This is a genomic window from Sinorhizobium sp. 8-89 (assembly GCF_030124325.1).
Classification (GTDB): Bacteria; Pseudomonadota; Alphaproteobacteria; order Rhizobiales; family Rhizobiaceae; genus Sinorhizobium.
Genome location: NZ_JASKLR010000029.1, coordinates 1 through 57,106, shown reverse-complemented (window position 1 = coordinate 57,106; position 57,106 = coordinate 1). Strand labels below are relative to the sequence as shown.

50 protein-coding genes and 9 pseudogenes (1 of these 59 cut by a window edge) are annotated in these 57,106 nt (G+C 59.6%); 23 read left to right on the top strand and 36 right to left on the bottom strand.

Annotated elements, in window-relative coordinates:
- The 6 genes and pseudogenes from QN219_RS29530 to QN219_RS29505 form a co-directional block, all read left to right on the top strand.
- Window positions 1-764: the 3' portion of a sugar ABC transporter substrate-binding protein gene (locus QN219_RS29530; RefSeq protein WP_405052286.1), read on the top strand. It extends 211 nt beyond the left edge of the window; 764 of the gene's 975 nt are visible here — the last part of the coding sequence; the start codon falls outside the window, past its left edge; it ends in the stop codon at window positions 762-764.
- A 107-nt stretch (window positions 765-871) separates the two neighbouring features.
- On the top strand, window positions 872-1,078 hold the full coding sequence (locus QN219_RS29525) for a hypothetical protein (RefSeq protein ID WP_405052285.1): 207 nt from the start codon (window positions 872-874) through the stop codon (window positions 1,076-1,078).
- Window positions 1,054-1,291, top strand: a pseudogene (locus QN219_RS29520) (sugar ABC transporter ATP-binding protein); the annotation flags it as partial. The gene QN219_RS29525 and the pseudogene QN219_RS29520, both read left to right, overlap by 25 nt.
- A gap of 106 nt (window positions 1,292-1,397) precedes the next feature.
- Window positions 1,398-2,303, top strand: a complete 906-nt coding sequence (locus tag QN219_RS29515) for a sugar phosphate isomerase/epimerase (protein ID WP_284003936.1) — start codon at window positions 1,398-1,400, stop codon at window positions 2,301-2,303.
- Window positions 2,300-3,325, top strand: a complete 1,026-nt coding sequence (locus tag QN219_RS29510; protein ID WP_284003934.1) for a Gfo/Idh/MocA family oxidoreductase — start codon at window positions 2,300-2,302, stop codon at window positions 3,323-3,325. Before QN219_RS29515 ends, QN219_RS29510 begins: the two co-directional genes overlap by 4 nt.
- Before the next feature lie 33 nt (window positions 3,326-3,358).
- Window positions 3,359-3,475, top strand: a pseudogene (locus QN219_RS29505) (gfo/Idh/MocA family oxidoreductase); the annotation flags it as partial.
- A gap of 23 nt (window positions 3,476-3,498) precedes the next feature.
- Here QN219_RS29505 and istA read toward each other — a convergent pair.
- The 4 genes and pseudogenes from istA to QN219_RS34075 all read right to left on the bottom strand — a co-directional run.
- Window positions 3,499-4,239 (bottom strand): annotated as a pseudogene (gene istA, locus QN219_RS29500) (IS21 family transposase); the annotation flags it as partial.
- 326 nt (window positions 4,240-4,565) lie between these two features.
- The gene (locus QN219_RS29495; protein ID WP_284003933.1) at window positions 4,566-5,420 is read right to left on the bottom strand and encodes a nucleotidyl transferase AbiEii/AbiGii toxin family protein; all 855 of its coding nucleotides are present in this window, start codon (window positions 5,418-5,420) and stop codon (window positions 4,566-4,568) included.
- Window positions 5,410-5,931, bottom strand: coding sequence for a type IV toxin-antitoxin system AbiEi family antitoxin domain-containing protein (locus QN219_RS34080; RefSeq protein ID WP_309486640.1), 522 nt, complete (start codon window positions 5,929-5,931; stop codon window positions 5,410-5,412). Before QN219_RS34080 ends, QN219_RS29495 begins: the two co-directional genes overlap by 11 nt.
- A 24-nt stretch (window positions 5,932-5,955) precedes the next feature.
- Window positions 5,956-6,255 (bottom strand): annotated as a pseudogene (locus tag QN219_RS34075) (AbiEi antitoxin N-terminal domain-containing protein); the annotation flags it as partial.
- A 194-nt stretch (window positions 6,256-6,449) separates the two neighbouring features.
- Here QN219_RS34075 and QN219_RS29485 point away from each other — a divergent pair.
- Entirely contained in the window at window positions 6,450-7,823 is a 1,374-nt protein-coding gene (locus QN219_RS29485) for a hypothetical protein (protein ID WP_284003931.1), read from the top strand.
- Here QN219_RS29485 and QN219_RS29480 read toward each other — a convergent pair.
- The gene (locus QN219_RS29480) at window positions 7,820-8,509 is read right to left on the bottom strand and encodes a DUF7002 family protein (protein ID WP_284003930.1); all 690 of its coding nucleotides are present in this window, start codon (window positions 8,507-8,509) and stop codon (window positions 7,820-7,822) included. The two genes, QN219_RS29485 and QN219_RS29480, sit on opposite strands and share 4 nt — an antisense overlap.
- Entirely contained in the window at window positions 8,502-10,103 is a 1,602-nt protein-coding gene (locus tag QN219_RS29475) for an adenylosuccinate synthetase (protein ID WP_284003928.1), read from the bottom strand. The genes QN219_RS29480 and QN219_RS29475 overlap by 8 nt, the downstream gene beginning before the upstream one ends.
- A gap of 79 nt (window positions 10,104-10,182) precedes the next feature.
- Between QN219_RS29475 and QN219_RS29470 the strand changes: the two genes are divergently transcribed.
- The 4 genes and pseudogenes from QN219_RS29470 (at window position 10,183) to QN219_RS29455 (ending at window position 14,646) form a co-directional block, all read left to right on the top strand.
- A complete protein-coding gene (locus QN219_RS29470) occupies window positions 10,183-10,731 on the top strand; it encodes a hypothetical protein (protein ID WP_284003927.1) in 549 nt (182 codons plus the stop codon).
- Between the two features lie 391 nt (window positions 10,732-11,122).
- On the top strand, window positions 11,123-12,031 hold the full coding sequence (locus tag QN219_RS29465) for a tyrosine-type recombinase/integrase (RefSeq protein ID WP_284003926.1): 909 nt from the start codon (window positions 11,123-11,125) through the stop codon (window positions 12,029-12,031).
- 3 nt (window positions 12,032-12,034) lie between these two features.
- Window positions 12,035-13,227, top strand: a pseudogene (locus QN219_RS29460) (IS91 family transposase).
- Window positions 13,228-13,935: 708 nt separating this feature from the next.
- Window positions 13,936-14,646: a toll/interleukin-1 receptor domain-containing protein gene (locus QN219_RS29455; protein ID WP_284003924.1), complete on the top strand. Its 711-nt coding sequence runs from the start codon at window positions 13,936-13,938 to the stop codon at window positions 14,644-14,646.
- Window positions 14,647-15,063: 417 nt separating this feature from the next.
- Here QN219_RS29455 and QN219_RS29450 read toward each other — a convergent pair.
- From QN219_RS29450 to QN219_RS29415, 8 genes and pseudogenes are all read right to left on the bottom strand, one after another.
- Window positions 15,064-15,582: pseudogene (locus QN219_RS29450) on the bottom strand (anion permease); the annotation flags it as partial.
- Between the two features lie 379 nt (window positions 15,583-15,961).
- A complete protein-coding gene (locus QN219_RS29445) occupies window positions 15,962-16,432 on the bottom strand; it encodes a tannase/feruloyl esterase family alpha/beta hydrolase (RefSeq protein ID WP_284003945.1) in 471 nt (156 codons plus the stop codon).
- Window positions 16,433-16,513: 81 nt separating this feature from the next.
- A pseudogene (locus tag QN219_RS29440) lies at window positions 16,514-16,702 on the bottom strand (tannase/feruloyl esterase family alpha/beta hydrolase); the annotation flags it as partial.
- Between the two features lie 2 nt (window positions 16,703-16,704).
- Complete coding sequence (locus tag QN219_RS29435; protein WP_284003921.1) at window positions 16,705-16,887, bottom strand: hypothetical protein; 183 nt, start codon at window positions 16,885-16,887, stop codon at window positions 16,705-16,707.
- On the bottom strand, window positions 16,862-17,095 hold the full coding sequence (locus QN219_RS29430) for a tannase/feruloyl esterase family alpha/beta hydrolase (RefSeq protein ID WP_289624298.1): 234 nt from the start codon (window positions 17,093-17,095) through the stop codon (window positions 16,862-16,864). Before QN219_RS29430 ends, QN219_RS29435 begins: the two co-directional genes overlap by 26 nt.
- Before the next feature lie 390 nt (window positions 17,096-17,485).
- Window positions 17,486-19,015 (bottom strand): AMP-binding protein, encoded by a 1,530-nt coding sequence (locus QN219_RS29425; protein ID WP_284003917.1) that lies wholly within the window; start codon window positions 19,013-19,015, stop codon window positions 17,486-17,488.
- Window positions 19,016-19,045: 30 nt separating this feature from the next.
- Entirely contained in the window at window positions 19,046-19,876 is an 831-nt protein-coding gene (locus tag QN219_RS29420; protein WP_284003915.1) for a p-hydroxycinnamoyl CoA hydratase/lyase, read from the bottom strand.
- Window positions 19,877-19,946: 70 nt separating this feature from the next.
- Window positions 19,947-21,398, bottom strand: a complete 1,452-nt coding sequence (locus QN219_RS29415) for an aldehyde dehydrogenase (RefSeq protein WP_284003913.1) — start codon at window positions 21,396-21,398, stop codon at window positions 19,947-19,949.
- Window positions 21,399-21,527: 129 nt separating this feature from the next.
- Here QN219_RS29415 and QN219_RS29410 point away from each other — a divergent pair, with 129 nt between their 5' ends.
- The 5 genes from QN219_RS29410 to QN219_RS29390 all read left to right on the top strand — a co-directional run bounded on the left by QN219_RS29410 (window position 21,528) and on the right by QN219_RS29390 (window position 23,265).
- Window positions 21,528-22,010 carry a MarR family transcriptional regulator gene (locus tag QN219_RS29410; RefSeq protein ID WP_284003910.1) on the top strand — a complete coding sequence of 161 codons (483 nt, stop codon included), beginning with the start codon at window positions 21,528-21,530 and terminating at the stop codon, window positions 22,008-22,010.
- 47 nt (window positions 22,011-22,057) lie between these two features.
- Window positions 22,058-22,390: an MFS transporter gene (locus QN219_RS29405; protein ID WP_284003908.1), complete on the top strand. Its 333-nt coding sequence runs from the start codon at window positions 22,058-22,060 to the stop codon at window positions 22,388-22,390.
- Complete coding sequence (locus QN219_RS29400; RefSeq protein WP_284003906.1) at window positions 22,378-22,761, top strand: MFS transporter; 384 nt, start codon at window positions 22,378-22,380, stop codon at window positions 22,759-22,761. The genes QN219_RS29405 and QN219_RS29400 overlap by 13 nt, the downstream gene beginning before the upstream one ends.
- Window positions 22,762-22,980: 219 nt before the next feature.
- On the top strand, window positions 22,981-23,124 hold the full coding sequence (locus QN219_RS29395) for a hypothetical protein (RefSeq protein ID WP_284003904.1): 144 nt from the start codon (window positions 22,981-22,983) through the stop codon (window positions 23,122-23,124).
- A gap of 3 nt (window positions 23,125-23,127) precedes the next feature.
- A complete protein-coding gene (locus QN219_RS29390) occupies window positions 23,128-23,265 on the top strand; it encodes a hypothetical protein (RefSeq protein ID WP_284003903.1) in 138 nt (45 codons plus the stop codon).
- Window positions 23,266-23,347: 82 nt separating this feature from the next.
- On the opposite strand, the gene QN219_RS29385 is transcribed toward QN219_RS29390, so the two are convergent.
- Both QN219_RS29385 and QN219_RS29380 read right to left on the bottom strand, forming a co-directional pair.
- Entirely contained in the window at window positions 23,348-24,115 is a 768-nt protein-coding gene (locus tag QN219_RS29385) for a coniferyl-alcohol dehydrogenase (RefSeq protein WP_284003902.1), read from the bottom strand.
- An 82-nt stretch (window positions 24,116-24,197) separates the two neighbouring features.
- Complete coding sequence (locus QN219_RS29380; protein WP_284003901.1) at window positions 24,198-25,670, bottom strand: benzaldehyde dehydrogenase; 1,473 nt, start codon at window positions 25,668-25,670, stop codon at window positions 24,198-24,200.
- A gap of 323 nt (window positions 25,671-25,993) precedes the next feature.
- Here QN219_RS29380 and QN219_RS29375 point away from each other — a divergent pair, with 323 nt between their 5' ends.
- The gene (locus QN219_RS29375; protein ID WP_284003900.1) at window positions 25,994-27,790 is read left to right on the top strand and encodes a sigma-54-dependent Fis family transcriptional regulator; all 1,797 of its coding nucleotides are present in this window, start codon (window positions 25,994-25,996) and stop codon (window positions 27,788-27,790) included.
- 536 nt (window positions 27,791-28,326) lie between these two features.
- Here the strand turns inward: QN219_RS29375 and QN219_RS34325 are convergent.
- On the bottom strand, window positions 28,327-28,500 hold the full coding sequence (locus QN219_RS34325) for a BBE domain-containing protein (RefSeq protein WP_405052284.1): 174 nt from the start codon (window positions 28,498-28,500) through the stop codon (window positions 28,327-28,329).
- On the bottom strand, window positions 28,448-29,455 hold the full coding sequence (locus tag QN219_RS29370) for an alpha/beta hydrolase (RefSeq protein WP_284003899.1): 1,008 nt from the start codon (window positions 29,453-29,455) through the stop codon (window positions 28,448-28,450). Before QN219_RS29370 ends, QN219_RS34325 begins: the two co-directional genes overlap by 53 nt.
- Before the next feature lie 222 nt (window positions 29,456-29,677).
- Between QN219_RS29370 and QN219_RS29365 the strand changes: the two genes are divergently transcribed.
- The gene (locus tag QN219_RS29365) at window positions 29,678-30,385 is read left to right on the top strand and encodes a substrate-binding domain-containing protein (RefSeq protein WP_284003898.1); all 708 of its coding nucleotides are present in this window, start codon (window positions 29,678-29,680) and stop codon (window positions 30,383-30,385) included.
- A gap of 451 nt (window positions 30,386-30,836) precedes the next feature.
- On the opposite strand, the gene QN219_RS29360 is transcribed toward QN219_RS29365, so the two are convergent.
- Window positions 30,837-32,132, bottom strand: a complete 1,296-nt coding sequence (locus QN219_RS29360; protein ID WP_284003897.1) for a PAN domain-containing protein — start codon at window positions 32,130-32,132, stop codon at window positions 30,837-30,839.
- A gap of 215 nt (window positions 32,133-32,347) precedes the next feature.
- Here QN219_RS29360 and QN219_RS34320 point away from each other — a divergent pair, with 215 nt between their 5' ends.
- Window positions 32,348-33,058, top strand: a complete 711-nt coding sequence (locus tag QN219_RS34320; RefSeq protein ID WP_405052287.1) for an SH3 domain-containing protein — start codon at window positions 32,348-32,350, stop codon at window positions 33,056-33,058.
- Between the two features lie 83 nt (window positions 33,059-33,141).
- On the opposite strand, the gene QN219_RS29355 is transcribed toward QN219_RS34320, so the two are convergent.
- The 7 genes from QN219_RS29355 to QN219_RS29325 form a co-directional block, all read right to left on the bottom strand.
- Complete coding sequence (locus QN219_RS29355) at window positions 33,142-33,639, bottom strand: hypothetical protein (protein WP_284003896.1); 498 nt, start codon at window positions 33,637-33,639, stop codon at window positions 33,142-33,144.
- 1 nt (window position 33,640) lies between these two features.
- Complete coding sequence (locus QN219_RS29350; protein ID WP_284003895.1) at window positions 33,641-34,513, bottom strand: PGN_0703 family putative restriction endonuclease; 873 nt, start codon at window positions 34,511-34,513, stop codon at window positions 33,641-33,643.
- A 90-nt stretch (window positions 34,514-34,603) separates the two neighbouring features.
- Window positions 34,604-35,329: a DUF2726 domain-containing protein gene (locus QN219_RS29345; protein WP_284003894.1), complete on the bottom strand. Its 726-nt coding sequence runs from the start codon at window positions 35,327-35,329 to the stop codon at window positions 34,604-34,606.
- 353 nt (window positions 35,330-35,682) lie between these two features.
- Window positions 35,683-36,708 (bottom strand): hypothetical protein, encoded by a 1,026-nt coding sequence (locus tag QN219_RS29340; RefSeq protein WP_284003893.1) that lies wholly within the window; start codon window positions 36,706-36,708, stop codon window positions 35,683-35,685.
- A gap of 239 nt (window positions 36,709-36,947) precedes the next feature.
- Entirely contained in the window at window positions 36,948-38,801 is a 1,854-nt protein-coding gene (locus QN219_RS29335) for a phospholipase D-like domain-containing protein (RefSeq protein WP_284003892.1), read from the bottom strand.
- Window positions 38,802-38,992: 191 nt separating this feature from the next.
- The gene (locus tag QN219_RS29330) at window positions 38,993-40,042 is read right to left on the bottom strand and encodes a DUF2278 family protein (protein WP_284003890.1); all 1,050 of its coding nucleotides are present in this window, start codon (window positions 40,040-40,042) and stop codon (window positions 38,993-38,995) included.
- Window positions 40,043-40,117: 75 nt separating this feature from the next.
- Window positions 40,118-41,059, bottom strand: a complete 942-nt coding sequence (locus tag QN219_RS29325) for a hypothetical protein (RefSeq protein WP_284003889.1) — start codon at window positions 41,057-41,059, stop codon at window positions 40,118-40,120.
- A gap of 202 nt (window positions 41,060-41,261) precedes the next feature.
- Between QN219_RS29325 and QN219_RS29320 the strand changes: the two genes are divergently transcribed.
- Together QN219_RS29320 and QN219_RS29315 are read left to right on the top strand one after the other, a co-directional pair.
- The gene (locus QN219_RS29320; RefSeq protein ID WP_284003887.1) at window positions 41,262-43,304 is read left to right on the top strand and encodes a C1 family peptidase; all 2,043 of its coding nucleotides are present in this window, start codon (window positions 41,262-41,264) and stop codon (window positions 43,302-43,304) included.
- A gap of 746 nt (window positions 43,305-44,050) precedes the next feature.
- A complete protein-coding gene (locus tag QN219_RS29315; protein ID WP_284003885.1) occupies window positions 44,051-45,946 on the top strand; it encodes a phospholipase D-like domain-containing protein in 1,896 nt (631 codons plus the stop codon).
- Here QN219_RS29315 and QN219_RS29310 read toward each other — a convergent pair.
- From QN219_RS29310 to QN219_RS29290, 5 genes are read right to left on the bottom strand one after another with little or no spacing between them, the layout of a single operon-like run.
- Window positions 45,941-46,762, bottom strand: a complete 822-nt coding sequence (locus QN219_RS29310) for a hypothetical protein (protein ID WP_284003883.1) — start codon at window positions 46,760-46,762, stop codon at window positions 45,941-45,943. The genes QN219_RS29315 and QN219_RS29310 overlap by 6 nt on opposite strands.
- Entirely contained in the window at window positions 46,762-47,610 is an 849-nt protein-coding gene (cdd, locus tag QN219_RS29305; RefSeq protein WP_284003882.1) for a cytidine deaminase, read from the bottom strand. Before cdd ends, QN219_RS29310 begins: the two co-directional genes overlap by 1 nt.
- Window positions 47,604-49,010 carry a Dyp-type peroxidase gene (locus QN219_RS29300; RefSeq protein WP_284003881.1) on the bottom strand — a complete coding sequence of 469 codons (1,407 nt, stop codon included), beginning with the start codon at window positions 49,008-49,010 and terminating at the stop codon, window positions 47,604-47,606. Before QN219_RS29300 ends, cdd begins: the two co-directional genes overlap by 7 nt.
- Window positions 49,011-49,029: 19 nt before the next feature.
- Window positions 49,030-51,567, bottom strand: a complete 2,538-nt coding sequence (locus tag QN219_RS29295) for a pyruvate formate lyase family protein (protein ID WP_284003880.1) — start codon at window positions 51,565-51,567, stop codon at window positions 49,030-49,032.
- 30 nt (window positions 51,568-51,597) lie between these two features.
- Window positions 51,598-51,963, bottom strand: a complete 366-nt coding sequence (locus QN219_RS29290; protein ID WP_284003879.1) for a VOC family protein — start codon at window positions 51,961-51,963, stop codon at window positions 51,598-51,600.
- A gap of 341 nt (window positions 51,964-52,304) precedes the next feature.
- Here QN219_RS29290 and QN219_RS29285 point away from each other — a divergent pair.
- Window positions 52,305-52,706, top strand: a pseudogene (locus tag QN219_RS29285) (transposase); the annotation flags it as partial.
- A gap of 311 nt (window positions 52,707-53,017) precedes the next feature.
- Here the strand turns inward: QN219_RS29285 and QN219_RS29280 are convergent.
- From QN219_RS29280 to QN219_RS29260, 5 genes and pseudogenes are all read right to left on the bottom strand, one after another.
- A complete protein-coding gene (locus QN219_RS29280; protein WP_284003878.1) occupies window positions 53,018-53,860 on the bottom strand; it encodes a hypothetical protein in 843 nt (280 codons plus the stop codon).
- A complete protein-coding gene (locus QN219_RS29275; protein WP_284003877.1) occupies window positions 53,861-54,289 on the bottom strand; it encodes a hypothetical protein in 429 nt (142 codons plus the stop codon).
- A gap of 215 nt (window positions 54,290-54,504) precedes the next feature.
- Window positions 54,505-55,296: a TIGR04255 family protein gene (locus QN219_RS29270; RefSeq protein WP_284003874.1), complete on the bottom strand. Its 792-nt coding sequence runs from the start codon at window positions 55,294-55,296 to the stop codon at window positions 54,505-54,507.
- A 208-nt stretch (window positions 55,297-55,504) separates the two neighbouring features.
- Window positions 55,505-55,807: a hypothetical protein gene (locus QN219_RS29265; protein WP_284003873.1), complete on the bottom strand. Its 303-nt coding sequence runs from the start codon at window positions 55,805-55,807 to the stop codon at window positions 55,505-55,507.
- 40 nt (window positions 55,808-55,847) lie between these two features.
- Window positions 55,848-56,920 (bottom strand): annotated as a pseudogene (locus tag QN219_RS29260) (dihydroxy-acid dehydratase).
- Between QN219_RS29260 and QN219_RS34315 the strand changes: the two are divergent.
- Window positions 56,817-57,106 (top strand): 3-oxoacyl-[acyl-carrier-protein] synthase III C-terminal domain-containing protein (locus tag QN219_RS34315; RefSeq protein WP_405052283.1); only part of this gene is annotated, 290 nt, incomplete at its 3' end. The pseudogene QN219_RS29260 and the gene QN219_RS34315 overlap by 104 nt on opposite strands.

The window sequence follows — 57,106 nt, the reverse complement described above, 5'->3', positions numbered from 1 at the left end:
ACAACCTTGGTGTCGACGCGGCGGAACTGATCCGTCAGGCCATCGACCAGGGCGCGGATGCCATCGTTGGCCCTGACTGGGTGCCAGAAGCCATGGACCCCGCCTTCAAAGCGGTTGTCGACGCAAAAATTCCGCTGGTCATCTATAATGCCGGGGGCATTGAAGCTGCCGATCGCCTGGGCGCGATGAACTATGTCGGTTCCAACGATTATCTGTCCGGCAAGGCTGCGGGGACCTATTTCGCCAAGCATGACCTGAAGAACGCGGTCTGCCTCAACACCTTGCCCGGCGCGGCGAACATCGAAGCCTTCTGCAAGGGCATGATCGACGGGGTGACCGAGGGTGGTGGCGTCGGCTCGTCCTTGCCGCTGCCGGCAACCTCCTTCGGCTCGGCGACGGCCGTGGCGCAGGCCTTGAAGGCGCACCTGCTGCAAAACCCGGACATCAAAGCCGTGTTTGCTATCGGCAACGTCGACACCAACTCGGCGGTCAACGGGGTGACGCAGGCCGGCAAGCAGGGTCAGGTGCACGTCTGCGGCATGAACATGGACGAAACAATCCTGAACAACATCAAGAGCGGCACCCAGCTTTGCGCGATCGACCAGCAGGGTTACCTGCAGGGCTATCTGGCGGTCTCGATCCTGAATGGCAACGTCAACTTCGGCCTCACCGTGCCGACCCGGGAAATTCTGACCGGTCCCGGCGTGATCGACAAGGAGAACGTCGACGCCACCTTAGCGGGTGTGCAGGCGGGTGCCCGCTGAGCCTCGGCTGAACGTCGTGAAGCTGCCTGTCGCTTGAGGCAGGCTGCTTCCAGTTTTCCAATAGCGGTGGCCGTCAGCGGTCATACCGCTTCGTTGGTGGTAATAAAATGAACACGACAAGTGTCCATGTCTCCTCGGTCCCTTCAGGTGACCAGAATATCAAAGCGACCATCGGCCAGCTTTCCCGTCGCCCTGAAGCGGGCTCGCTCCTGGGCTTGATCGCGGTGTTCGTCTTCTTCGCCCTGGTGGGCGGCCAGGCTTTTCTGTCCCCTGCCGGCTATGCGAGCTGGCTCAACGTCGCCGCCTGGCAGTGATCTTCATCACCCACCAGGTCATGCACGCCATGACGGTGGGTGATCACTTCGCCGTGCTCATCCGTGGAGCCATCGCTGCCGATTTCCGCAGGGGGGAGAAGACCCGTGAGGAGAGATCTGATGGCGGGCGGGGAAACCATGGCTGATCTGGAGGCTCAAATCGAGACTTACATGGATTCGCACGAGGGTCAGCCACCGCCGCCAGCCCAGTAATCGCTGACGGCATCACAAACGAATTGCGCAACACGCACAGCTCCGGAGGCGCCGAAAAGGCCGCCGCCGGAAAAGGGAAAACTGCGTCCGGAATCTGGAGGTCACAATGAAAATCGCACTCGACCCGTTCATGCATCGGCATCTCTCGCTCGAGGCGTTGCCCAGGAAGGTAAAGGAACTCGGCTACGACTGGATCGAACTATCGCCGCGCGGCGATTTCCTCGAATGGTTCAAGGCGCCACGCGTCTTTCCCGAGCGGATCAAAAGCTTCAAGAAAGCGCTTTCCGATGCCGATGTCGGCATCGCCTCGCTGCTGCCGATGTATCGCTGGGCCTCCAATGACGAGGCCGAGCGCCAGGCCGCGGTGAAACATTGGAAGCGGGCCATCGAGATCTGCGTCGAACTGGGCGTCGACACGATGAACTCGGAGTTCGGCCGCGGTCCACACCCGGACAAGGGTTCCTGCTACTGCTGCCATACCGGCTCGATGATCGAGGCCTGCGAAGACGCCTGGTGGCGGTCGATGGAAGAGCTCGTGCCGGTCTTCGAGCGTGAGGGGATCATGCTCCACGTCGAGCCGCACCCGGAAGACTGGTGCGAGACACTGCAGCCGGCGCTCGACATCATCCGCACGGTCAATTCGAAGAACGTCAAGTTCCTCTACTGCGCGCCCCACACCTTCTATTTCGGCGACGACACCAAGGCGATGCTGCGCGAGGCCAGGGACGTCCTTGCCCATGTCCATGTCGGTGACACGTTCAACCACAAGGCCAGCTCTGGTCTGAGATATATCCTCAATCCGCCGGGCACCAACGCCCGGGTACACCAGCACCTTAACATCGGTCAGGGCGAGGTGCCCTGGGACGAATTCTTCGGCACGCTGGCGGAAGTGGGCTTCGACGGCATCATGACCGCATGCGTCTTCGCCTGGGAGGACAAGGCAGACCAGAGCTGCACCTTCATGCGCACCGAAATGCAGCGCTACATCGACAAGTACTGGGGGGCGAAATGACTCTCCAGGTTGGTGTCATCGGCACGGGTATGATCGGCCAGGATCATATCCGCCGCCTTACGAAAGTCCTTTCTGGCGTCGAGGTCGTCGGTGTCACCGACATCGACCAGGCCCGCGCCGCTGCTGCCGCCCCCGAAGGAGCGGAGGTGTTCGCCACCCCCACGGCTTTGATTTCTGCGGATAAAGTGCAGGCCGTGGTCATCTGCTCCTGGGGACCGGCGCATGAGGAGCAGCTGCTCGCCTCTATCGCCGCCGGTAAGCCGGTCCTCTGCGAAAAGCCCTTGGTGACATCCGAGGCGGCCGCGCTTCGCGTGATGGAAGCCGAAGTGGCCTTTGGCCGGCGTCTCGTGCAGGTAGGTTTCATGCGGCGTTTCGATGCCGACTATCGCCGCCTGAAAGCCGTGATCGATGAGCGGAAACTTGGCGCGCCGTTGATGTTCCATTCCGTGCATCGCAATGCTTCAGTGCCCGAGGGCCTCTACACGTCCGAGATGCCGCTTAACGACACGCTCGTACATGACGCAGACATCTCCCGCTGGCTCCTGTCGGACGAGATCGCCGGGGTCGAAGTGCGCATGCCGCGCCGATCCTCGCGTGGTGGCGAACTGCGCGATCCGGTCTTCGTGCTCCTGCGCCTGGCGTCGGGCGTACTGGTCGATGTCGAGATTTCGGTGAATATCTCCTATGGCTATGACATCCGCGGCGAGGTCAGCTGCGAGGCGGGCGTCGCCGCACTGCCGAACCGCCCCGCAACGGTGATCTCGGATTCAAGCGGCATCCGTCAGGCGATCCCCGAGGACTGGCGCGAGCGCTTCATCGAAGCATACGACCAGGAGTTCCGCGAATGGATCGTGGCCGCCCATGAGGGCACCGCGACTGGTCCTTCTACCTGGGATGGATACGCGGCCACGCTGGTGGCCGATGCCGCTCTGCGTGCCGCGGCAAGCGGCGGGCTTGAACCAGTCAACATAATCGCGAAACCCAGTCTTTACGGACCTCCGACTGCCGTGGCGGCGGAATGAATCGGTGGGCCACCTTTCAGGAAAGATGATCCGATGATCAATAGAGAAAGAACGATTTCCCGCCCGCTTCGCTGGGGCATGATCGGCGGCGGGCGCACCGGGCAGGTGGGCTACAAGCATCGCACCGGTGCGCTGCGTGATGGCACCTACCTGAGTCGATGCCGCGCATCCTAAACGTTCTTCTCGACCTGTCCCTTCTCCCAGCCCGACGCCGGATTGCAGAACTCGGGTTCGAACAGATAGTGGCTGGCCATCGCCAGGAAGCGGACATTGACGTCGCGCTCCTTGCCGCGCCCGACCTTGTCGATCGCCGTCTTCATGTTGTCGTAGATGCCGCGGCGAGGAATGCCGCCAAAGACACGGAACGCATGATTGTGGGCGTCGAACAGCATCTCGTGTGTCTGCAGGAGATAGGCTCGGACAATGAAGGTGCGGCTGTAGCTCAGCTTCGTATGGGCCACCTACAGCTTGGTCCGCTCATTGCCGATGATCGCCCAGTCCTCGGACCAGTCGAACTGGAACGCTTCACCGGGTGCGAATGCCAAAGGCACGAATGTTCCGCGTCCCGACGTCTGAAGCTCTCTCTGCCGATCGGCTCTCCAATCCCGAGCGAAAGCGGCGACACGGCAATAAGAACCCTCGTAGCCCAAGCTCAGCAGGTCGGCATGGAGCTGTTTAAGAGTCCGCTTCTGTTTGCGGGATTTGTTGGCTTCCGTCTTCAGCCAGGCCGATAGCCGGTCGGCAAAGGGATCAAGCTTGCTCGGGCGCTCCGGAACTTTGAACTTCGGCTCCACACCATTCAGGCGCAGGTATTTACGGATGGTGTTCCGGGACAAGCCGGTCCTGCGGCATATCTCCCGGATCGATAGATGCTCTCGAAAATGCCAGCGTCGGATCACGCTTAATAACGCCATGTCGATCACTCCATAGCTCCCGCTGAAAACACGCGGAGCAAGGTTCAAAACATGGGTCAATTCTCGATGAAAATATCACGCAATGCCGGATCACTTCTCAGTGCAAATCAACACACTCCACCTTCAAGGTGACTGCGAATTCACGGTGCCGTTCCCTATGCTGTCATTGTGCTCGTAGCGGAGACCCCGTGTCCTGGTTTTTGGTTACGTCGAGTAATCCAATCTGAGAGCTCGCATACGGGCATTCGCAGGGGCGCCGCTGCGCTAGGCCAACATTCCCTCTATCGCCCGACGCTGCTCGGCATGCTTTGTCGGATTGTCCCGTCTTAGCTTAGCGAGGTTGAGCAGCTTCCACCGAACGGCGGGCAAATCAGCGGCTTGCGGCAAGCCGATTGACTCGAAGTCCGGCTCAGCATCATGAAGCGAGAGCAGGAAGCGCATTCGTTTTCGTCAAGCCGATCGCTCAGGTCCTTTGCCAACCTCGACCTCACTTCCACCAATTCGTCGAGCGTGACCGACTTGGTCGTCATACCCTCGAACTCCTTCATGAAGACCTGATCGAGGGCGGAAAACGATGGCCTGATGAGCTCATGCGGCGGTCGACCCGAACTGGCAACATAAACGAGGAACGTTCGAAACAGCGCGTCCGTCAGTCCCTCGTTCTCATAGAGCAGCATGACGTCGTAAAGGTCGCGCGGATGTTGCCGATCAACTGCCGCGTGAAGCTTGCCACCGAAAAGATCCTCGAATGAGAGAACCTGCATCTCAGCGAACCCGAACGTGTCGGCCACGAGGTCGCTGACGATACGCAGTTCGGTCGGATGCACTGTCCCGCGTGCAACCGGAGACGCCTCGATTTTGATCTCGGCACCGCCTTGCCGAACCAGAACGCGCGTGTCGTTGTTACCGCCACCGGCGATCCGTTGGACCGTCACGCCGCTCAGGTTGCGCAGAAGATCTTCCCGAATGTGCTCAAGTGAGCTGTCAATGCCCTTTAGCGTCGTGTCACGATCTTCGATGGGTAGATAGGTGAGGTCAATATCGACCGACAGTCGGGGCATGTTGCGATAAAACAGATTGATGGCGGTCCCACCCTTGAGCGCAAATGCCTGATGACGCGCGATATAGGGCAACGTACGGACCAGCAGTTCGACCTGTCGCATGTATTGTTCACGCGCCATCGTCGGCTTCCTTCGGCATTAGGTTGGCTGGGATTGTTATACGGTAAAGGGGATGAAGCCGTCCGCCACTCGCCAGTGCCCGGTCGCCACGCCCCATGTCGATCCTCGACATATCGATGTACCTGCGCCAGGCATGCGAATGCTTGTCAGCATAGACGAAGAACAGCCGTTTGACCTTGACGCTCTGGCATTTCTCAAGCAGCGCGGTCAGCAGTTTCGGGCGGAGATTTACGAGACCCTCAAACAGGGTGTCGATCGTGTCGAAGCTCTCGGATGTCGGCAACTCGTCCATCGCCTCGAGGATCGCTCGTTCCGCGGAAGACATTTTGATCGGCCAACGCCAGGGACTGGATGCGAGCTCGCTATCCGAACCGTCGGACAAGTCGAATTCGGTGTCCTCGACGCCAAAAGTGTCGCCGTTGAACAAGGCGTCGCTTCTGTGTACCACGCGAGCATCCATTCGCAGCTTGAGCAGCCAGCGAGGAACATCCGGTCCGTAGAGTTTGAGCACGAAACTACCTCCCAGCGGCAGATAGTGCGAATGGCCGCGGAGGCTCAGCGCGCTTATTCCTCCGACGTGAAACTCGTGCCTCATTATCCACTGAGCCGACAGTAGCGGGATCTTCCATCCATTGCGTACTTCTAGGTTCTCTCCATGCGCGAAGGGGCGACGGAAAAGACCCTGCATCACTCGTTCGAGCCATCCCCGCTTGACGTAGGCTGAGACAGATTGCCGGGAGACGGCACGTCGGGTCATCCATGCCGTGTCCACTAGGAAGCCCGGGGGCACGGCCTGCAAAAGATGCTTTAGCTTTGACCCTGTATGTCCATCCATGATTGACATTATAGCCCATACTTAAAGCCAATGCGAGGACATCTTTACATGCCTGGAAATATGTCAATTAACGATGGACAAAATTGATGTCATCCAAAGTGGGCGCTGCCCTCATGCGCTCTACACCCCGAAAAGGGTTGTTAGTAAGGCCGCAGATTTGTAAGAGCGAGCAACAACAGCGACCGGGAGGACTAATGCCGCTTCATAAAGACGAAATCCTCAACTCCTTGGCTGCGACCGCGAATGTGGCGCAATTCGCAAGCTTTCGCCCCAGCCAAAATGGCTCTCTCGTCCAAAGCTATTGCAGGATAACCGGGTATGAGGAAAACCACCGCTTTTCGAGTGTCCGGGAGGCGATCGTTGCCCTGCTGGCCAACAGCTCTGACAAAATGGTGAATATCAGAAGCTACGAACCGCAAAGTCCACGGAGCCGCGAATTCATTTACGGCTTGAGTTCGGCTGATGCCGTTGTGGCTGAACTTCAGCGGCTATCCGCCGAGCGGCTACACCTGATTGTCAACGAAACGATCGACGTCGAAGACGGTGGCGTCTCTGGCGTGGCGCAGGGGCAATTAATCGAGTTTTCACCGGACGATACGCCGCGTTGTGTGGAAAAACCTGGCGTAGCCTCGTTGCCATTTCCACTCGGAATGAAAGTTCTGGAGACTGTCTACGGCTTCGCTCCCGACCTGAGCTTTGCAGCAAATGCTCGCGTCGAATTCAGCATCCACCCTAAGCCGCGTGGATATCATCAGCGGCATACGATCATATGGGAGTACGAGAGGGACACGCCTAATTTCCTATCTCCTCCGATAAGTTGGCCGAACCGATTTAGCCGCCACCTTGGAGATAAAGCTTTCGGTCTACTTATAGCGGATTCCCTCGGGTTACCCGTCCCCAAGACCACCGTCGTGGGAAGACGTGTCGCGCCATTTACCTTCGGTCGGGAGACGGGGTCCTTTGAAGTTTGGACGAGAACCTCTCCAGTCGAACCCCAGCCTGGACTCTATACGACGGTCAAGGGGTGGCTCGATCCGTTTGCACTTCTGTTGAAGGAAGATCCAGAGGGAACCCAGCTTCGGTCTGTCCTATGTCAATCTGCAGTCCGAGCGAAATACTCCGGAGCGGCCGTTGCTGGTGCGAAGGATCTGATAATAGTCGAAGGCCGACGCGGGGAAGGTGACCGCTTTATGCTCGGCCTAGACTCACCCGAAGATCTCCCTGCGTTTGTGATCGAAAATGTGCGAGCAACGTATTCGGTGCTGGCAAGCCGGCTTGGGCCGGTGCGATTTGAGTGGGTGCATGATGGTGATGTCGTCTGGATCGTACAGCTGCACTGTGGCGCGACTGGCACGCAGGCAGATGTCATTGTTCCGGGTGAGGCAAAATCTTGGGTTGAATTCACGACTGCGGCGGGGCTTGAAGCCCTGCGTGAGTTGCTTGCGACGCTTTCCGAGGGACAAGGTATCTTGATTGTCGGCAGCGTTGGCTTGACGAGCCACGTTGCCGACCTTCTCAGAAAAGCGAAATTCCCTGCGAGGCTCAAACCGACGGTCGACAGAGCTTAGGGGCGGTCGGTGGCACCAGCCCGTTCACTCCGCCAGATCTCTTCCACAATTTGGTCGTCCTGCACGCGATGGACGGCTAATACGTGTGCTGCGACATCCGGTACCGAGTGGTCAACGACAAGCTCCACCACGTTGTCTTCCTTCCGACGTTTGGATCTTTCTCTAAATGGGAAGTCAGCGACACGTCGGAATGTATCATTTCCCCGCGGTTGAGGATTAAAAAGCGTCGAACCGCTGTTTATGGGACTGAGCCATATCCTCTCACGATGTGCGGCCACCAAACCGGCGGTATCGATTGTCAGCACGGTTTGAGGCTGTTCGCGATAGGCCCGAGCTCTCAGCAACCTCCAAATTCTCTCGGAGGACAACCAGAAGAAGCTGCGCGAGTTGAGAATCTCGTACCACTCCTGTGGAGTAAGCCCATCTTGCAGACAGCGTGCCAGTAGATGATCACGCATCGGCTTCTGATCTCTGATAACCGCACCCATCAAGCCTTGGCGTTGCAGTCCGACGGAGTCGGGGCGCCGCTGAGATTCGAGTGCAAAGCGACGTTCGCCATCGACAGCATATAAGTCGAGCAATGCGCTCGCACTCAGCAACCCATGTTGCTCGATGGCGGGCCATGCGCCATCGTGCGCCATATGATAAAGACGCGGATATGTCGCTATAAGTTCCTCTTCAGTCATTCCATTTCCTTTGGTCGATCAGACCGTCGCGCCCAAAGCCTTTGGAAATCAAAGACACCGGCACATTGCATATTCGCTCAACGTCGGAAATGAATTTCTGGGCTCCGGCGTTTAGATCATTGAAGCTCACCGCTGAAACATTTTCCGCTCCGAGATAGTCTACGAACGTGAGGGCGATATCGGTCGCTCCATTCCAGTAGACTGAGCGCCTCATGCGTTCCCAATCAAATTCGGCCATCCGGCGGCTTTTACCTGATACGCTTCCAATTTCTGTTTTTCCGATTTGCTCAACCGGCAAGCCCGAACGCTGCGCGATATCGTCAAAACTGATTTCGACCCCCATCGGTCCCGACTCGCCACCGACCCGGATTGGATAGGTACGAGCAACCACGACAACGCGCCTGAGCTTTGTGAAGGGGACACCTGCATCCGAGAGACACCCCGTGGCTGAGGTTTCCCGAGAGGTGACATGCGGATAAGACCCATGGTGAATGCTGAGATCAGTGCCCTGAGTGCCCTCCAACATGATTTTCTTGCCGCTCGCCAGCACTTGCTCAATCCTTTGACTGACATTGCCAATATATGGCTGAAGTGCCTCGATCTGGCGAGCGAGTCTGACAGGAGGCCCCCACTCGAGCTCACCGTCTCTTCCAAGAATTTTGCGTGCGGCTGCTGATCCTACACCCTGTTTAGTCGACGAAATTCCGGCGAGCAGCTTTTCCTCAATCTCTCTGTCCTTTTCCTCGATGATCATTGCCTGAGGGTCGATCAGAAGCCCGCCTTTCTTCAGCCAGGGGTGATCATCGATTTCTTTCAGTAGCGTCTCCAGCCATATTGTCGAGCCGGCTGCGATGTAAATTTCGGCTTCTTGGTTTGATCCTGTGCCGGATGGGAGCTGCCGATAGGTGTATTCAGGATTCTTCACCTTGTGGCCAGCATTCGGTCCCCCAACTCGGACCAAAACGTCATACTCATGCGCAAGAAGGGCGCAAATATTACCCTTTCCCTCGCTTCCCCATTGGCCCCCGACGAATAAATCGACGTAAGAAGGAGGCGTCGCTACAGAAAGACGGCCGGCCGTTACGTAAGTTACACATGACGGCACTTCGGACTTTTCAGTGTAGACAACGACGTCCGCAATCGCAGCAAGGCTCTCGATTTCCGCCTCTATTAGGTCGGCCTTTGCCTCCTCGTAGGTTGCAGTTTGGTCTCCAAGGCTAGCTCGCTCTCGGTAGCGCTTTTCGAGAACGTCATCAGGGGCTGTCAAATGGAAATGGTGAACGTTTTCGGCTCCGAACCGATCTCTAAGGCCTCTTACTTGGGCAGCGATTCGAGCGCTATCAACGAGCAGAAAGCTTTTGTCGGTATTAGGGATCGCTGCACTCACTGCGTCAGCAACCCAAGAACCGTTCGTTTCCATATCAAGTTCAGCGCCAGCCTGTTGCAGAGGCTTACGCTCGTCAGCAACTTGCTTAACCTTCAAGATGTATTTTCTGGTGGAAACCTTCTCGCAAGGATAGCGGCGCATAAGTTCGTCTGAAAATGCTGTTTTTCCGACGGCTATCGGACCTGAAAGGACAATTACCTGCTTCAACTCTTGCTCCCGCCCCGAGTGTCGACCACGATCGACCATAGGTAGCAGTGTCGAAGTGATTCGCTCAAGGGAGATGATGATGAATGCTCAAGTCGCTGTTAAAATTAAATCCGGGCCGAGCATCATGTTGGCAAGTGGAAACTGGTTCGATCTTCTCGATCCCTGGAACAGCGAGTTCACAATTGAGGATATAGCACAAGGTCTAGCGAACATCTGCCGGTTTTCCGGCCAATGCAGGGATTTCTACTCAGTTGCCGAGCATTCAATGCATGTCTGTGATACCGTGGAGGAATTCCAGCTTGAGGCACTGCTGCATGATGCCGCGGAGGCGTTTGTCGGTGACATCACCCGTCCGCTGAAGCAGCTTTTGCCTCAATACAAGGAAATAGAAGCTAACGTGGAGGACGCGGTAAATCGTCGCTTCAACTTAGACCCGAGATCGAAGTCCGCCGTCAAAGCGGCAGATTTGCGCGTTCTTGCGGCGGAGCAAGCTCAACTTATGCCATTGGGCACCGATTTTTGGGCTGCCGCTTTGAACGTAAAGCCGGCTGCCATTCAAATCGGCTTCTTCCGCCCGGAAAAAGCGCGCGAACTCTTCCTAGAGAAATTCTCTTCGATGACCCGTTAGCCACCGGCCGGCAGGGGCAGAATGGCGTCATCGCGAAATTAGTCATCTTCCCAAGGCTTTGTCTCTGGCGATAAGGGGGCCGACGGTTCTGGTCCATTCAAAGCGAGGGATAGGAATCGACATCCTGGACAGGCGGCATGTCGCCGGCTTCCTCTCGTCTTAGTCGGGTGGAACGTTGCCGTTTGACGCCCCGCGGAACGAGCAAAGAGCGCTAGGAGCGGCTATTACCAATCGAATACTCTAACGTCGCGTTCGGGGCCGAAGAACGAACCCGCTGCGCGGGAGTGCGCCCGCGTTTGAGGTAGAGGGCACAGGCCGGTCGTCGCGTGTGCATTGAGCGTGGTTTGGCTGAGGCAGAGCATGGCGGGCTTCTTCAACAAGGAGCCTGACCATGACCCATCCCGTTCTCGATGCACCGATCAGCCCGCTACGTCAACGGCTAATCGATGACATGAACATGCGGCGTTTCTCGCGGGAAACGCAGCGCAACTATCTCCGTGACATCGGACGCTTGGCGACATTCCTCGGGCGTTCACCAGACACGGCAACCGCCGACGACCTGCGGCGGTTCCAGATCGAGCAGCAGGAGGATGGCGTTCCCGTGCCGACCATGAACAGCATCGTGTCGGCGCTGCGCTTCTTCTTTACCCATACGGTCGACCGGCCGGACCTGGCCCGCAAGCTGGTTCGTCTGGCGCATCCGCGCAAGCTGCCCGTGGTGCTCAGTCGCGATGAGGTCGCGCGCCTCCTCAACGCCACCACCTGCCTCAAACACCAAGTCGCGCTCTCGGTCGCCTATGGCGCAGGCCTGCGGGTCGCCGAGGTGTCGATGCTGAAGGTCGCCGACGTCGACAGTGAGCGCATGCTGTTGCGTGTCGAACGCGGCAAGGGCGGGCGCTATCGCAATGCCATGCTGTCGCCGGACCTGCTCACGCTTCTGCGTGAGTGGTGGAAGGTCGGACGTCAGCAAGGCGTGATGCACCGCGACGGCTGGCTGTTCCCAGGGCAGCACGCGATGAAGCCGATTAGCACGCGGCAGCTCTATCGTATCGTCGTCGAGGCGGCGCAGGCCGCCGACATCGCCAAGCGGGTCGGGCCGCACACGCTGCGTCACAGCTTCGCGACACACCTGCTGGAGGACGGCACCGATATCCGGATCATCCAGGTCCTGCTCGGGCACGCCAAGCTGAACAGCACCGCCTTCTACACCAAGGTCGCGACCCGGACAGTGCGCACGGTCACGAGTCCGTTCGACAAGCTCGGGCTGTTCAAGCCGGGAGAGAACTCGCCCGAAGGCTGAGCCGTGCGCGCCTCGATCGAGGTCGCCGACATCTTCCGTGCCGCAGGACCCGCCTATCGGGCCGCCCATGCCGGCCAACTGAGCCTCGCCCAGCTCAAGGTGATGTCGGCGATCGAGAACTGCCGCACTGCTGCCCTTGGCGGTCATGTCGATGCCTGCGAGGACTGCGGCCACTGGCGCGTCGCCTACAACTCCTGCCGTAACCGCCACTGTCCCAAGTGCCAGGGCGCGGCAGCGCGGACATGGTTCGCCAAGCGTGAGGCCGACCTCTTGCCGGTCGGATACTTCCACGTTGTATTTACGTTGCCCACCGAGGTTGCCGACATTGCCTTCCAGAACAAGGCGCTCGTCTACGACCTGCTGTTTAAGGCAGCGTCGGAGACGATGCTGACGATCGCGGCTGATCCCAGGCACCTCGGAGCCAGGATTGGTATCACCGCCGTGCTTCACACCTGGGGCTCGGCGATGACCCACCATCCCCACGTGCACATGATCGTGCCGGGCGGCGGGATTGCACTCAACGCAAGCCACTGGATATCGTCGCGGCCGGCATTCCTGCTTCCGGTGCGTGTGCTCGGCAAGCTGTTCCGTCGATTGTTCCTCACCCGGCTGCTCGCGCTGTACGAGGTGGACCGGCTTACCTTCTTCGGATCGATGGCGCACCTCGCCGAGCGACGCGCCTTCCTGCGTCACTTGGCGCCGGTCCGGAAGAAGCACTGGGTGGTCTACGCGAAGGCGCCCTTCGCCGGACCGGAAGCAGTGCTCGCTTACCTGTCGCGATACACCCACCGGGTCGCGATCTCGAACAGCCGCCTGATCGCCTTCGACGCGAGCGGCATCACCTTCCGCTACAAGGATTATCGCCGCGCCGGCGCCGACCGGCAGCAGGTCATGACGCTCGGCGCTGACGAGTTCATCGCCGCTTCCTGCTCCATGTCCTGCCGCGAGGCTTCCACCGCATCCGGCACTACGGATTGCTCGCCGGCTCCGCCCGCAAGGCCAGCCTCCTGCTTGCGCGCGAACTGCTAAACATCGTCGCGCCGCCCGATGACGGCACCCCGAAAAAGCCGGAGGACTTCAGCCCGATATGCCCCTGCTGCGGCGGACGCATGGTCGTCATCGAGGTGTTCGAACGGTGGAGGCAGCCTCGTGGACCCCCGGACACTTCGAAAGCGAACCGGGAGACCGTCCCATGACCCGGCATGACATGCTTCAACCCCAAGCCGCAGGCGCTCAAACTCCGGCAACGGATCCACGCGTGCCCATGGTGATCATCGACGCCGACAGAGCCACAACCAGCCGTGTGCCGGGTCAACAACACCGCGCTGAGGCGCAACGAAGCGGCCCGTCCGCATCCAACCTGTTACCTCCCGGCGACGCGCCAGCCATCGCAGCCATCAGCCGAAATCCGAAATCTCCATAGCCTTCGCCCTGTGGCCCGCGGGTTCCTTCCTCGGGGACTTTCGTACGCCCGCCGGCGCCCGAAACTCTTCACGGAAGCTGAAGGTCGGCTTCCAGCTCACGCCTCAGGGATAGCGGACATTATGTTGGGGCCCGATAAGGTTGGACGACTTACGTGCCAGTGTGACCTTCTTCCCGACATGATCCCGCCAGAGAGCAAAACGCTTTAGGCGGTAGTCAACGAGATCAGGCGAAGTCCCAAACTTTTTCGCAATACCGTCAGAGCTCACCCGCTTTGCAACTTCTTCAATCATCGGAAAACGGGGAAGTATCTTGACACGGAACCTGCTCATTCCGAGCATGGTCTGGTGACAGAGAATCGCGCAGGAGGGCAGGCAAAGCAATGACCCCTGAGATGCGGCCCGGCGATCGGGGATGTTCACATACCGACCCTGAATGCGTTGGTTCAGCGAGCGACGGATTGGTGAAGGAGAAAGAAAGACATGGCTAGATGCACTGCACCGGCAAGGGGCCATCGCTCATCGGCCGCCGCAGCCGACTGTCCTGCATGCGGGGGCCGCTATGGCCGCTCTAGCGGTTACGGCGGATATGGCAGCGGCTATAGCAGCTCCGGATCATACTCGTCCCCTTCATACTCCTCCTCAAGGAGCAGCGGCGGGTCGGGGCGCCGCACCTCAAAGCCGCGCTGGTCGGGAGCCGGTTCGGCTGTGTGGTACACCCCTGAACAAGTGCAGGCGCTCACGCCGGTTCGCGAGAACGTCGAGAACCTAGCGGCGTCGCAGCCTGACCTTCGAGACGTGTTTCTCTGTCACGCGTGGGATGACAGGCAGGGCTCCGCTAAGGAACTGCATGATCTGCTCGAAGCGCGCGGTGTCCGCGTGTGGTTCAGCGAGAAAGACCTTGGCCTCGGGGTGCCGATGATGCGGGCTATCGACAAGGGCCTGGTGAATTCGCGCGTCGGTATAGTTTTGGTGACCCCGGCTATGTTGCGACGCCTCCCGGCAGAAGGCATCGCAGACAAAGAGCTTTCGGCGCTGCTCCGGCGAGAGCGGCTCGTCCCGGTTGTTCATGGAACGACCTATGAAGAGCTTGAGCAGGTCAGCCTCCTGCTAGCCTCCCGAGCAGGGCTGAATACTGCCGAAGAGTCGATGGCGGAAGTCGCCGCCAAAATCGCCGAACTGGTCGCTACTTAGTCAAATCGAGGGCGAAGCGATATTTTTCGGCGGATACCGAAGGTTTTCTGCGGCGACTTGGCTTCATCCTGCACTTCGACAAATTCGAAAGTGAGTGTCTGCTTTCGCGGGCTCCATCTCGGAGCCTCTGTGCCCGAGGGAGGCGCAAGACAGTCGCCCAGGTTACCTGCGGCGAAGGTCGGCTCGGAATCCAATTCGGTCCCTCCAGGTGTCGCCGTCAGCGGCACAGATGGGTGGCAGGCGGAAGTTCGCAGCATCAGTGCCAAATGGCTGCTTTGCGCCTTCAAGACCAGTCAAGTGATTTGCCTTGGCGTGACGTCTGCGGTTCGACTGGGCTCAAGGCTATAGGTCGTTCGCCGAACCCGTAGACCAGAAAGGGGCGCAGGCCCTCTCTAGCCTATTATGTCGATTGTCGTCGACCGGAATGCCGAGCCAGGTCGCGGCGAACAGCGTGATGGCGCCGCCGGTCACGGCACAGAAGCCCTGCATCGGGTTCAGCTTGGTGATCACCCCAGCCGCCGAACAGCGTACCGAGCTGCTCGCCGCTGGCAGGTGATCACCACCCAGAAGGGCACGTGGAATTCACAGGAGCACGGCGATGATGCCCACGGTCTTCTGCGCATCATTGCCGCTATGGCCGAGCAAATAGAGCGAGGCCGAAGCGAATTGCAGGCCCCGAGAAGGTGCTGTCGGCGGCAAACGGCGTCTGGTGCACGAACAGCCAGGAGACGATCAGCACCAGCAGGAGAGCGAGCACGAAGCCGATCTCGGGCGACATGACGATGGCACCGGCGGTCTTCAGGAGGCCGGACCAGACGAGCCGGCCTTTGCAAGGCTTGCACCGACAAGGCCGCCGAAGAGGGCGTGCGAGGAGCTCGACGGGATGGCGAAGACCCATGTCAGGATGTTCCAGGCGATGGTGCCGATCAATGCCGCAAGATGATTTGCGGCGGCGGCCACTTCTTTGAAGTGGCAGCAGCCCGAGGCCGCTCCACCCCATCAAGTTAAGTGCCAGGCCAACCCATTGAACTCAGTAGTCCAGGTTGAATAGTTACCGCGCGTTGGCACCTTCCCGTCGGGGCCGTGTCAGGCGCCAAATGGCCCCTCCAGTTCGGGCTGGCTCAAGCAGGGAAGTTCCTGCTAATTACTCAGACAGCCGCAGGCCAAGAGTTGTGCCGGCGTTTTCGGCGCAATTACTCGCAGACGAAACTGTCTGCCGATTTTTTATTTCCGCCAGTATAGCGTGCAACATGAGGATAGGGGCAAAGCTTGCGCGTGATACCCTGAAGATCTTCAGCCTCCTCGTTCTTTGGACTTACGCCGCGAAGACGGCGCCTGGTGCTTTGCCCTTCTCCACCCAATCCACAAGTGGAGAGAACATGTCGAAGTCATCTGTCGTTGGGCCGCGCGCGCCATGGTTCATTCCCGGTATCCAGTAGAACATGGCAAAGCTTTTTGCGTTTCCGCCATTATTCGGATCCAACCTCATGCACCACTTGGTCGTGTCGACGACCGAAAATACTGGATCGCTTACGCCGTGAAATACAATCATTTTGCCGCCGGCCTCCTTAAAACTCTTCAGATCAGGATCGTGCGTCCCGGTTGGTGTCATGAAGTCCATGGCCGATTCCGGGCCGTCGGTCGTGAAGATCTTCCCTGCGTCGGCGTCGAAATCGAAGTTCAAGAGGAACTTTTCAAGTGCATCCGGTGCACCATCGATCCTTGTCGGCGGCGTCGTAAATATCTGCGCCAGGGAAGGCGCGCCGAGGACGACTATTCGCGGCATTCCCCCCACTCCGGAACGCCGCTTTCCAGCTTCCACAACCGCCAGTTTGATCCGGCGACCCCACTATCCCAGTCCCAGGTGCTAAAGCTGCTCGCCGGCGGAATCTTGCGGTCCCATTGCGATCGTTTTCAGCGCTTTGACCTGCGCGGCCGACAAGCATGCAGACTGCCGGGTCGAAGTGCACTGCAACTTCGTCAGGTCGAAAGATGTTTGGCAACCGTCCACATCGGCGACGACTCCATCCTTCAGGCCGTCAAGATCGTCGCAGCTCTCTAGGACCTTAGCGCGACGAGGCCCATGTCCTCCTTGGAAAAGGCCTTCCGGATATCGGCGTTAACCGCCTTGAAAGCTTTGACGTCCCACGCATGCTGAATGGCCGCCTTGGGCAGATTGAACCCTGGATAGCCAACTATCAGCCTGTTAAATTCGCTAGGAATTCGCGCTGCAGCCACCATGGCATGCCGGCCGCCGTTCGACCCCCCGGACGCCATAGGTGAACTCGACCTTGCGGCCATAGTAGGCCTCGGTCATCGCCTTCGCCACTGGCTGCAATAGCTTCACCGCGCCATAGCCGTAGTGGCGACGCGCCTCCGGGTCAAAGCCAAACCGTGCGCTGCCGTCATGACCTGCGTCACTCGACACTACGGCATACCCTCTTCCCAGAGCTGTGTCTCTACGATTCCCCCAAGCAGCGGTCCAAAAGCTTCCTCGACTGAACCGTCATTGCCGCCGTTAAATTGGTGAACGAAGCGGCCGTTCCATTCATCCGGCAAACGCAGCTCGAAACGGATCTCATAGCGTTCTCCGTCCAATCCTGTCCGGCTGGCCGTTTGGCCACGTACCAGGCAGTGATCGATAGGACTTTCCTCTCCTTTCGCTGCATGCGTGATCGAGGTTATTTCAATCTCGGGGTGATCGCGTATGCTGGCTGAGACACTGCGCTGGCCAAACAAAAGGTAAGAGATCCGGTTATGACAAATGCAATACTTGATACGGAATTAGTCATTGTACGCCTCCCTTTGGAATCCATCGTAATTGTGATGCCGCGGACGCCTACCGCCTGAAATCACTGCCGGGCTTCGAGCCGCACTCCTCCAGCGCCTCCTTGCGCAGTACATGTTTGATCACTTTTCCGGATCCGGTTCTTGGAAGCTCGTCGACAAAGCGGAACTCTTTTGGAACCTTGTAGCGGGCAATCAACGACTGGCAGTGATGGGCGAGTTGGTCACTGTCGAGGTCCTGCCCCGGCGCGGCAACGACGTAGGCGCGACCGACCTCGCCCCATCGCTCGTCAGGAATGCCGACCACAGCTACCTCGCGCACACCGGGATGTTCCGAAAGCGCGGCCTCAACCTCGACGGGATAGATGTTCTCGCCGCCGGAAATGAACATGTACTTGCGGCGGTCGACAATCGTAATGTAGCCGTCTTCGTCGCGCCGCCCAATGTCTCCGGTGCGGATCCAGCCGTCCTCGGTGAAGCTGCGTTTACGTTCCTCCGGCCGGTTCCAGTATCCGCCGATCACGTTCGGACCGAAGACCAGGATCTCGCCCGGCGTGCCGTCAGTCACGTCTCGGTCATCCTCGTCCACCAGCCGCACCGCCGTCAGTGGCCCAGGAACGCCCGCGGCTCCCGCTTTGCTGCGCAGCAGGTCGCGTGAGAGTGGCATGCCAAGCGTGGTGCCGGTTTCGGTCATGCCGTAGCCATCCACCATCCGCACGCCACGGTCGAGCCACCAGCGGATGTGCGCCGCCGGATTGGGCGCGCCGCCGGTGAACAGCGCCTTGAGCTTCGTCCAGCGTTCGGGTGCGAAGTTTGGCGTCTGGCGCAGCGCCTCGGCCATTTGCGGCACGCAGAAATAGTGCGTGACGCCGAAGTCAGGGTTGCCGAGCCGGTCGTTGGTCTTTTCTGCGTCGAAGCCGGGAGAGACAATGAACGTGCCGCCGCGCAGCAAGGGCGGCCAGATCTGTGCGACGATGCCGATCACATGGAACATCGGGGTGTCGCACAGAAATATGCAGCCGGTGTCGACTTCTCCGAGCACGTTGAAATTTACCGCCGTGGCCAGAAGAAATCGGGCAGTGAGCAGCGCTCCCTTCGGAACCCCTGAAGTGCCGGAGGTGTAGAGAATGATGCAGGTGTCGCAGCCCGAATGCAGGGGACAGCGCGGCGCTGGATCGAAGGCAGACATTTCGGAAGCGAAGTAGGAGAAGCTGTAGCTCCGGCAACCCGGTGGCAGGACGGGAATCTCATCGTCGGTATAGAGAATGGCTGGGGTGCAGTCCTCCAGCAGGAGCGCCAATTCCTGCTGCGACAGCCGCCAGTTCAGTGGCACGAAAATCGCGCCGAGCCGCATCAACGCCTGTTGCAGGATGATCTGGTATACGCTGTTGCGAGCAAGGACGGCGATCCGGTCGCCTTTACCGATGCCCTCGTGATGCAATAGGGCGACTGCACGTTGGATATCCGCATCGAGTTCGCGGTAGTTCCAACGGCGATCGCTTGCAAGGTCAGTGCAGGCAAGCGAATCCGGTCGAAGGCGCACGTGCAGCGCTGCCGGATCGGGGCAAAAAAACTCCTTCATCTTTCTCCTCCTCCTGCCCTCCTCAGGGCGTCAGCGGGTCTGGCGATCCTTGTCGTAAGCGCCGAGACCCGGCCTGTAGGACTTCTCGTCGATGAACTGACGAATGCCCTCCTTGCGCCCTTCATCATCGAACGAGTTGGCGGCCTCCTGGGCGCGGACGAGGTAGTCCTCCGCCTCATCGTAGGTCATCACGCCGACGCGGCGCACGGCGTCCTTGGTGGCTTTCAGCGCCACAGGGTTCTTCTCGAGCAGCACCTTCGCGACCTCGGTAACCCGGCCCTTGAGCGCCGCGAGCGGCAAGCTCTCGTTGACGAGACCCCAATGCGCCGCGGTTCTCCCGTCGATCGGCTCGCCCGTGAGCGCATGGTACATGGCCTTGCGGAAGGACAGGAGCTCGACCGCGACCTTGGTCGCGCCGCCGCCCGGCAGGATACCCCAGTTGATTTCCGAAAGGCCGAACTTTGCTTCATGCGCCGCGAAGGCGAGATCGCAGGCGAAGAGCGGACCGTAGCCGCCGCCGAGGCACCAGCCATTGATCATGGCGATGGTCGGCTTCTGGTACCAGCGCAGCCGGCGCCACCAGCCGTAACTCTCGCGCTGCGACTTGCGGACGCCCTTGAGACCCTCCGCCTCCGTCTCGCGGAAATATTCCTTGAGGTCCATGCCGGCCGTCCAGGCGGCGCCTTCGCCGGTGAGTACCAGGACTCCCACATCTTCCCGGAACTCGAGTTCGTCGAGCACCTCCATCATCGCGCGATTGAGCGTCGGGCTCATTGCGTTGCGCTTGTCGGGCCGGTTGAAGCGCACCCAGGCGATGCGGTCGACGACATCATAGGCGACGGTGTCTATATCGTTGGCCATAGGGCCCTCCTTGCATGTGCATAGCCTCGGCCGGTCGGCCGGAACGGTTTCTACGAATCTGTTCGGCCGTTCAGAGCGGAAAGCGACCGGGCTCGGTCTCGATGGTGATCCAGCGCAACTCGGTGAACTCGGTGATGCCGGCTTTGCCGCCGAAGCGCCCGTAACCCGAGGCCTTGGTGCCGCCGAAGGGCATCTGCGCCTCGTCGTGAACCGTCGGGCCATTGATATGGCAGATGCCGGAACGGATGCGACGCGCCACCGACAGTGCCCGCGCCGCGTCGCGGCTGAACACCGCCGCGGACAGGCCGTACTCACTGTCATTTGCGAGGCTGACTGCGTCCTCCTCGTCTTTCGCGCGCAGGATGGCGACGACCGGGCCGAAGCTTTCCTCGGAATAGAGGCGCATGTCGGAGGTCACCTTGTCGACCACCTGGGCCGGCATGAGCACCCCTTCCGCAACGCCGGCCCCGGTCACCGTTGCGCCCTTGGCCACGGCGTCTGCGATCAGCGCTTCTACCTTGTCGACCGTGCGCACATCGACGACGGCGCCGAGCGGGGTCGCTCCCTTGCGCGGGTCGCCAGCCTTCAAGGCCCTGGCGCGTTCGGTGAACTTCGTCACGAACTCCTCGGCCACCTTGGGAACGACGATGATCCGTTCGGTCGACATGCAGATCTGGCCCTGGTTGAAGAAGGCGCCGAAGATCGCGGCCTTCACCGCCTCGTCGACGTCGGCGTCCTTTAAGACGAGGAGCGGCGCCTTACCGCCGAGTTCCAGGAGCACCGGCTTCAACTGTCGGGCCGCACGTTCGGCGATGATGCGGCCGACTTTGGTGGAGCCGGTGAAGTTGATGCGACGGACGGCGGGATGGTCGATCAGCGCCCCGACGACGTCACCCGCATCCTCCGGCGCGTTGGTTACGAGGCTGACCACCCCGCCGGGCAAGCCGCCCTCCTCGAGCGCCTCTACGATCAGCGCGTGGGTGCGAGGGCAGATCTCCGACGCCTTGAAGACGACGCCGTTGCCGCAGGCAAGCGGTGTCGCCAGCGCTCGCACGCCGAGAATAACCGGCGCATTCCAGGGGGCAATGCCGAGCACCACGCCAGCGGGCTCGCGGACCGCCATGGCGAGGCAGCCCGGCTTGTCAGAGGGAACCACTTCGCCGGCGACCTGCGTCGTCAGCGCGGCCGCCTCGCGCAGCATGGACGAGGCGAGCATGACGTTGAAGCGAGCCCAGGCCTCGGTTGCGCCAATCTCGGAGGCCATTGCGGCGACGAAGGCGTCCCCCTTAGCGGCGAGCGCGTCTGCTGCTTTCAGGAGCACGGCGCGGCGAGCATTGGGCCCGAGCGCGGCCCAGGAGGGGAAGGCGGTCGCCGCCGCGTCGACTGCAGCGACCGCATCGGCAACGGTGGCCGCGGCGGCTTCGCTCGCCACCTCGCCGGTTACCGGATTCTGTCGTCGGAATGTCCGGCCGGTAGAGGCGGCATGTTCCGCCCCGGCAATACGCATCGACACGAAAGTCATTTGTCTCCTCCCAATGACGGTCGGCGAGGCTCGAAAGCTGCCGGCGAAGAACCGCTATGTCATATAGCGGATTGACTGTTATGTGACATAGCATTATGCAGAATGCAAGAGCCAATGAGAGACGTCGTCATGCCTTTAGAAAAGAAGCAGCCCGAGCAGGATCCCGAAGACGCAAAGATTTGCCGGCTGCAAGACCTGGTGGGCTACCATCTACGCCGTGCCTCGGTTTTCGACCTGCAAGGGGCCGTTTCGGCGCTCGAGCCTGCGAACACACGGCCTGTGCCGATGAGCGTGTTGCTCAGTATCATCGAGACACCCGGCATCAGCTCGGCGGAGATCTGCCGTGCGCTCGGCATGCAGAGGGCAAACATCGTACCGATCCTGGCGGAGCTCGAGGAACGCGGGCTTTTTCTGCGCGAGGCGGACGAGTCCGACCAGCGCATCCAGCGGCTCTTCCCGACCCGTCGGGGCGAGGAGGCGGCGGCGGCGTGGCTGGCACTCGTTTCCGAACATGAACGCAGCATGCTCCGTCGCCTGACGGCGGAGGAACAGACGGAGCTTCGTCGGCTATTGGCGAAGATCTGGCAGCAGGATGGGCCAAAGCAGGGCTAGGCCTGCAACCAGCGGGGAGGTAGGAACCCGCTTTCTGGGAGGACGAAATGCAGGTTACCATCGACCACCGCTCCGGCGGGCGGCGAGCGCTCTTGCTCGCATTCATGGCAGCCGTCATCGAAGGCTTCGACCTTCAGGCGGCTGGCGTCGCGGTGCCCAAGCTGGCCCCGGCGTTTGGGCTCACACCCCAACAGATCGGACTTTTCTTCTCGTCGGCGACGGTCGGCCTGATCTTCGGGGCGCTCGCCGGCGGACGGGTTGCCGATGCTTGGGGTAGGCGCTCCGGACTCGTGCTTTCGCTGGTGACCTTCGAGATATTCTCGGCCGCCACCGCCTATGTATCACCAGCTTCGAACAGCTCGTCGTCATGCGCTTCCTGACCGGGATCGGTCTCGGCGGCGCCTTGCCGAACCTCGTCAACATCGCCGCGGAATCGACAGATCCAAGCCGCCGGGGGCGCGCTGTCTCGATCATGTATGCCGGCGTCCCCCTGGGCGGCGCCGTGGCAAGCGGCGTCGCCATTCTCGGCCTGCACGGCGGCGACTGGCACTCGATCTTCCTCGTGGGCGGCATCATGCCGTTGCTGCTCGCGCCGGCCATCTACATCCTGCTGCCGCCGCTCGGCGTGGTGAAGAGCGAGAAATCCACCTCGGGAGCTCTTTCGCGCATTCTGGCGCCGCAGACGCTGCTTACCACGGTGGCTCTCTGGGTGTCGTTCTTTCTCGGCTGCTCGTCGTCTATCTGCTCTTGAACTGGATGCCGCAGCTTCTTGTCTCCCGCGGCCTTGCCCGTGAGGAGGCCTCTTTCGTCCAGATCCTGTTCAACCTGGGCGGCGCGGCAGGTAGCCTCGTCGGCGGTCGGATGCTCGACCAGAGGAACCCGGTAATGCCGGTCGCGCTCGGCTTCGCGGCCGCGGCCCCGCAGCTTTGCTCATGCTCAGCCTGCTGCCCGCACATCTCGGGCTCACCTCATGGCTGGAGCGCTGGTGGGCGGTGCTATCCTTTGCGTGCAGGCAATCCTCTACGGCGTGGCGCCTCAATGCTATCCCTTCGAAATCCGTGGCACCGGTGTCGGCGTGGCGGTGGCCGTCGGCCGGCTCGGTTCCATCGCTTGACCATTGCTGGCGGGTTTTCTCGTCGCCGGCGGCAGCAGCCCGTCTGACGTGATCTTCGCGCTTGTTCCGATCACGCTTCTGGCGGGGTTGACCACCGTTCTGCTGCTGGCGCGACGGGAACGTGCCTTGCAGGCGGCCTGACGCGGGGATCAGCGCAGGAACAGCAATGAGGAGGCTACCGAGGCGGCCTTCTCAAATGCCTGCTTGCACGTCGGTCTTCGGTTCAACTGTAGACGGCAGCAAGCCCGCCATCGATCGGTAAGTTAACGCCCACGACCCAACGGGCCTCGTCCGAGCAGAGGAAGAGGACAGGACCCGCGATCTCGTCGGCGAAAGCCGGACGCTTCATCAGATCCGCGTCCTGTTCGACGCGCTCCTGGCCGAGCATGGTGATGAAATCCCCGATGATCGGCGTGAACACGGGGCCCGGGGCTACCGAGTTCATGCGAATGTCGTGGCGCATGAAGAGCTCGAAGCTGCGCTTGTGCGACCAGACGATCAACGCCTCTTTGAAATACTGGTAGCAGGTTTCCTGTTGGACCGGATTCTCCTCGAGCCAGGCCAGGCCTTCGGCGAAGCTGGCGGTAGCGGCCAAGGCCTTGTGGGCTTCGGCGCGCTTTGGCCATTCGGCGCCGAGAATGGAGGCGAAATTGACGATCGAGGCGCCCCGCGGCATGCGATGGACCATGGCTTCCGTCAAGTGGCGCAAGCCGAGATAGTTGACTTTGGCGACGATGTCGCGGTCGACAGTCCCCGGAACGCCTGCGGCATTGACCAGAGCGTCGATCTGCTCCGGCAGTTGGGCCACGGCCGCGTCGATTGCCTCAGGACCGCTGAGATCGGCCTTGACGAAACCGTCGAGGGTGAGCATCGGGTCGTTGCGGTCGATGCCGACGACGCGGGCGCCGTGGAAGCGGGCGAGGCGGGCGACTTCGCCGCCAATCCCTGAAGAGGCGCCGGTGATGACGATGGTTTTTCCGTTAAGGGTCATGCCTTGTTCCTGTCCATGTAGAGTCAACGCGTGCCGAGCGGACTGCCTTGCGTGTTCTAATTCTGCGTTCGTTCGGGCTCGGTCAAAACGGATAGGGCGTCGCGTTGTCCTTCACCGACACCCATTGCCACTGGGTGAATTCCTCGATGTCGGCGGGGCCGCCGACGCGCGTGCCGTTGCCCGACTTGCCGCGGCCACCGAAGGGGGCGTAGGGTCCGCCGTTCACTGTCTGGTCGTTGATGTGCAACTGGCCGACGTTGAGCTGGTCGCCGACGGCCATGGCGCGACCGAGATTGGCGGAAATCACGCCGGCCGCCAGCCCGTATTCGGAGCTGTTGGCGAGTTCTATCGCTCCCTCATCAGTCTTGAACGAGACGATGCAGGCGACGGGTCCGAAGATTTCCTCTTCGAAGGCGACCATGCCCGGCTGGACGCCGGCAAGCACGGTCGCGGCATAAAAGCGGCCGTCATGCGTGCCGCCTGCGAGCAGTCTGGCTCCCTTGGCGACGGCATCGTCAACGATCCTCTGGATGTTCGCGACCTGCGCATCAGAAATGATCGGGCCGAGAGCGACCTGGTCGCTTGAGGGATCGCCCGCTGGCAGATGCCGCGCTTTCGCGACGAGACGCTCTGTGATTGCCTGCTCGATCTTCTCATCGACCAGCACCAGGCCGGTAGCCATGCAGATCTGGCCCTGGTGCAGGAAGGCGCCCCAGGCGGCGTTGGAGGCGGCCATGTCGAGGTCGGCATCGTCGAGGACGATCAGCGCATTCTTGCCGCCGAGTTCGAGTTGGACGCGCTTCAGGTGACGGCCGCACACCTCGCCGACCCGGGCGCCGCCGCGGGCAGACCCGGTAAAGGAGATCATCGCCACGTTCGGGTCGCTGCACAGCGCCTCACCAGCATCGGCGCCGCCAGGCACGATGTTGAGAACGCCCTTTGGCAGACCGGCTTCCTCGAAGATCCGGGCGATGATGATGCCGCCGGAGATCGGCGTGCGCGGATCGGGTTTATGGACGACGGCGTTGCCGAGCGCCAGCGCTGCCGCAATCGATCGGACCGAAAGCACCAGCGGGAAGTTGAAGGGCGAGATCACGCCGACGACGCCGTGCGGCACGCGACGCGCATAGTTGGCGCGCGCGTCCATCCCGGGCAGGAACATGCCCGTCGGCGTGATGGCGAGCGTTGCCGCATGACGGATGAAGAGGACGCCGTGTTCGATCTCGATCATCGCCTTGGGGTGGATGGAGCCAGACTCCTTCATGATCCACTGGGCGAGCTCGCCGCCGTTTTCCTCGAGCAGATCGGCCGCTTTGTTCAGGATCCTGGCGCGTTCGACCGGAAGCGTCTTGGCCCAGCTCTTCTGGGCGGCACGGGCTTCGCCTGCCGCTTGCGCGACGTCCTCCGGGCCGCCGAAGCCGACCGAGGCGAGTACAGTGCCGTTGGCGGGATTGGTCACGTCGATCGTGCCGCCGCGTGTTTCAGCCCATTCGGATATGAAGGCGCGGCCGCTCCAGCGGCCCGCGTCGAGAAAGTTCCGGTTATGCATGTTCATTGGTCGAAGTCCTCCTCGGTCTAGTTGGATGGAAGAAGACCTGGCTTCGCCGCTCCCGAGGCGAGGGTGATTTCGCCACGTTTCCGGGCTGTCGCTGGTGCAATCCTCCGGGCCGCATCCTCCGGCGGCCTCCCAAGGCAGCGCAAGGAGCGTGCCAGTTTCCGCGCCCATCCTTGCAGCACCGTCATTTTCCGGCGATGACCCTGAAACAATTGCATTTTTGCAGCTTGCATGGTGGGCCCGCACTGGGGCCAGAGGACTTGCCCTTCTTCAGGAAATAATGCAAGGTTTCATCATTTGCAGAATTTCATGAAAGGCGCTTGATGCATAACAGCGAACGTCCCCCGCAGCTCATCTCCCTCGCCGACGCGTCGAAGACGACGGGCAAGATGCTGTCGAGGGGCGCCTTCAGCGAGCTCGAGACCGGTGCGTCGCCCACCCTGACCGAACTCACGGAAGCCCTGCATTTCGCCCTCGGCGACGGCCGTATCTGGCTCAACGACCAGCGCATGGTGCTGATGCAGTCCCAGGTGCTCGGTCGGCTGCGACAGGAGATCATCGAGGCTTTTGGCGTGGAGACGGCCAAGGGCATCTTCATGCGTGTCGGCTACATGCAGGGCGTCCGCGACGCCGAGCTCGTTCGCAAGCGCTTCCCCAACCAGGATCTGACGCATGCATTGGCGGCAGGGCCGCGCGTCCATACACTCGAGGGCTTCGTGAAGGTCACGACCAGGCACTTCGAGTTCGACAGCGTCAAAGGCACCTATCTCGGCGAATTCCAGTGGGACGATTCCTCCGAAGCCGCCGAGCATATCGCCCATCATGGCCTTGCGAGCGAACCGGTATGCTGGATGCAGAGCGGCTATCCGACCGGCTATACCAGCACCTTGTTCGGACGGCCGGTCATTTTCCGGGAGACCGAGTGCGTCGCGATGGGGGCGCCGCGCTGCGTGGTGGTCGGCCGGAACGCCGAGGAGTGGGGCGAAGATGCACCGGAGCGGGCCTATCTCGGGCTCGAATGGAAGCGTACACGGCGCCCCCCGCGGCTAAAGGTCGAGCCCGTCCAATCGGCGGAGTGCCCTCCGACAGGCAAGGACGAAACGCGGCGCGTCCACGACCAGATCGTCGGCGTTTCTGCCAGCTTTCTGCGCGCCAAGCTGATGGTGGAGAAGGTCGCCGACACTGAGGCGACGGTTCTGCTGATCGGCGAGTCCGGCGTCGGCAAGGAGATCTTCTCTCAACAGCTCCATCGGCTGAGCGCCCGCGCCAGACGACCTTTCGTGCCGATCAACTGCGCCGCGATACCCGAGGGTCTGGTGGAGTCGGAGCTGTTCGGCGTCGAAAAGGGCGCCTTCACCGGAGCGGTCGCTTCGCGGCCGGGTTACTTCGAGCGAGCCGGCGGCGGCACCATCTTTCTCGATGAGATCGCTTCACTCGGCTATGCCGCCCAGGGCAAGCTGCTGCGGGCGATCCAGGAGCGCCAGATCGAGCGGGTCGGGGGTACGCGCACCATCCCCGCCGATGTCCGCGTCATCGCCGCATCCAACGTCGATCTTGCCGACGAGGTGCGCGCCGGTCGCTTCCGTCAGGACCTCTATTTCCGTCTCTGCGTCTTTCCGATCGTCATTCCGCCGCTGAAAGAGCGGCGTGACGATATCCCGCTGCTCGTCGACCACTTTCTACGCCTGTTCCGTGAACGCCATCGCCGAGATGTCGCCGGCCTGTCCCGCCGGGCGATGGACGCGCTCCTGGCTTATGATTTCCCCGGCAACATCCGGGAATTGCAGAACCTGATGGAGCGGGGTGTTATTTGCGCGGAGCGAGGCGGTCAGATCGACGTTCAGCATCTCTTCATAGCCGGCGAGGTCTCGCCCGTTTTCCCACAAGCACTTAGTCGGGAAGGAAAGGTCACGGCAAAGCCGTCACGCCCGACTACTTCCGACCCAGCCACAATCCCCGCGCGGATTTCCTCTGCGGGGGATCTCGCTAGAGCCGAGAGCGCTCTTTACGAAGACGCCCTGCGGCGCGCCGGGGGCAACGTCTCGGCTGCCGCGCGAAGTCTCGGCTTGACCCGCGCCAAACTAGAATACCGGCTGCGAAAAATGGGCCTAATCGGCTGAGAAGTTCGGCAAAGCGGGCACACACGACGCCGCGGAACGATGCGGCGCGTACCCCAACTTCTTGACGGCATGATAATAGTCGATGAAGCCCAATCGAACCATTTCTTCGGGCACAGGCAGCAGTCTCTGTGACTGTACGTTTTCAACCGTCGAATGCCGTTGGTGCGAAGGATGATGATGTAACCCTTATCCGTCCTTTGCAATGTCGCCGACTGCCAACCCCGCAAACTCTTTACGTCTGGCCCCAAGATAAGCGAACAGGATCGGCAGATAGTGACCTGCCACTGAACTTTCATCCAGCGGCGACTGGAGCCTCGGCGGTTTTCGATACGCCACTTGGCGCGGTGGGAGCAACCGGCGGAAACGCGTAGCCTTCATCAGCGTCGCGGGTGGGTCGATCTTTCCGGTTCCCATCCGTCGCCAAAGGGTGGGATGCGGTTATTCGCTCCGTTTTGACCGGCGACAGCGTCGCGCCGAGGGGAGACACTGTGCGGCTAGAACTGGGTGGCAATCATCAATGACGCATTCCGCCGACCTCATTGCGGCAGAATGTTCTGGTTCATGTGGAAGAGATTGTCTGGATCGTAGTCGCGCTTGACCTTCTGAAGCCTTGCGTAGGTTTCTGCACCGAACGCGCCGCGAACCAGATTCTCACCTTCACCAAATCCCGGAAAGTTCAGATACGGGCGACCGGTGGAATAGGGCTGCATGCCGCCAAACGTCGCGAACCCACCCGATGTTGGGGTCGTCGTTGGCCGGATCGGACCAGATTGCATCGAGGCTCAGCATGATGGGCATGGAGCGGTCGCCAAAGGCGGTGGCATCGGCGGCAACGCGCTGTACTGCACCGCCAAACTTCCAGATCGAGGCAAACGTCTTCTCGGACGGGCGTTTCGCCATCCGCGTGGCGATATCGGCGATAGCGCCGTTGTCGAGGCCAGCGAGGTAGGTCGACTTCCAGTAGCAGCGGTCGCGGCCCGTGGGAAACAAGCCGTCGTAGATGGACTGCAGTGCACGGTATGGCATGCGGCCGCTGAAATCGAGCAACGGTTCACCAAAGCCGCGCAGGGGCCGCGTCACACGCACCCCTTCTTCAGCCGGACCACCATAGACCGTTGCGAGCGTCACCACACGCTTGCCCCATGTGTATTCCGGATAGGCCGGATCCCTGGGTATGGTGGAAGATTCGGCGAGACCACTGACTTCTTCCGGCGCCCAGGCCATGTAGTCACGCCATCGCGGAAGCATGTCGTTGGCGCGCTCTTCAGGATAGGCGGGAGCGCAGAACATCAGCTCTTCCGCGATCGGATGGCCGCCCTCGGAGGTGCCCATCAGCGCTGCTCGACGAGAACCCGCAGCATCCAACACAGCCTGCATGTCCCGCATTCGTTCTTCCAGCGTTGGAAACCCGACATTGCGATCGGAAAGACCCGTGCCGCGCTTGTCGAACAGTATCAGCCGAGAAAACGCGCTCAGCCGCTCGAACACATGTGCCAACGGAGGAAAGATCCAGGCATGATCCAGATTGGATACCCAGCCCGGCACATAGATGATATCGAGCGGGCCGTCGCCGATCGTCTGATAGGCAATGTTCAATCCGTCACTTCTTGTAGCGTGTGCTCGGTTGCATCCTACAAGAATAACACGACACATTAACGCCCGCATTTGACAATTCAGAGGCAGGAGGGCGGCTTCGGCCCAATCGGAGGCGACCCCATTGGGTCGGTTCTGCTTGTTTCTCTAAATCTCGCCAGGGTGGAAACCGCACGATTTTGACGAGCATCATGTTGGGGCCGCTGACATCGCTCGGCATCCGAATTCCCAGCATGACGCTGAGTAGGCTATATACGCAATGCAAGAAGTCCTTCGACCGTTTCAGGGGAGGCTATGAACCACGACATCCGACTTTTTGGCGCTGTTGCGGTCCGACCCGCGGTCCTTGCGCTCATATCTCAGTTCGAAGCCGCGACAGGATACAATGTTGCGGTCAAGTTCGAACTCAATCCGACAGTGAAGAAACAGATTGAGGCGGGGGAGCCTTTTGACCTCGTCATCATCAATCCGCATATGGTTCAGGATCTCGCCGCCATGGGAAAGGTCAAAGCGGGGAGCCAGGTAGCGTTTGGCCGGATCGCAATGGGCGTCGCGGCCAGGGCAGGCAGTCGATCGCTAGACATTGGGTCCATGGAAGGGTTCGAACACGCATTGAAGAGTGCCAGATCAATTGCCTACGCTGTTGAAGGAACCAGCGGCGCCTACTTCTCCGGTCTTCTTGAGCGCCTGGGAATAGCCGACGAGGTGAAGCCGAGGCTGGTGGGCATAGCAGGAGGGCGGACAGCGCTGGCTGTAGCCCGCGGGGAAGCCGAGTTGGCGGTCCTTCCCGTGACCTCAATTCTCGCCGCCGCTCCCGACGTCATGCTTGTCGGGCGGTTTCCGTCGGAACTCCAAAGTTACATCGACTTCGCCATTGGCATCAGCGCTGATCCAAAGGACACAGAAGCTGCCAAGCAACTGTCGGAGTTTCTGATGTCGGCTGACGTCGATGGCACCTTGGCAACAAAGGGCATCGAGCGCGGCAAAGGGCATGCTGCATAAGCAGCGATCGGCTCACGACCACCGGCTGATGGGCATCGCGGTGGCAATCTCGTGCTGGTGCCCAAGAGTCGGCTCGGGGCCAAAGCCAGGATTTCCAGTCCGTATCCACGTGCGGCCGCAACGGGTCGAACCCATCCCTACCAGCCGCTCCGAACGTCTTGAAAGTCCGCCTTGGTGACCTTGGAAATCTAAAACCCCAGCGTCCGCTTTCAGGGCGTGCATCCAAGACCGTGCAAGTCCCAAATGAGGGCGCAATGCTGCCGTTCAGCCGACGGCTCTAACCATTGAGCTACAGTCCCCACCAGAAAGGTTTCTAGGGACAGCAAACCGATTGATCAAGCTCGGGGCGCAATGGATTTCGCGAACTCTGGCGCTACCAGGGAAGCAGCCCAGCTTCCCGCACGCCCGCCTGTTCGTATCCCTTCAAGGCGTGAAGATCGCCGGCAGATGGTCAGTCGAGTCCGATGACCTTCGCCGGTGCGAATGTTTGAAAACTCTTCACCCCGGAAATCATGCCGGTTTTGAAGAGCGGTGTCCCAACGGCACCTTTCATCCAGCACTCCCGCTTCTTTTTGATATAGGTGAAGGCAACGCACCGGTCATTGTCGATGCAAGCGAGTCGGCACTGAAGAGGGGTTGCGTTCGAGATCGACGCACGAACGCCGAGATCGCCCCCAGGTAGATCCACATCCTCGAACAGCGCCTCCTTTGGGTCGATCGTGCCCATGCTAAATGACGTTGGATCTGGATCCGCGCTCGCCAGGAATTTTCCCGAGATCGCGACCGAGTTGCCATCGGCGCGACCTTCGTTTGCTTTCAGGAAACAGTTCGGTCCACGCACAATCTTCGGATTGGCATTGAAGGTGAACGCCTTGCAAGCGCCGTTCATCTCCAGACAGCTCGTGGCGCATTCGGCGACGTCGGCCGTCCTTTTCGAGGTGAGATCATCGCCAAACAGGTCAAGGCCAGTGTAGACGGCGATACGCGTCGGTTTACGAGCAAACTCCTCGATCGCCGACAGTTTCTCGCTTTGACCGTGGCCTATAGGCGATGCAGCGCCAACTTGGCTGTTTGACTCAGATGAGGCAGCCGCAATCGAGTTTGCCGTTGAAGGTGGCGCACCCTCGGACGTGACGATCGGAGTTGTGGACACCTGTTCGTTCGATGTCGTCGCCGTGCCCTTGCGGTTAAGTTTGTAGCGGCCAATTTCCTCGCTTGAGAACACATGCATCTGTGACGGAGGCGTCTTGAACATCGTGGTCATGACCTCCGGCGGAGTGTCGAAGCGAGCGAGCATGTCAATGATATCGGAGATTGACAGCTGTGCGCTTACCAGGTCGTTCGATTCACTAGAGATCTGGTGGACGCCAAGCTCACCGTCCACCTGCCGTTCGACACCCGCCATAAAAACGAAGGCGCAAGCCGAGTAGCAACCTTTCCCTTTTGGGATAAAGGTGGAGAGGCGCCTTTCGTGCACGTCGTCCGCAATCAACAGCGCCATCTGAACAGCGCCACCGACGCTATCTAGCACCAGCAATCTAGCTTTCTGCGAAGCGTGAAGCGCCCGCCTGAAGTTCAGAGCGGAATAGAGGTCGATTTCGCCGCTGAGTGTGATGACGCTTGGGTCGCTCTCCTCGAACGAAAAAGGGCCAAATTTCTTTGTCCCGGCCAATGCCGGATCATACCCAAGCGAAATGGCCAAGCAGAAGGCCAGCATGCGGACGAGGCCGAACTTAAAACTCGGCAAATTTGTGCTCCCAGGCTTTGTTTATATTCAGTGAACATTGATCAAGTTCAAGTTGCAACACAAAAAAGCCATAACGGTTAATAGTGCGGTGCACCTCACGGACAAGTCGCCCCGCGTTTCAACCGCGCCCCGACTCCACCGGGATCGGACGAGTATCATGTGGGCTTGCTGTCTTGGGAAAAGCGTTGAATGATACAACCCAGGGCGGGGATCTCATGCGGCAATTTCTTGTTGGCGCGGCCGTAGTTGTAACAATCATCTATTGGATCGGTTCGATTGGTGACGAACGGGCCGCAGTCAACGAAACGCGGCTATCTTCAGGAACCGTTGCTCGAGAGCAGAAATCCTCGGCCGACGGTCGCACGCAAGTCTCTACAGCGACGTTTCAGCAAGACCAGTTCTCTGTACCGTCTGATAGAGCAGACATGGAGAAAGTGGTCGCAACGGTTTTCGTGCGCGGCAAGCGCGTCGCCTTACGAGAAGGACCTGGGAAGAAGTTTTCGATCCTTGATCGGTATGATGCGGGTCGATCGGTCCGCTTGCTTTCGGTCGATGGAGAGTGGTCGCGCGTCCAAGACAATCTCACGCGGCGGGAGGGTTGGATCGCATCGCATCTCCTAAGTACCGATAACCCACGGTCAGAGCCAAAGTCAGAGCCAAAGCGCGATACACCCGCATCCGTAGAGTCGTCTTCTGAAGAGCCAATCAAGGTCCCGCAGATATCTGATTCCGTGATCGTACAGCGCATCATCGCTGAGTCGATCTCCGGCTATAGCGGATCGTGCCCTTGCCCGGAAAGTCGCGATCGGGCCGGACGACGCTGCGGGCGCAGGAGCGCATATTCGAAACCCGGGGGTGCTGCCCCAATCTGCTATCCCGGCGATGTCTCAAGGGCAATGATCGATGCGTTTCGCTCGCGAATGTGACGAGTTGGGACATTGATGCGGATCGGGGCATTCGTTGCGGCAAAAGGAAGGCATGCCTATTGGCGCGCTCGCGGACGAAGACGTCATTCGGCTTGGGGCAGATCGCTCCACCTTATCCTCAACAGAGGTTTCGTCGTTTTGGGAAGCTTCGAGCGATCAACCATTCGCGACGAGACTTCAAAGTCGGCGTTGATCTTCACGACGAGTAGCTTGCTGAAGTTGCCCGACACCTTGACTGAAACCTCATCCTTGGACTTGAATGGGGTGATGGTTTTGATCTCAATGTGATCGTTGCCAAGCCTACCGTCGGCACCCTGTGCGTAGTTCTTGTTCAGCTTTATTCCGTAGGTGATGGCGCCGAACAGTTCTCCTATGTCTCCGTACACATTGAGATGACGACCTGTCTCAAGGTGGTAGCTTTCTGCCAGTGACAGGAGATCCTGAAAGTACGGGATCAAAGATCTTATTGCGTTGGGATATTTGGCGCGCCACTCGTGATATTGAAGCTGTTCTTCCACGTCGGACCAGGAAACCCACTCGCCGTCGTCATAGAAGGCTCGATCCCAGATATCAGCATCCATTTCAAACCTCTTGGAAGTCCGTTCTTCGCGACGCTGCCCGTGCGATCTTCTGATCGACCCAGCCAGAAAGGTGGTTCCAAAGTTCTTGGTCTCGGCCGACTTGGGAAGCGATCTCTAGGATCTGCTGGTAGGAAATAGGCTTGATCGCCCTTTGGCCAGCTAGACTGGGATCCATCAGGCCCCGTTTCGCTTTCCGCGCCGTTGGAAAACTTGGGTGATCGGCAAAGGCTGCGAGGGCCGACGCTTGAAGGTTGCGGTGCTTGCCTATCGCTGCCGCGAGCACGGCGTTGCGCATCCACTGATAGGCGTCTCCCTTAAAAGGGCAGGGCGTATGGTCCACACCCGGATCGAGCGCGAAGACCTTTGGGATGTATTCCCAGTAGCGAATGCCCTTGCCTGTAAGAGCGCAGTGCGCGCGCACGCCGTTCCGTGGGTTTGTTTGGTCGGCGTAGGTTCCGTTACACTGGCGATTGCCCGAGCGTGACACGACCGATTGGCTACATTGTCCTCCGGGTTCGGTAAACTTGCACTCGATGACGAGCGCTGCCTTTGAGCCGACGGCAAGTGCATCGACTTGCGTTGGCCTCGGTTCCCCCAAAAGCCGATCAGCATCCATCCACTCGAGTGTTATTGCCCACGGACCGCCGGACGCCACTCCCACACGCTCGGCGATGGCGTCGAAAATGCGGTCGCGATCTGTGCTGATCTTGATTGTGCCGAACACATCGATTGCGATGGCTTGCGACGAATGCGCCTTGTGCGCCTGAATTTTGTTGGCTCGGTCACGATGCCAGGGGAACGTCTCCCAGTCCTCGATCGCTCCGTGACTGGCGGGGAATAGATTTTCGCGAACTGAATGGAAATCGGAAATCATCGCGGGTGCGCCTCAATTCTATCAAGCGAACGCGACGTCTTCTTCAAGTCGAAGAGGTTCGACCGTCCAGGCATTCGTGATGAGGTCGCTTTAGGTGACACTGGGCTTGTCCACCAGCTTCTCGACCAATCGCCTGAGTTCCGACGGCGTTGTTTGGCCAGCCACCACCTCATAATAGCCGATCCCGGCGCGTCGCAACGCCTCCTTCTTTACCGCGTCACGCGCGGCCGCGGCCCCTTGATGGTGCGCTCCGCCCTGGTATTCGATAACGTGCCGCGGTTGGCAATTGCCGTCCACCAGTAGCAAGTCGACACGTTTGGAGTTGATGCAACGGTAGGCGTCTGGGTCGGTGCTTCGAAGGATCTCACCCAATGAAACCTGAGCCATTACCTGCCAGGAAGAATTGCAGCCGATCACGACGCTGTCGAGTTCCCGAAACACGCGGGCTTCGCTCTTGTTCAGCAACGGCTGGATGGTGAAATCCGAGCGCATGACGATACGTAGTTGATCCGTGGCGTCGACCGGTCTCAATGGCTCCGCAGCTGGTATCTGGGGCCAAGGCCCCAATACGATGCGCTCGTGGCTGCGTCTTTCTTCCCAGCGTGACCTGTTTCTCTCCCGCCACGCCTGTTTTCTCATAGCGGCTAGCAACTGCTCAACGGCCATGCCGATGAGGAGGCCGATAAACAGCGCGGCGATCAGCAGTTCAGGCTTTTCGAAGTCTGCAACGGTTATGCCGCCCGAAACGCCTACTGCGGCAACTCCGATGATCAGCCAAGGTGCTGCGAACAGCACCGACCTTTGCCGATAGTGCATGCCCCTCTCCAGATCTCCCGCCCGGATAGTAGAACGCGTGGACGACCCGCGAAAAGTCACCCAAAGGCATTAGATCTCGCACGAGGCCGGACCCGAATTCCAATGTCACTCGCGCGACGGTGGTTTACGGTGCCGCTACACGGCATGTTGCAAGGTTGTTCACGTTCTGGATGTTCGTCGCGGGGCCGGCTGGCGCTCATCGACGGAACGAGACGCGCAGTCGTTTTCCAGCGCCACTAGGCCCACTCGCACTTCCCGCGGCCGCTGTGCCTGCGCCCCCAGTAACCAGCCGTAGATTGTGCCTCATGGGTTCGCTTCCCTCAAGTTCCAGATCGCCGTTAAGCAAGTGATTTTCAGAAGTGGCTCACCTTTCTACCCCTGTTATTCATGCCAACCGGTTCCAAACTTGCGGGCCGCGAGAGCAGATGCTGCTTCGGCAAGGACCGTTTCGGGTGCCACTTTTCCGGTACCACCGGTATTTGAAAGGTCACCTGCTGCGAGACTTCTTCCCAGAAGGTCCGGCGCTCCGCAAACGTCTTTGGCACTTCGTAACCCCATTGTGCCGCTAGGGCCGGAAGGTAGTTGTCGAAGGCCCCCTTAACGAGATCTCCCCAAGGGGCGATTGCCGTCAGCGAGAAGCGATAGGCGCAGCGTGCCACCAGAGGCAAGATGGCGCACGCACCGACGAGTTTAACAAACTCTTCATGTGGGACCGTGGCCGAAAGGCTCAAGTAGACGACCCGGACGGCTGCGAGCGCGGCCAAGCCTAGGAGCATGAAGATCATATTCACAAGAAAGTCTACGTTGGCTCGCGCGTTGTCGATCCTCTCCAGGTACTCTTTGGGAATGACAGTGCTCATTGACGACCAGATCATAACGGCGTCAACCCCGTACACGATACCGGCGTAGTCTTCGAATGCACGAACCCGATTGCCAAAACGGGTCGGCAACAGCCGTGCCTTTGTCGGGAACTCTTGCCGCAATTTGCAGTATGCCAGGGTTAGCTCGCCCTCGATTGCTGCCGCAACGCCATTGCCCTCGTCACGTTTCTTCTCGAGGTTCTCAGCGGACTTGCTGTCTTCTGTGAATCTCGCTAATTCGCTTGCTTTCCAGCAAGAGAGGCGACTTATTGGCCAAGAGTAACCCTGAAGAAGACGATACTGTGCGGTGCTTGCCATCGACAGCACCACTGCGCTGGCCCAAACGGCAACCGCAACGTAGGCGATTTTGTCGAACGCTTCGGGGTCGGTCAGGAATGGCCCGAAGTCTCCCAGGGGGTCAGGGAAAAGATATAAGCCCAACACACAGGTTACGAGGACCGGCAAGACGGAGCCGATCATAAAGGACCTGCTTGCCAATTGAGAAAGGGAAGCGAACATCCAGATAAGTCCCCGCCTTGAATCCGTCAGTCTAGATCTTTGTTATCCCACAGTCACTCATCCACAGTCGCTGTGCTACAGTTTGCGAACGAGGCATCAAAACGTTCCGCGTCTTCAGCGATAACTTGCCGGTCTTGGCCTCTCTGGCGATACTTCGAATGGCTTCGGCAACCCCAGCAGACGCTCTCGAGCAGATCGCAAAAGCACAACGTTCCGAGCTCCATCTCGCTTTGTTCCCATCAGCTTTTTTTGGGGAACCGCACGGACGGATCGCCCGTCAAACGCGCAAGTGGTTCCCCGTATCCAAGGTGAGCTGGTGGAAACCCGCCATGGGGATAGGGCACTGAAGGGTCCCCGGGGAGCGTCGAAAGCCCTCCCGCCGTGCGTCGTTCGGCTAGCGCCCCATTCTTAGTTCCGGAGAAGTAAAGCCGGCGAGCGTAGCGCCCGGTGGGGTCATTCGGATCAAAGTAGTCGCGCGTCCAGTCATCCTTCTCGACGAGGAAGCGTACGTTGAAGTCCTCAGGTGACTTATCGGGGTTCTTCGCCATGAAAATCGCGACAGCTTGACGGAAGGCATAATGTGAGTGAAGGCGCATAAACTCGCCGAAATAGATGTCTGCGACCCGCGTATCCCCTCGGATGACCAACATGTTCTCGTCGTTGGTTGTCGTGCTAGTTTCGCTGAAGTTGGCGGAACCGGTGATGACGATGGGGTCGTCTGACAATGGATCTGCGAGCAGGAATTTAGTGTGGACCCAATGGATGTTTACTGTCTTGGTGACCCGCTCCAGTTCCCCGAGCCATTGATCAAATCCACTCAGGGGTATTCGGTTGCCGATCGCGATGACGACGTTAGGCAGCCTCTGCAATGCCCGAATGGCGGCAATTTGTGGCTCCTTGTTTCGGCCGTTCCATTCCTTTTCCATGAGTGCCATGCGAAGGACATTGTCTCGCAAAGCGAACACGTCGCGAAAGCGGGTATTCATGCCAAAAGCAAAAGTCATGAACAGGCCGCCGTGCGCTGCGCGCGCTATATCGGCATACCAATCGAGAGCGTCGAGCTGTGAGCGAGGGGAAAAGATGGCGCTCATGCTATGGGGGGCAAGAAACCCCGGCACAGGCGTTTGCTGCTCTGTCCACTCCTTATATGTTGATGGTGCTTTCGTTTCGGGATCTGTCGCCAGTTTCTCGTAATAGGTGAGATAACGTGCAGCAACTTCAGTGTCCTCGACGATATGGACGCAGTTCGCATGTCCAAAAATTCCATTCTCGGTAATGTTGGTCGAGCCCGTGAGCAAAGCAAGAGGCTGGCCATCACGGGTGAGAACCAGGAACTTGTTGTGCATCAGCTTGCCGTTTCGACGGGGGATGCAGATATACGAGATGCCGGTGGCTTGTATGGCGTTTTCATTCTTTTCCCAAGGTCCGGTTTCGCTCTCGATGTCATCGAACACGATGCTGACGTCGGCGCCTCTTTCTTTTGCGGCCGCCAGGCCCTCCAGCACCGTCGGCCATTGAAACTCGTAGAATACACCTTTGAGGCCAAAGCCGGGGCCCTTAGCGCGGTTGATAAATCCGGCAATCCCTTCCAGAAGACCGCGGGACAGCCACTGATAAGCACCTGGGCCGACGTTCTCTGGACGCTTGTTGAGAAAGCGGCGGGCGTACTCCTGCGTTGCTACAGCTCCGCGGTTAAAGAGCACCGCGTGTTTGACTTCCACGATTGGTTCGGTCTTGACCGAGACGGTTGCCGACGCCCTCACCTCCAGCGCATTCGGGGCACCGTAGAGGGCGACCACCTCATAGTCGTAGTTGTGGTCCGGTTTTGCCGAATAGTCCGCCCACTGGAACGTCTGGAATGGGTGGTAGCGACTGGAGAATTGCTCACCGGGTGCCGGATAAGGCTCGACCGATTCGAAGGTCTTTGTGCCCTTCATCCAGTAAATCTCGCCCTCGGTTCGGTCCGTACGCCGCACTGCAAATCCGCGTAATCCTTGGCGCAAAGCGTGCGCGATATCGAGGCCGAGCGTTACAACGTGACAACCGGCGATCGCATTTACAACAATGCCGTTCTGCTCAACACGCACTCTCATCAGACTCCCCCCATCTCTGCAACGCACCGGCGCTTGGTCTCAGAGCACGGCAGCTTCACCGTCCAAATTGACACTCGTGTGTTCTGGCCCGCCGCACTAAGGTGCCGATCGTCTTCTGACGTGATCGAACGTTCAAGAATGTGTGCACGGCCGGCAAATTGGTTCTTGGCTTCGATTTGCGAATGACGCCTCTACGATTGGAATGGGATTGTTCTCCCCGGCTGGCGCGCCTGCTCCTTCGTGTAGGAAACTCCGTGCACCTTGATCCCTTGCTCATTCAACAAAGTGATGATGCCGCCCTTGTTTGAGAGCACCACAGGGAGCTTCACTTCGACCACCTGTGTCGCGCCTGCGGCGATCGGGCCGGAGAGGGACATGGCATTTTTCTGTTTGTCCTTAATTTGCCATCCCGTTAGATCGATGGACACGTCGGAAGTATTGAGCAGAGTAATGGACTCGCGCTCAGGCGTCCTGACGTCATTGACATAGGCTGCAATGACACGGACGAGACCATCCGGAACCTCTAACGTGGGAATGCGATCGCGCTCGACCGGTGCATGCGGCCGGCCCGGGAATTCTCCGTTCGCGGGCACAATCAGCGAGCCGTCCCCGTCGTCCGAGTGCCAGGCTTGGGTCTGGAACTTGAGAAAGATGCCGACCCACTGCCGTTCGCGCGGAAACTCCAGGATCAGGCCGCCGTCCTGCCAAGCTCCGTTCTGACCTGCAAATCTGCCGGGCGGATTGCCTTGGTTGAAGTGAATGTCGTGAATGCCGCGGCCCGGTTTGAAGCCGAAGTATTTGTCGGCCTTGTCGTGCTCAGGTCCCCAGGTCTCGCCGAAGGCGTAGAGCATCGCCCCCTCGTCCGACATGGCGCGCTGGATATATGCGTCGATCTTCTCGTTGAGGTCATTGTCCAGCCCGGCCGCCGTTAAGGGAAGCGGTGTGAATTCCCAAGGCTGCATGAGGTTGCCGCGGATGAAATCCAGGGCGATCCCTCCCGGCTCGCTTGACGTCTCGTGGAGGCCCTCAGGCAAATCGGCGAGCAGATCCGTGATCGGATGCTCGAACCGTGAGCGCACGAGGAACTCGACCTCGCTCCCATCCTGAGAGCGAACGTTGATCGCGATGCGGTGCAACGTGCCGTTCTCAGATACAAGCACCTGATAATGCGGGCTGGAACCGGTGGCCAAGCGATTGTTAATAGGTCTTCCCTTGAGAGCAGCGTAGTTGTTGAGCGGCATGTCATCTCCTTCACGTCAGTTCTTTCACGATTGAGTTCTGGCCTTGTGCCGGCAATCGTACCTGCGACCGAAACGCTATCCCGAGGCGCAACCGGCCGGCAGCGCGAGGGCGGTTTTGCTGGAATGCGTGGTATTCACGTAGTCGCCGAGATCAGTTTGCAGGGCGTTGAACAGTTCGAGCGCCATGCGAGCTGCCTTGCCCGACATTTCGCCGCCAGGGGTATCGCATTTGAATGACACCTCCGCGACGGCGGGAGCCTCTTCCACAGCCCCGAAATGCCATAGTGTCAGTGTGAACTCTCCGACGACGCCCTGACCGAAGCCAACCTTTGCGCCCCTGGCAGCGAATTCATAAGCTTCGGGTCCACCGACCAGTGCGTCATCGTCGCCCAACGGTCGTTTCAGCAGGTCTTCAATTGCAGGGAAGAGGCGCCGCAGGCGGCCTTCGGTGCGAGAGGATTCATCCCAGTGGCGGTGTCGTTTTGTGGTCAGGGCGTACCGGCTGCGGATTGACGGCTTCGCCGGACTAACGACAGCCGCGGCCGGGTCGGGCGGCCTCCCTTCATAGGGCGCGATGTCCTCCTCAAACTGTGGTTTTTTGTCGCCGTCAGATCGGTCCAGCCGTGTGTCGGCGACGACGAAAAAATCGGCCATCCGCAGTTTGAGTATTATCTCGTGCTCATCGACGGTCGCTCTGCCGGCGCTCGCATCTACCCGCGAACGGAGCGTCAAATCAGCAGAGGCAAGAGCGCAATCGTGCGTATCCCAATACTGCACATTCCGCTTGAGCAGTTCGTCAAATGCGTTTTCGACAGCATGGCTGCTGTTGAAGCACTCGCGGATGATCTGTTCGATTTCTCTGTGCCAAAAGGCATTCGCACTTGCCTTCGACAGCGGTGCATCGAACTTCGCAGGATTGAGCAATAGCTTGTATTCGCGTGCATCGAGCTCTTGTCGCATGATCACATCGCCCCCCGACTCTGCATCATGTTTCGTGGCGCTCGCCGCCAGTTTCATTCAGCGAGGCTGCCTTGTGGTCGGATCAGCCCGTCCCCGCTTAAACAAAAACAACAGGACTTCACTGCGCTCCGACATTGCCGGGCGCACCAGAGGGAACGCGATAAACTAGAATGTTGATAGCAGCACTGTATCATGGTTGTCTTGATAAGCAAGTAGTAATACACTTGATCCTCTACCGAGGAGGGCATGGGGGAGCAACATGGCTAAACGGCCTTCTTCGCCTTCTGACAAGGCACGCACCGAAGCGACGGCAGAGCAGGGGTTCGAAAAGGAGGACATCAAGAACGCACTGGAAACAAAACGAACATTGGCTCCGCCCGAGACGGAGCCAGCCGACGCACCAGTACCCAGCAAGCGAGGCGATCGGGAGATTCGGATAGCTAGCCGAAAAATCAGCCTCAAGCCGGCAAAGCTCGGCAAACGCATCCTTGACGTCTTGCCGGACCTACCGGACATCCGGGACCGGATTTATTCACCATCGCTGCAAGCGCTCCCAGACAGCATCTATCCTTCAATCTCATTCCCCATTCGGGACCAGGGACTCTCATCTTCCTGTACCGGATTCGCTCTTGCGCACGTGATCGACGTTCTCACCCACAGAGAGACTCTCGCGACAAGGCCGGTCCGTGTCAGCGCCAGAATGCTTTATGAGATGGCGAAGAGAAACGATGAGTGGGCAGGGACCGCGTATGAAGGCTCAAGCCTTCGCGGAGGGCTTAGCGGATTTTTTCGAAACGGCGTCTGCAGATTGGATCTTTCTCCCGACGACGGTGCGGACGAGTGGGTGCTGACCTACGAGATCAACAAGGATGCTCGCGAAAACCGACTTGGTGCGTATTACCGGGTCCAGGCTGACCTGTCCGATTTCCATGTAGCTCTGCACGAGGTTGGGGTCATTTACGCCTCCGCTCAAATTCATGAAAATTGGAAAGAGCCAATCGATGGAGAAATCACGCCTGGCGGAAATTCGATCGGCGGCCACGCGTTCGCAATTGTCGGCTATGATTCGACTGGCTTCTGGGTCCTGAACTCGTGGGGACCTGCCTGGGCCAAAGACGGCATCGCACATTGGCGGTACGAAGACTGGGCGGCCACGCTGATGGACGCCTGGGTCCTGCAACTGGGCGTCCGGGCCCCCACCGCCTTCAGTGCTATTCCTCGAGGGGCGCCATCGGCGGCAACGTCTCCGCAAGTGAAGGCGGCGCCGAACAGAAGCGACATTGTTGGGCATTTCATCAACATCGACGACGGTCGCTATGTGGTGAACGGCAGATACGCATCTCCCATCCCTGTTGAAATGCAGGAGACCGTGAAGCGATTGACCGACCCGAAAGCGAACGGTGGAGCCGGATACGACCACCTTGTCATATACTGTCACGGAGGGCTGAATGCCCTCGACGATGAGGCCAGCCGCATCGCGACGTGGAAGCGGCACGACATCTTCGGGCGCAACGGTATCTACAACTTCCATCTGATGTGGGGATCTGGCTTCTTCGATGAAGCGTTTGGGGCCCTGTCCCAATCTCAGTCTGGGCGTGTCGGCGGCTGGATCGGGGACCTCCTGTTCGAGACGGGCTTGGGAAAGGCGCTTGGCAGCAGGGCCTGGCGCAACATGAAACAGGATGCCGTTGCCGCCTTTGACCGGCGCGGCGAGTACAATGGCGGCACCTTTGGTCTTAAGCCCCTGATGCAGGGCTTAGCGAAGGCTAAGAAGAGCCCGAAAATACATCTTGTGGGTCACAGCGCCGGATCGATCGTCCTTGGAGAGTTGCTGGCAAGCGCGGATCAGCTGGAAGCGGGGAGCCTGGGGATCGAAAGCATTCACCTTATGGCGCCGGCTTGCACGACGGACTTCTTTGCCAAACGTTATGCGCCATACCTGGTGGGGAAGGGGGCATGGAAGCTCGCCGACAAGATCTACTTGTACCAGATGCGGGACTCGCTTGAACTGAAAGACACTGTGGCCGCCGCCGGGCTCCCAGGTTACGGCCGATCTCTTCTCTATCTCGTTTCCCGCGCCTACGAGGATCAGCCCAATACACCGCTGGCCGGCATGGAGATTTATACGGAGCGGCTTCCCCAGTCTGATCGCCTGAAAATTGACCGGTCTGAGGGCTCAACCACTCGGTCCACCAGTCATGGTGGATTCGACAACGACGCGGCGACCATGACGACGATCATGTCGCGAATCGCCGGGAAGCTATCCAAACCACCGACAGAAGAAGAGCTGGTGGGCTATTGACTGAAATTGGCAGAGGTACTGCTGGTTTGAGGGACGAAAGATATGATCACGTTGAAGATGTCGGATGGTGGCTACCGCCGCTCGCCTAGGCGGGATCCGGAAGCGTGTGTGGAGGGTAAATCTCCGGCACCGTCGTGCTGAGGCCAAGAGGCCACCACTCACAACGAAGGGCAAAATCATGGCTGCCGACCTTATTAGGAATGTTGTGCCTTTCGGCATAGCAAGCCTAGGGATCCTTGCGGGGGTGACTGTCAGTCCTAGCAAGCCGAGCAAGCTTATCGCGATTGCTGCCATGGTGATAGTTGCTGGGCTGGCGACCTTGGAGAAGTTTTATCCGCAGCGTCTCGGGGACGCGACGACCCCTTTTTCTACGGTGCCCGCAAGTATCGCCGCGGGCCATCACCGGGTTGATACCGATGCAACTGCAGATGGTGCTGGCCGAGACGTCGCGTAAAGATGAACGCTGGCAGGCGGTTTGGTAGCGGCGCGACCTTCGACCTTCGGGCGGGCGCCGGCGCCTTCGATTTCCGCGCACCCAACAGCCTCCGATCAACGTCGCGGGCGCGAACTGAAAGCCGCCATTTCTCCTCCCTGCAGGCGAGGCAAGCAGATCTCTCACGGGAGATTTTCTTGCCAGTCGTCGTGATCGCAGCAAATGGCCGCTTCTGTAATGAGCGAAAAGTTGTATAGTCGACAGCACTCAACCAAGGCGTCGACTGAACTCAAGAAATACATGGGGGAACGGCATGCGGTATTTTGAGGAGAATAACGGCCTGAAGGTTCGCGCCATCACCGGGACGCGTTCGGTACTTCTCGCCTTCGATGCTAATCTGGAAACACGAAATGGCCTTAGAGGCTTTTCGATCCGTCGTACTGAATATCTCAAGAAACCCGATGGCGAAACGGTTACAAGCGTGAAGTGGCTCCAGTCCAGCAAGGTTTTCAAATCGGTCGAGCCCAAGCCAAAGGAAAAGATCAACGGAAGGTTCAAGGTATTCCGAACGGACAAGCACCCAATTCAAAAATTCTTCTGGTCGGATTATGGCACGGTGCCGAGTACCGATTATCAATACGAGGTATTCCCCGCATACGGTCCGGTAAACGATCTTGAACTTGATCAACATCGCATGATTGCGCTGAGGATCAGGACGGAAGACGAAGACGACGGCAAGCACGGAATCTGGTTCAATCGAGGAGCAATTGCCAGTCAGCATTATGCTCGCGAATTCGGCAACATCCCGCCGACCGAGGCCGAAGTACTTGACGTCAACAATATCAAGACCCGTTGGCTTTCGCGTGGCCTGCTCGAAGCTTGCATTGCCTATATCAAGTCAGCAAAAAAAGGGGATTCGCTCCACGCCTGCCTCTACGAGTTCACCTATCAGCCAATCATTGACGCGTTTGACGAAGCACTGAAACGCGGCGTCAAAGTCCGCATCATCTATCACGCCGTTAAGGCCAACAAGGACGCAATCGGCAGTAAACTAGCTGGTTCGGGAGTGCTGATCGAACGGACTAGGCCTACCATCCCGCATAACAAATTTATCATCCACGCATCGAAGTCCGGTAAGCCGTTGGCCGTTTGGACCGGCTCGACGAACATTACCATGTCGGGGTTCCTCGGGCAGTCCAATGTCGGTCATCTGTTTCGCGATTCAAAGCTGGCCGGAAGCTACCAGGATTACTGGAATCTGCTAGCGACCAACCCGGCGGCCGCGGCTGTAAAGAAGGGTACCAAGGACAGCTCGCCCCAGCCGGATGAGGTCATCGAACCCGGTTCAACTCCGATTTTCTGCGCGCGGGATGACCTCGCAATGCTGTTCTGGTACGGCAACCGAATACTCGACGCACGCGACCTAGCAATGTTCACGGTCGCTTTCACGGTCAGCCCAGTCCTCATTCCCGTTCTGGCGCAAAAGCGCGACTGCCTTCGCATGCTGGTGATGGAATCACGTCCGCCAGCGGAACTAATTGCGGCCTTCAACAAAAACGGCCGCGACCCGATGCTCACAACCTCCTATGGCGCGGTGCTAGGCAAGAAGAAAATCGTGGTCACGCTGCCGAACGGAAAGCGGGCTACCAAGACCATTGACATCGAGGATTTCCCTCTCGGAGAGTGGTTCTGGCGGGAAGAACACACCCGTGAAAGCGGCAATGTCTTCTTCATCCACACCAAATACCTGATGATAGACCCGTTATCAGATGATCCCCTCATCTGCACTGGATCAGCGAACTTCTCCAAGAACAGTCTCCAGAACAACGACGAAAATATGGTCCTGATAAGGGGCGATACTCGTGTCGCCGACATCTATCTGACGGAGTTTCTCAGGCTTCACGAACATTTCTATTTCCGGGACGCGGCCAATAGTCAGGCCGGCAAGGCAAAGGATGTGGTAGGCGCGTTTCTCGAAGAGACGAATGACTGGACAGCGGACGATTTTTCCCCGGGAACCTACCTCAACTCGCGGCGCGAAATGTTCTTCCGGGATGCCCCGAGTTCCTGGAGCGAGCAGGCCCAAGGCCGCGATCCGACCGAATCCACTAATGCCGCACGGCAACAGGCGCTCGAGGACAAACGGAAGGCCGCCGCGAAAAGACGGCAGCCACGCGAGGTCAAACATAGCGTACTGGCTTTGTCATAATATCCGTTCGGGGAAAGGATGGCCAACCACGGGGAAGTCCGCCGGGAAGACCTCCAGCTTGACGTGCTCATCCTTGTGTGTGTCGATGACGAAGAACCGCATGTGCATGTAGCGCTTCTTGGAATCGCACATAGCCTTGACGATTAGGTCCACATTGGTCGGATCGTCATCCGACATTCCGAAGCGGTGCGGCAGCGTGGGACCGTATTCCTTCGCAGCTTTCTCTACGATCGCATTGATCGCCACGCGCTTGAGATCCGAAGTGACGTCCTCGCCCGCATCGAACTGGGCGCGCGGCCCGGCTGGCAGGCCCTCGGCGAGTTCGACCTTCATCTGCGGGTTGTTTACCGCGTAAATCTCGAGATAGTTCGGCTCGCGGGACAACAGTCCCGCCTTAACCAGCAGCGTGATCGCCGCCTTGATCGTCTCGCGGCTATGACCCCGCGCAGTGACGATGGCGAGCGGACGCTGCTTTTCGCAGGCATATTGGAGGAGCGGCCATGCCGGGGCCTGCCAGCCTTGGTCGGCACCGGCGATGGTCGCCGCGACGTCCTCGAGCAGATATTGCCTTTCGTCGGGTCCCAGCGTTGCCGGATCGCGATCACCAAAATGCTGATAGGTATCCTCGAACTGCTCGTAATCCACCCACTCGCCCGGCGCGCCGAGGATCTTGCGGATCGTGGCGAACTCGCTGGTCGATACGGTCCTGATCGCGCCGTTCTGCTTGTTGCGCAGCAGGATCGGCGTATCGAGGAACATGATGTTGTCGTCGAAATCAAAGAAATAGAAGCTGGTTCCCTTGCGGTCTTCTGCCATTATGCTTCTCCCACTTTTGCGGTGACCAGAATGGTGGCGGGCGTGATGCCAAGGCCGAGCGAGCCGAGCAGTTGGTCCAATGCCCGTCGATGATCCACCGGACTATCGGAGGTCTCAACCAACACCACCTCGCGTATCGTCCGCCAGTCGCGCCCGGCCATCGTGAGCCCGACCAGAGCGGTCTGACCTGGCGACAGGCTCGGGTTGAAGGCGGCGTTCTCAACATAGGGGCCCGGCCACAGAGTGCCGTCATCGAGCACGAACACGCAGCCGGCGAAGCTCTTTGTGTAAGGCGCATAGCTGCGATTCGCCGCATCGAGCGCAGCTTGGCCGGCGGCATCGGGCCTGCCCTGTGTCACGAGCCCGTTGTCCTGCGGCGCAAGCAATCCGCCGGTCACGCCGAGATCCTGCGGTCCGAAGGATTTCGGCAGGAGATCCACCAGCGAATAAGGTGTGTCGCGGGCGAGCCAGATCGCCAGCCTGTCGGCGTCCGCCAACTCGTTCAGGAACTGGCGGCACGATCCGCACGGCGCTGCCGAAATCGCCAGCGCTGCAAGCCTGGTCTCTCCGTGGCTCAGTGCATTGATCACGACCGATTGCTCGGCATGGATCGTCTGGCACAACTCGCTCCCGGGAAGTTCGATGTTCGCTCCAAGATAAATCGCCCCACTGCCGCCCAGCACGACAGCGCCGACCCGATAGTTCGACATCGTCGAGCGCGAGAGCTTCTTGGCACGCTCTATCAGGCTTCGGAGGAACAGCCCCTCGGACAGCTTCGATTCCTTCGCCAACGCCCGTGCTGTAGCCGCGTCGACCCAACCCGCATCGAAGGCGTCGGCGCTCACCATTCCGGCAGCCCTTCAAACAACGGCGCGCCGATATAGTCCCCCGGCTTTCGCAGGCCGGGCGGGCAGAAGTAATAGCCGCCGTCGATCACGGAGAGGATTTCATTGGCGAACATCACGTCGATCCCGGTGCCAGAAACCGGGAAATCCGGGTTCATCTGCCACATGTTGGTGACGTGTTCGAACTGCTGCTGGATCGATTTCATGAACGCGACGAACTGCAGGCCGTTGATCACGCTGCCGGTGGCCGGATCGAACCCATCGAAGAAGGGATAGGGACGGCGCACGAACCGTCGCTCGAGATCGGGCAGGCCGAACAGATCGGGTTCGGAGCGGCGCGGCTGGACTTTGCGGACATGCGAATTGAGCGGGCCGTCGACTGCGTCTGCCGGATCGGGGTAGACCGGCAGCATCCCGTCTTCTCCTTCCACCTGCCGCGACAACGGCTTCCCCGATTCCTTGTGGCGGCCGATATGGTGCTCCTGCTCAGCCTGCTTCATCGCCTCCCAGCGCGGCATGTCCTCGCGGATCTTGCGGTAGACCAGATAGCTGCCGTTCACGCACCAGGCTGGCTCGCCGTCGGTTTCCTCGACATAGACGAAGCGGTGGAGATCGTCGGCACCCATATGAACGTTGTCGATCCCATCGTCGAAGCGAAGGAACTCGCGTTTGTCCTTACGGGCAAAGCCTTCCTCGACCGAAACGAACTCGAGCAAATTTCGGCCAGCCGCAATTTCGGCATGGGCCTCGCGGAAACGACGGTTGAAGAGTTCCACGAAGAAACGAGACGTTGCGACGTTCACATAGGGGTGGTCGCTGCAAACCGCGATCAGCAGGTCGGTGCCGGTTCTCGCCGGATCGAAATGCGCGGCATCGCCTGGAAACCTCGGCATTTGCTTCAGATATTTCGGCTTGCGCGCGCGCAGTCCGAACCGATCGGTACCGGCAGGGTCAACGAACAGCGTGGCGCCGAAACCGAAAGTGACAGTTACGCGGTAGCTTGCCGGAATGTGCTCCAACACCCCGACATGGGCGATCGACGGTTTGCGCTCCATTTCCTCGACTGCAAATTGGGTGAGCAATCTGAGAATATCGATCAGCTCGGCGCGATCGTTCGAAAGGACATTGGCGCGGATCAGCGTCAGATTGTTTTGGCGCGCAATTCGGCCGGCATAGTCGGACATATATGCCGCCTGCAATTCGGCTTCACCGGGATGGGGCGGCGAATCGTCCGAGAGCCGGCCCGAACGGTTGAGTTTGCCAAGCAGTTCGGCGATCTGTCGAATATCCATCGCACCATCGAACTCGGCCGGCCACATTGGGTCGGTGATGCCGTTTTGATACGGGGTGCTATAAAGTGGATCCGGCAAGGGGACGAGCATAGTGTCGAGGTCCTTTGGCATAGGCGCTCCCTGGTCAGAGTCAGACCGCATAGACGGGACGGCGGCGGTGCTGTCGCTTGTGATCGCTGAACAGGACGGCGAAGAACTCCGTCCAACCGCCCATACGCACCCGGACAAGGTCGTAGTCACCAGGCGCCGCTTCTGCAGCGGCGAGCGTCGTGGGGTTCGCGGTCGTGACCGTCATCACATTGCTGCCCTGCCCATCGGCGAAGACACGGATCGCCTTAGTGAGGGCTTCGGGGGAACTGTCCTCGGCGATGTTGAAATCGGACGGCGCTCCGTCAGCGAAGCGCGTTACCGCGCGATCGTTCCACGAGGCGAAAGCCTGCGTCAGCGAAGGGATCGGGGTGCCCTCAGGCACTTCGAGATCCTGCGGATAGGGAGAGGCGGAAAGATCCGAGGCGAGCGGTGCGCTCGCACGCCTCCCATCGGGGGTCGCTCCGCTGAAGCTACCCCCGAAATTATACTGCTCGAAGGTTCCGACCCCGGGCGTGACTACCAGGTTGAATGGCTTTCCGGGCGAGGCGAATCGACTTTCGAGCTGCGCGATGGCGGCCGCATGCATCGGATGCTTCAGCGCTCGTTCGATCGAATCGACGAACGAGTCGATCAGGCGCCAAGCGTGGCGGTCGACCGCTTTGTTGCCGTGGCCGAACCTGAGCTGTGCAAGACACAGCGCGCGCAGCTCCGCCACCCGTTCGGGGGTGATCTTGCGCCCGACCACGTCCGAACGCGCACCCCAGTCCGAACGAAGGCAGGCGACGAGTTCATCGAGCGCGATCACCTGTTCCCCGAACACCAGCTTCTCCAGCACATAGAGCGAATCCGCGACCGTGCTGATTCCCGTCATCAGCGGGGCGAACATGTGAAAGCGCGCGCCGCCGTCGTAGAAGTCCCGGCCGCTTTCGAGACAGCCGTCGACCATCGCCGATAGGATCGGCGATGGGCAAACCGCGCCTTTCGCGCCATATGCCGATAGAAAGCCGGCGATCTGGCGATTCACGTTGAGCCAGATATGCTCCTCCATGATCGCAAAGAAATCTTCGAAACCGGCGATCTCATTGGCCGGAGGCGAGCGGTAGCTACCCTTCATTCCCCGAAGGAACGTGCCGCCCGAGGCTCCGAAGCCGGCACCGCTGTTGAGCGCCTTCTCGAGGACATCGACCCCGGGAACGTAGATAAAGCTGAACTCGGTCTCGCCGGGGAAGATCGTCTCGTAACAGCCATCGCAGGCATAGTTTCGCGCGCTCTTGAGTTCAACTCCCGCCCCCGCGCGGCGAAGCGCGGGAACCAGCTTGTCGTCGTTGAGCAGCACCGGATGCGCGCCACCGCTCAGCAACGCGCGCGCGGCGAGATCGATCACGTCGCCTGGAGTGTTCTTGTGAACCCTCAGGTCCAGTGTCGGGCAATTGAACGGGAAGCGGCGGGCGGCGTGCAGGCAAAGCCGCGTGACATCGTTGCAGGCATCCTTCGGCTCTGCCTCGTTGTCGGCGATCAGGCCGCCGATCGTGAGTTGCTGCATCCACTGGTTGGTCAATGCGCCCTGATCGAAATTGCTGGCACCGCCTGCGCCCATCAGCGCGCCGTCCGCCTGCGAGAAGTGGTCGACAATCATCCGGTTGTCGAGTGTCACGCGCTGGTCGAGCTTGACCCACAGGCAGTCGATCACAACCTGCGCCGCGCCTGTTTTAAGTTCTTCGGGGTTAAGGAACGGCTGCAGAATCTGGTCCAGCCGGCCGAGCGAGGTCAACTCGCCGGTCCAATGCAGCGCGCAATTCATCAGGAAGATGCACTGCACGGCGTCCGTGAAGCTTTCACACGGCGCAGCAGGAATCCGGCGCAGCCGTTCGGCGGCGGCCGACATGCCATCGACCCGCTCGCTGAACACGGCACTTTGCGGGTGGTTCGGCTTCTCCTGCAGCACCCGGCGATAAAGCTCTGCCTGGCCCTCGGCGGCCGCCGCGTAATTGTTCGCGAACAAGATTACGCTTTCCAGCGCCGTTGCAACTGAAGTGTAGAACGATTTGCGTTCGGGGTCGGTGCAAGTGTCGCGGAATGCGACGCATTCATCGATTATCGCACGCAGTCCTCGGCGCACGACCTTCTCATGGTTCGGACAGATGTGGCCGAAATTCGACCACTGATTAAGGAAGCGCGCCTCGAACTCCAGCCGCTCGTCGCGCTCGTCGCGGTCGTCCTTGAAGTAGTCCATCACCTCCTTGCCCTGACCGACCGAGTAGGGGGGCATCGTGCCGACGATCAACTCGTCGGGATCGATCTTGAACACCCCGCGGACGTGGCCCCAGTCGCTGGAGATCAATTCGAGCGTGCGCGCCATCGCCAAGCCGCGCCGCTCGACCAACGGTAGCTCCATTACCCCTTCGCCGTCGTGATCGCGAATATGGCCGAGGCTGCCGAACGACGGAAAAACCTGCTGGCCACGCCAGCCTTCGAACATGTTCAGCATCAGGCGGTTGACGCGCGGCGAGGGTAGATCCTCATGTCCGCGCGGCAGGCTCTGCAAGTGGCGCCAGTAGGCCAGGATGTTATGGTGCATCGTCCCTCCTCCGATGGACTGAAAATCTCTCTAGCCGAGCACTTCCGCAAGGAGGATCGAGTTGCCATCGGGATCGCGCAGCATGGCTATCCGGACGTGCTCGTAGTTCGCAATCTCACCTTCGATTGCCGCTCCCCGGTTCGCGAGGATAGAAACTGCATCCTCCATCGTGCCCGCAACGTGAAGCTCGACGTTGATCGCCCCTGCAGTACCTGCCGCCACGGTTTCGGGCGGACGGGCGATGTGCAGCCCGAGAATAAGGCCCGGGCCTGCCTGGAGTTCGGCCCAATCGTCTCCGACCTGGTTCCGCAAGGTCAATCCGAGCACGCTTTGGTAGAACTCAACCGATCGTTTCATGTCTGTCACGTAAATCGAAGCGACACCACCTTTGATCATTTGCTTCTCTCCGCTACGGCCCGAAGCCGCACGGCCTTCGAAACCGGAAGTTGTCCTGCGTACACTATACCATATTAGAATGTACTCAAGCGGATTCTAGAGCGGTCAGAAGCTTCGAGCGATCAATCATGAAGGAACGAGATTCGCGGAAACGCTTGCCGCTGCGTCGCTTTGGGCAAGCGCCAATCGTCTCGAGCAGGTGGGAGGAAAAGGACTATGAATGACGTTGTAGACTGGAAGCGATCGCGACTGCACTATTGAAGGTGCGCGAGGCGCTTGTGCATGAATTTGCAGGTTTTGAGCAGAAGCTGCGCGCCATCGCCCGCCGGGACGACAACGCCCTTCGGTTGATGACGACGCCAGGCGTTGGCGTCCTGGTGGCGCTGACGTTTGTGGCGGCCGTCGATGCGCCGGAGCGATTCCGCTCCTCACGGGCGGTGGGGCCGCACTTCGGATTGACGCCGAAGAAATATCAATCGGGCAAGACCGATCATAGCGGTCGCATCTCGAAGATCGGCGATGGGAGCGTGCGAACCGCGCTCTACGAGGCGGCCAATGTCATTCTGACGCGACCGGTCAAAGGTTCCGATCTGAAGGGCCGGGCGTTGGCGGTCGCCAGACGTGCCGGTCCGAGAAAGGCGCGCGTGGCGCTGGCCCGCAAGCTGGCGGTGGCGTTGCATTGCATGCTCAGGGACAGAACCAACTTCATTCGTCATAAGGGAGCGCCCACCCTGGCGGCTTGAGGGAGGAGACGACAAGACAGGCTTTCGGACGGGCACAGCCATCAGCCCTCCGGAGCAAGGTCCCTTCGCCGGGACGATGGATGGGTTAGGCCGTTATGCGACGAGCAGCACAAGGTGACTGCGCCTCTAAAAGATTGGTCAGCCGGTCCTCAGCAGACCCCATAGAGCAGCGGCAAAGCTTCGACTGCGGACGGAAGCAAGCACTCGGCGAGGGATTAAGCTCACAAGGGATTGACGCAAAGCCCGTTACAGATGTGGCGCATAATGTATCAATCGGAACTACAGGTGCTGTGTCGAGCATCGCTGCACGCTCAGAGATCCTTGGGAGGAGAGAGGAAATCAAGGTCAATTTGATGGCTGGTAAACCACTCCCGTGCGCTGATGGAGTCCGGTGTGACGACTCTAAAAAGCGGGACAGCACGGTCAAATTCTTCCGGCCAATTGAACTTCGGAGACGCCGCGACGCCGTCGAGCTCCTTCTTTATCTCCGCTGTCGTAGCCTCGAGCCTAGCTTCTTCGTCAAGAACAGCCAGAAACTGGATCTGAGCTCCTCTTGTATCGAAATCAGGGGATGCTGAGACCCTGATGCAACGGAGAGACCTGTAAACTCGCCCCGAGTCGGAATTCTTCTTGTGTTTGTCCTTGGATTGGTTGCGGATCGCCATTACTGGGCCGTCGCTCAGGGAATCGGGAAACGCGAAACGACCGTATCGACGTTCCAATGTCTGAGCAAACGTGCAGCGCATCTGATCGCTATTGAAGCCGACGGCACGTCTCATGCCGGCCAAGGCCTTCTTTTGAACGACACCGAGTTTCGTCAGGTCTATGACGAGGTTTTCGCCCGGCGAGTTCTCAAGTTGGGCCGCAGCGGGCGTCGTGCCTCTGGCAACAGCCTGGACCAGGCCCGGCTTGGCTTCGACGATCGGTGCGACGGCAACATGATCGCGTCCTTCAACGAAGTTCACGATATCGCATGTCTGAGTTAGAACCACCCAACCCTCGACATCTTCCCAGGCCACGTCTAGCGAGCCGTGTTCATTCACGAACATGATCGGAAACTCGCGAGCGTCGAGAGTGTAGTCTCCCTGCCGCCACGTTCTGAGAGTGTCCTTCTCCTCCTCGGAAAGGGTGATGTGAGGGAGGATGTCGTTCATTCACCGGTCGCTTTTTCGTGGCGCACCGCGCCGCTTGATGACCGTCTGCTCGAAGCCGCCGTTGTCGCCGAGGGCCTCCTCCGGACCTGCCGTCACGCGGTCAGTCCAATGATCTTGGCGACTCGGCAGCTCATTTACACGGCCGGCGCGTGTAATCGCTCCGGAGCCAACACCCTCACCTGCCAACCTCTTTGCTTCATCAAACATACCGTCCTTGAGCAGTTTGAAGATGGCACCATCATTCGCCTCGAGTACCGCCCGCGTCTCGACGGGATTGTCCCGATTGATGTGGGAAAGGGCGTCATGCGTCCTTTGCACCGCGCGGATGTTCATGTCCGTGACGACAAGGCCATCGCGCCAGTTGTACAGGGATTGGCGGGTGCAGCTGAGAAGAGTTGCGATCTTCTCCCAGCTGTAGCCGGTGATCATCTTGATCTGCCCGAGCTGCGTGATGAAACGTGCCGACCTGACCGCCGCGACATTTCGTTCAGCTGCGGTTTCCTGCTGAAACATGTCCGTCAGCGTGGACGTCGTCGGCGCTGACGAACGAAAGTCGTCAGGCCTGCTGCGTCGGTACAGGAGAAACCCGCCGCCGTCGCGCCCGCCATGCCCAGTGCCGCTCGAAGAAATCCGTTTTAAAGCAGTCATTGAGCTATCCTCCCGTACCTGTCGAGGAACTGGTCAGTCACCGACCATCTGAAAATCGTGTACGCCCTGGTGGCGAGCGAATATGTGAGATCGGCCACCTCTTCAGGATTGAATGCCACTGTCTCTGATTCGTGTATTTTGTACGAGTCCACGTCGAGAAACCACGATGGTTTATCGATCGGAATCATGATGTCTGGATCATGGGAGGCCATAGCGGGCATGTGTCCCCAGCGAACGAGCACTCCACCCTCTTTCGACGCTCCTTCCAGTTCAGAGATCATGTGGTGCGTCTTGCCGAAGATATCTTTTACCCCGATCATTTCCTTCCGCAGCATGCCGCTCATGCTTTCGCTTTCATCGAGGAGGACCTGATCGACGTATCTGATCCCAATTCGGTTTGTGTGGGTGGGACCCACTGTCTCCGCCAACTGTTGCAGCAGGAAAAGGAAGCGTGAGGTAAAGTCCTTCCTTGAAGTGTACTTCGTGGTTTCGAGCGACATGAACGAGTCGGACAGCGATACGCGCCAACCGTCTGCGTCCAGATATCGCCAGATGTTGGTGCTCACCAAATGCGGCGAGCCGACAAGGAAGCCATTCAGCGTGTCAGTCATCGTCCGGGGATACAGTTTCCTGATCCGCTCCTGAAACGGAGCCACGAACGATTTATCTTGTACGGACTGAATTTCGGGAAACCGGACCTGCGCCAGAACCCTCGCGAGCGGGGCGTTTGCTAGAGGAATCTCCGGGAGCTCCTCCGAGAACAGGGGATCGACGACGTTGTAGGTCATTGGAAATTCCGTGGTTGGCCGCAATTCAACGTTATAGCTATGTAAAGTGAAACGTAAAGTAAGAAGTTCCATGCATAAAAAAATTTCCGCAGCCGAATGTCCTCGCCAGTCACGAGCCTGTCAGTTCACGCAAACACGTCCATCTCAAACACCAGTGCCTGCACGGCATTTGGCTAGCCAGCTCTCGAAGCGTGCATTCGCCCAGCTTTTACCAGGCCTCTTGAATGAACGGGGCCTCCGGTTCGAGTCCCCTCAAGGCGCACAGACGATCGCGGTGCATGCTTCGGCGGCGCACAGAGTGTCCGCGCCGACTTAACTGTCGAATGCCTTTAATACCCGGAAGGCCGGTCAAGACGCGGACTTTTTGGTCGGTGTTTCGCTTGTCGCGGGAAGCGGACACCCTCCTTTCCGACTTGATGCTCAGTGCGGCTAGCACGGCGCGGAGACCAACCTGCCGATAATTCGCAGCGAGATCGACTACCTCGGCTTTTGCAGCAACATCCTTGGCCATTGCTTCTCCTCCAGTCCCTGGATCACGCGGTCCGCACGCTTTAAAGGAAGTCGAAGTCGCACCCTTCGTCGGCCTGAAGCACGTGACCCCGGTAGAGCATTTCGTATCCTCGCTCAGCAGGCCGTTTCTCGACCTTGTTTTCCGAACGACGACGGTCGAGCTCTTCTTCCGAGACGAGCAGGTTGATGCTGTGCTCCTTGACGCTCAAGGCGATCTTTTCGCCGTTGCGGATAAGACCGATCGGCCCCCCGGAAGCGGCGTCCGGAGCGACATGCAGTACGATGGTCCCGTATGCCGTGCCACTCATGCGTGCGTCGGAAATGCGCACCATATCCTTCACACCAGCGCGAGCGAGTTTCGACGGGATCGGAATGTAGCCGGCCTCTGGCATCGCGGCCTCGCTAAGGGGGCCGGCGTTTTGAAGGACGAGGAAGTCGTCAGCAGTCACATCCAAGTCAGGATCGTCGATGCGCGCCGCGAGATCCTGCAGCGAGGTGAAGACGACGGCTCGACCGGTCTTCTCGAATAGTTTCGGGTCGGCGGCAGACCGCTTGATGATCGCGCCACGGGGAGCCATGTTGCCGAAGAGCGCGATTAGCCCGCATTCTCGCGAATGGGTTCCGCCAGGGACTTCATGACGTTGCGGTCGATCCAGTCGCCGGCGGATTCGATCCGGTCGCCAATTGTCTCGCCCGTGATCGTCTCGCAATCGAGATGGAGAAGGTGCCTAAGCTCGCGCATGACGGCGGGAATGCCGCCCGCTGCATGAAGATCTTCCATGTAGGACGCGCCGGTTGGCTTTAGGTCGACGAGCACCGGGGTGGTGTCGCTGATCTCGTTCATCTTCTTGAGGTCGATCTTCAGCCCGAGCCGACCAGCGATCGCCGCCATGTGGATGATCGCGTTTGTCGAGCCACCAATCGCCATCAGGACACGGATGCCGTTCTCGAGGGGCTTCTCGGTAATGATCTTCTTGGGAGTCTTGTCGGTGCCGATCAGCGAGACCGCAATGCGTCCGGTCTCCTCGGCCATGCTAAGACGGTCTGCGTCCACGGCCGGAATCGCCGCAGATCCGGCAGGCATCATGCCGATCGCTTCTGCGAGCGAGGCCATCGTGCTGGCTGTACCCATCACAGCACAGGTGCCTGAAGTCGAAGCGAGACTGTGCAACCCGCGCCCTCGCCGATGCGGGCATCGGCCGGCGGACGTCAGCCGCTTCGTGCCGTGCCAGGCGAATGTCCGGATCTTCGATGCGGTTTGCGACAATCTCAACATCGATCCGTCAAGGACCGTGCGCAC

Coding starts and splice junctions, on each gene's coding strand:
- QN219_RS29525 (WP_405052285.1), top strand. CDS start 872: ATGAACACGACAAGTGTCCATGTCTCCTCGGTCCCTTCAGGTGACCAG.
- QN219_RS29515 (WP_284003936.1), top strand. CDS start 1,398: ATGAAAATCGCACTCGACCCGTTCATGCATCGGCATCTCTCGCTCGAG.
- QN219_RS29510 (WP_284003934.1), top strand. CDS start 2,300: ATGACTCTCCAGGTTGGTGTCATCGGCACGGGTATGATCGGCCAGGAT.
- QN219_RS29495 (WP_284003933.1), bottom strand. CDS start 5,420: ATGGCGCGTGAACAATACATGCGACAGGTCGAACTGCTGGTCCGTACG.
- QN219_RS29485 (WP_284003931.1), top strand. CDS start 6,450: ATGCCGCTTCATAAAGACGAAATCCTCAACTCCTTGGCTGCGACCGCG.
- QN219_RS29480 (WP_284003930.1), bottom strand. CDS start 8,509: ATGACTGAAGAGGAACTTATAGCGACATATCCGCGTCTTTATCATATG.
- QN219_RS29470 (WP_284003927.1), top strand. CDS start 10,183: ATGAATGCTCAAGTCGCTGTTAAAATTAAATCCGGGCCGAGCATCATG.
- QN219_RS29465 (WP_284003926.1), top strand. CDS start 11,123: ATGACCCATCCCGTTCTCGATGCACCGATCAGCCCGCTACGTCAACGG.
- QN219_RS29455 (WP_284003924.1), top strand. CDS start 13,936: ATGGCTAGATGCACTGCACCGGCAAGGGGCCATCGCTCATCGGCCGCC.
- QN219_RS29445 (WP_284003945.1), bottom strand. CDS start 16,432: ATGCCGCGAATAGTCGTCCTCGGCGCGCCTTCCCTGGCGCAGATATTT.
- QN219_RS29435 (WP_284003921.1), bottom strand. CDS start 16,887: ATGGTGGCTGCAGCGCGAATTCCTAGCGAATTTAACAGGCTGATAGTT.
- QN219_RS29425 (WP_284003917.1), bottom strand. CDS start 19,015: ATGAAGGAGTTTTTTTGCCCCGATCCGGCAGCGCTGCACGTGCGCCTT.
- QN219_RS29420 (WP_284003915.1), bottom strand. CDS start 19,876: ATGGCCAACGATATAGACACCGTCGCCTATGATGTCGTCGACCGCATC.
- QN219_RS29415 (WP_284003913.1), bottom strand. CDS start 21,398: ATGACTTTCGTGTCGATGCGTATTGCCGGGGCGGAACATGCCGCCTCT.
- QN219_RS29410 (WP_284003910.1), top strand. CDS start 21,528: ATGCCTTTAGAAAAGAAGCAGCCCGAGCAGGATCCCGAAGACGCAAAG.
- QN219_RS29405 (WP_284003908.1), top strand. CDS start 22,058: ATGCAGGTTACCATCGACCACCGCTCCGGCGGGCGGCGAGCGCTCTTG.
- QN219_RS29400 (WP_284003906.1), top strand. CDS start 22,378: ATGCGCTTCCTGACCGGGATCGGTCTCGGCGGCGCCTTGCCGAACCTC.
- QN219_RS29395 (WP_284003904.1), top strand. CDS start 22,981: ATGGCTGGAGCGCTGGTGGGCGGTGCTATCCTTTGCGTGCAGGCAATC.
- QN219_RS29385 (WP_284003902.1), bottom strand. CDS start 24,115: ATGACCCTTAACGGAAAAACCATCGTCATCACCGGCGCCTCTTCAGGG.
- QN219_RS29380 (WP_284003901.1), bottom strand. CDS start 25,670: ATGAACATGCATAACCGGAACTTTCTCGACGCGGGCCGCTGGAGCGGC.
- QN219_RS29375 (WP_284003900.1), top strand. CDS start 25,994: ATGCATAACAGCGAACGTCCCCCGCAGCTCATCTCCCTCGCCGACGCG.
- QN219_RS34325 (WP_405052284.1), bottom strand. CDS start 28,500: ATGCAGCCCTATTCCACCGGTCGCCCGTATCTGAACTTTCCGGGATTT.
- QN219_RS29370 (WP_284003899.1), bottom strand. CDS start 29,455: ATGCGGGCGTTAATGTGTCGTGTTATTCTTGTAGGATGCAACCGAGCA.
- QN219_RS29365 (WP_284003898.1), top strand. CDS start 29,678: ATGAACCACGACATCCGACTTTTTGGCGCTGTTGCGGTCCGACCCGCG.
- QN219_RS34320 (WP_405052287.1), top strand. CDS start 32,348: ATGCGGCAATTTCTTGTTGGCGCGGCCGTAGTTGTAACAATCATCTAT.
- QN219_RS29355 (WP_284003896.1), bottom strand. CDS start 33,639: ATGGATGCTGATATCTGGGATCGAGCCTTCTATGACGACGGCGAGTGG.
- QN219_RS29350 (WP_284003895.1), bottom strand. CDS start 34,513: ATGATTTCCGATTTCCATTCAGTTCGCGAAAATCTATTCCCCGCCAGT.
- QN219_RS29345 (WP_284003894.1), bottom strand. CDS start 35,329: ATGCACTATCGGCAAAGGTCGGTGCTGTTCGCAGCACCTTGGCTGATC.
- QN219_RS29340 (WP_284003893.1), bottom strand. CDS start 36,708: ATGTTCGCTTCCCTTTCTCAATTGGCAAGCAGGTCCTTTATGATCGGC.
- QN219_RS29335 (WP_284003892.1), bottom strand. CDS start 38,801: ATGAGAGTGCGTGTTGAGCAGAACGGCATTGTTGTAAATGCGATCGCC.
- QN219_RS29330 (WP_284003890.1), bottom strand. CDS start 40,042: ATGCCGCTCAACAACTACGCTGCTCTCAAGGGAAGACCTATTAACAAT.
- QN219_RS29325 (WP_284003889.1), bottom strand. CDS start 41,059: ATGAAACTGGCGGCGAGCGCCACGAAACATGATGCAGAGTCGGGGGGC.
- QN219_RS29320 (WP_284003887.1), top strand. CDS start 41,262: ATGGCTAAACGGCCTTCTTCGCCTTCTGACAAGGCACGCACCGAAGCG.
- QN219_RS29315 (WP_284003885.1), top strand. CDS start 44,051: ATGCGGTATTTTGAGGAGAATAACGGCCTGAAGGTTCGCGCCATCACC.
- QN219_RS29310 (WP_284003883.1), bottom strand. CDS start 46,762: ATGGCAGAAGACCGCAAGGGAACCAGCTTCTATTTCTTTGATTTCGAC.
- cdd (WP_284003882.1), bottom strand. CDS start 47,610: ATGGTGAGCGCCGACGCCTTCGATGCGGGTTGGGTCGACGCGGCTACA.
- QN219_RS29300 (WP_284003881.1), bottom strand. CDS start 49,010: ATGCCAAAGGACCTCGACACTATGCTCGTCCCCTTGCCGGATCCACTT.
- QN219_RS29295 (WP_284003880.1), bottom strand. CDS start 51,567: ATGCACCATAACATCCTGGCCTACTGGCGCCACTTGCAGAGCCTGCCG.
- QN219_RS29290 (WP_284003879.1), bottom strand. CDS start 51,963: ATGATCAAAGGTGGTGTCGCTTCGATTTACGTGACAGACATGAAACGA.
- QN219_RS29280 (WP_284003878.1), bottom strand. CDS start 53,860: ATGAACGACATCCTCCCTCACATCACCCTTTCCGAGGAGGAGAAGGAC.
- QN219_RS29275 (WP_284003877.1), bottom strand. CDS start 54,289: ATGATCACCGGCTACAGCTGGGAGAAGATCGCAACTCTTCTCAGCTGC.
- QN219_RS29270 (WP_284003874.1), bottom strand. CDS start 55,296: ATGACCTACAACGTCGTCGATCCCCTGTTCTCGGAGGAGCTCCCGGAG.
- QN219_RS29265 (WP_284003873.1), bottom strand. CDS start 55,807: ATGGCCAAGGATGTTGCTGCAAAAGCCGAGGTAGTCGATCTCGCTGCG.